Annotated in this window: 44 protein-coding genes and 3 pseudogenes (2 of these 47 only partly in view); 4 read left to right on the forward strand and 43 right to left on the reverse strand. The window is 35.8% G+C overall.

The annotated features are described in order from the left end of the window. On the forward strand, window positions 1-266 hold the 3' end of the coding sequence (locus tag CLO1100_RS16140) for an alpha/beta fold hydrolase (RefSeq protein ID WP_014314841.1). The gene continues 688 nt to the left of window position 1, outside the view; the window shows 266 of its 954 coding nt (coding positions 689-954); its start codon lies off the left edge, out of view; its stop codon occupies window positions 264-266. Between the two features lie 108 nt (window positions 267-374). Here CLO1100_RS16140 and CLO1100_RS16145 read toward each other — a convergent pair whose 3' ends face one another. From CLO1100_RS16145 to CLO1100_RS16195, 11 genes are all read right to left on the reverse strand, one after another. Beyond that, on the reverse strand, window positions 375-833 hold the full coding sequence (locus tag CLO1100_RS16145) for an 8-oxo-dGTP diphosphatase (protein WP_014314842.1): 459 nt from the start codon (window positions 831-833) through the stop codon (window positions 375-377). Between the two features lie 80 nt (window positions 834-913). Next, window positions 914-1,567, reverse strand: a complete 654-nt coding sequence (locus CLO1100_RS16150) for an HAD-IA family hydrolase (RefSeq protein WP_014314843.1) — start codon at window positions 1,565-1,567, stop codon at window positions 914-916. Further along, a complete protein-coding gene (locus tag CLO1100_RS16155; RefSeq protein ID WP_014314844.1) occupies window positions 1,551-2,132 on the reverse strand; it encodes a flavin prenyltransferase UbiX in 582 nt (193 codons plus the stop codon). The genes CLO1100_RS16150 and CLO1100_RS16155 overlap by 17 nt, the downstream gene beginning before the upstream one ends. Before the next feature lie 52 nt (window positions 2,133-2,184). Continuing rightward, on the reverse strand, window positions 2,185-3,411 hold the full coding sequence (locus CLO1100_RS16160) for a UbiD family decarboxylase (protein WP_014314845.1): 1,227 nt from the start codon (window positions 3,409-3,411) through the stop codon (window positions 2,185-2,187). Between the two features lie 103 nt (window positions 3,412-3,514). Beyond that, a complete protein-coding gene (locus tag CLO1100_RS16165; RefSeq protein WP_014314846.1) occupies window positions 3,515-3,976 on the reverse strand; it encodes a phosphoribosyltransferase family protein in 462 nt (153 codons plus the stop codon). 35 nt (window positions 3,977-4,011) lie between these two features. Next, window positions 4,012-4,821, reverse strand: a complete 810-nt coding sequence (gene folE2, locus CLO1100_RS16170; protein WP_014314847.1) for a GTP cyclohydrolase FolE2 — start codon at window positions 4,819-4,821, stop codon at window positions 4,012-4,014. 24 nt (window positions 4,822-4,845) lie between these two features. After that, entirely contained in the window at window positions 4,846-5,589 is a 744-nt protein-coding gene (locus tag CLO1100_RS16175) for a radical SAM protein (RefSeq protein WP_014314848.1), read from the reverse strand. Beyond that, complete coding sequence (locus tag CLO1100_RS16180) at window positions 5,582-6,043, reverse strand: 6-carboxytetrahydropterin synthase (protein WP_014314849.1); 462 nt, start codon at window positions 6,041-6,043, stop codon at window positions 5,582-5,584. The genes CLO1100_RS16175 and CLO1100_RS16180 overlap by 8 nt, the downstream gene beginning before the upstream one ends. Window positions 6,044-6,291: 248 nt before the next feature. Beyond that, complete coding sequence (locus tag CLO1100_RS16185) at window positions 6,292-6,753, reverse strand: DMT family transporter (RefSeq protein WP_014314850.1); 462 nt, start codon at window positions 6,751-6,753, stop codon at window positions 6,292-6,294. A gap of 861 nt (window positions 6,754-7,614) precedes the next feature. Continuing rightward, the gene (locus tag CLO1100_RS16190) at window positions 7,615-10,011 is read right to left on the reverse strand and encodes a sugar-binding protein (protein ID WP_014314851.1); all 2,397 of its coding nucleotides are present in this window, start codon (window positions 10,009-10,011) and stop codon (window positions 7,615-7,617) included. A 1,036-nt stretch (window positions 10,012-11,047) separates the two neighbouring features. After that, window positions 11,048-11,851 (reverse strand): AraC family transcriptional regulator, encoded by an 804-nt coding sequence (locus tag CLO1100_RS16195; protein ID WP_014314852.1) that lies wholly within the window; start codon window positions 11,849-11,851, stop codon window positions 11,048-11,050. A 356-nt stretch (window positions 11,852-12,207) separates the two neighbouring features. Here CLO1100_RS16195 and CLO1100_RS20065 point away from each other — a divergent pair, with 356 nt between their 5' ends. Next, window positions 12,208-16,146 carry an S-layer homology domain-containing protein gene (locus tag CLO1100_RS20065; RefSeq protein WP_014314853.1) on the forward strand — a complete coding sequence of 1,313 codons (3,939 nt, stop codon included), beginning with the start codon at window positions 12,208-12,210 and terminating at the stop codon, window positions 16,144-16,146. 984 nt (window positions 16,147-17,130) lie between these two features. Here CLO1100_RS20065 and CLO1100_RS16205 read toward each other — a convergent pair. The 7 genes from CLO1100_RS16205 to CLO1100_RS16240 all read right to left on the reverse strand — a co-directional run bounded on the left by CLO1100_RS16205 (window position 17,131) and on the right by CLO1100_RS16240 (window position 24,446). Beyond that, entirely contained in the window at window positions 17,131-17,400 is a 270-nt protein-coding gene (locus tag CLO1100_RS16205; protein WP_014314854.1) for a peptide maturation system acyl carrier-related protein, read from the reverse strand. 51 nt (window positions 17,401-17,451) lie between these two features. Then, a complete protein-coding gene (locus CLO1100_RS16210) occupies window positions 17,452-18,582 on the reverse strand; it encodes a TIGR04066 family peptide maturation system protein (protein WP_014314855.1) in 1,131 nt (376 codons plus the stop codon). A gap of 34 nt (window positions 18,583-18,616) precedes the next feature. Beyond that, window positions 18,617-20,068 (reverse strand): Cys-rich peptide radical SAM maturase CcpM, encoded by a 1,452-nt coding sequence (ccpM, locus tag CLO1100_RS16215; protein ID WP_014314856.1) that lies wholly within the window; start codon window positions 20,066-20,068, stop codon window positions 18,617-18,619. Window positions 20,069-21,431: 1,363 nt separating this feature from the next. Continuing rightward, a complete protein-coding gene (locus CLO1100_RS16220) occupies window positions 21,432-22,043 on the reverse strand; it encodes a hypothetical protein (protein WP_014314858.1) in 612 nt (203 codons plus the stop codon). Window positions 22,044-22,575: 532 nt separating this feature from the next. Next, complete coding sequence (locus CLO1100_RS16225) at window positions 22,576-23,040, reverse strand: hypothetical protein (RefSeq protein WP_014314859.1); 465 nt, start codon at window positions 23,038-23,040, stop codon at window positions 22,576-22,578. 47 nt (window positions 23,041-23,087) lie between these two features. Then, window positions 23,088-23,534 carry a helix-turn-helix transcriptional regulator gene (locus CLO1100_RS16230; RefSeq protein ID WP_014314860.1) on the reverse strand — a complete coding sequence of 149 codons (447 nt, stop codon included), beginning with the start codon at window positions 23,532-23,534 and terminating at the stop codon, window positions 23,088-23,090. 408 nt (window positions 23,535-23,942) lie between these two features. Beyond that, window positions 23,943-24,446 carry a hypothetical protein gene (locus CLO1100_RS16240; RefSeq protein ID WP_014314862.1) on the reverse strand — a complete coding sequence of 168 codons (504 nt, stop codon included), beginning with the start codon at window positions 24,444-24,446 and terminating at the stop codon, window positions 23,943-23,945. 281 nt (window positions 24,447-24,727) lie between these two features. Between CLO1100_RS16240 and CLO1100_RS16245 the strand changes: the two genes are divergently transcribed. Further along, a complete protein-coding gene (locus CLO1100_RS16245; protein WP_014314863.1) occupies window positions 24,728-25,291 on the forward strand; it encodes a hypothetical protein in 564 nt (187 codons plus the stop codon). A gap of 331 nt (window positions 25,292-25,622) precedes the next feature. On the opposite strand, the gene CLO1100_RS16250 is transcribed toward CLO1100_RS16245, so the two are convergent. The 19 genes and pseudogenes from CLO1100_RS16250 to CLO1100_RS21130 all read right to left on the reverse strand — a co-directional run bounded on the left by CLO1100_RS16250 (window position 25,623) and on the right by CLO1100_RS21130 (window position 49,420). Next, on the reverse strand, window positions 25,623-26,282 hold the full coding sequence (locus CLO1100_RS16250) for an ATP-binding cassette domain-containing protein (RefSeq protein ID WP_014314864.1): 660 nt from the start codon (window positions 26,280-26,282) through the stop codon (window positions 25,623-25,625). Window positions 26,283-26,303: 21 nt separating this feature from the next. Beyond that, entirely contained in the window at window positions 26,304-27,158 is an 855-nt protein-coding gene (locus CLO1100_RS16255) for a hypothetical protein (protein WP_014314865.1), read from the reverse strand. After that, window positions 27,151-27,927 carry a hypothetical protein gene (locus CLO1100_RS16260; RefSeq protein WP_014314866.1) on the reverse strand — a complete coding sequence of 259 codons (777 nt, stop codon included), beginning with the start codon at window positions 27,925-27,927 and terminating at the stop codon, window positions 27,151-27,153. The genes CLO1100_RS16255 and CLO1100_RS16260 overlap by 8 nt, the downstream gene beginning before the upstream one ends. Before the next feature lie 18 nt (window positions 27,928-27,945). After that, the gene (locus CLO1100_RS16265) at window positions 27,946-29,121 is read right to left on the reverse strand and encodes a hypothetical protein (RefSeq protein ID WP_014314867.1); all 1,176 of its coding nucleotides are present in this window, start codon (window positions 29,119-29,121) and stop codon (window positions 27,946-27,948) included. Between the two features lie 213 nt (window positions 29,122-29,334). Continuing rightward, window positions 29,335-29,745, reverse strand: a complete 411-nt coding sequence (locus CLO1100_RS16270) for a hypothetical protein (protein ID WP_014314868.1) — start codon at window positions 29,743-29,745, stop codon at window positions 29,335-29,337. 284 nt (window positions 29,746-30,029) lie between these two features. Then, window positions 30,030-30,724: pseudogene (locus CLO1100_RS16275) on the reverse strand (IS6 family transposase). Window positions 30,725-31,224: 500 nt separating this feature from the next. After that, window positions 31,225-31,356 carry a hypothetical protein gene (locus tag CLO1100_RS21295; protein ID WP_278244370.1) on the reverse strand — a complete coding sequence of 44 codons (132 nt, stop codon included), beginning with the start codon at window positions 31,354-31,356 and terminating at the stop codon, window positions 31,225-31,227. A gap of 292 nt (window positions 31,357-31,648) precedes the next feature. Then, entirely contained in the window at window positions 31,649-32,584 is a 936-nt protein-coding gene (locus CLO1100_RS16290; RefSeq protein ID WP_242836594.1) for a recombinase family protein, read from the reverse strand. Between the two features lie 554 nt (window positions 32,585-33,138). Next, window positions 33,139-33,597, reverse strand: a complete 459-nt coding sequence (locus tag CLO1100_RS16295; RefSeq protein ID WP_014314870.1) for a hypothetical protein — start codon at window positions 33,595-33,597, stop codon at window positions 33,139-33,141. 6 nt (window positions 33,598-33,603) lie between these two features. After that, window positions 33,604-33,801, reverse strand: a complete 198-nt coding sequence (locus CLO1100_RS16300; protein WP_187288894.1) for a hypothetical protein — start codon at window positions 33,799-33,801, stop codon at window positions 33,604-33,606. A gap of 135 nt (window positions 33,802-33,936) precedes the next feature. Further along, window positions 33,937-34,602, reverse strand: coding sequence for a hypothetical protein (locus tag CLO1100_RS16305; RefSeq protein WP_014314871.1), 666 nt, complete (start codon window positions 34,600-34,602; stop codon window positions 33,937-33,939). A gap of 618 nt (window positions 34,603-35,220) precedes the next feature. Next, the gene (locus CLO1100_RS16310; protein WP_014314872.1) at window positions 35,221-35,427 is read right to left on the reverse strand and encodes a hypothetical protein; all 207 of its coding nucleotides are present in this window, start codon (window positions 35,425-35,427) and stop codon (window positions 35,221-35,223) included. 19 nt (window positions 35,428-35,446) lie between these two features. Next, the gene (locus CLO1100_RS20070) at window positions 35,447-36,622 is read right to left on the reverse strand and encodes an RHS repeat-associated core domain-containing protein (RefSeq protein WP_083826385.1); all 1,176 of its coding nucleotides are present in this window, start codon (window positions 36,620-36,622) and stop codon (window positions 35,447-35,449) included. Beyond that, complete coding sequence (locus CLO1100_RS21120; protein ID WP_041700319.1) at window positions 36,547-36,897, reverse strand: hypothetical protein; 351 nt, start codon at window positions 36,895-36,897, stop codon at window positions 36,547-36,549. The genes CLO1100_RS20070 and CLO1100_RS21120 overlap by 76 nt, the downstream gene beginning before the upstream one ends. A gap of 76 nt (window positions 36,898-36,973) precedes the next feature. Then, a pseudogene (locus tag CLO1100_RS21360) lies at window positions 36,974-37,017 on the reverse strand (hypothetical protein); the annotation flags it as partial. Between the two features lie 509 nt (window positions 37,018-37,526). Beyond that, the gene (locus CLO1100_RS16325; RefSeq protein ID WP_014314874.1) at window positions 37,527-37,781 is read right to left on the reverse strand and encodes a hypothetical protein; all 255 of its coding nucleotides are present in this window, start codon (window positions 37,779-37,781) and stop codon (window positions 37,527-37,529) included. An 11-nt stretch (window positions 37,782-37,792) separates the two neighbouring features. Next, a complete protein-coding gene (locus CLO1100_RS16330) occupies window positions 37,793-48,793 on the reverse strand; it encodes a right-handed parallel beta-helix repeat-containing protein (protein ID WP_014314875.1) in 11,001 nt (3,666 codons plus the stop codon). Between the two features lie 117 nt (window positions 48,794-48,910). After that, window positions 48,911-49,113, reverse strand: a pseudogene (locus tag CLO1100_RS20340) (recombinase family protein); the annotation flags it as partial. 142 nt (window positions 49,114-49,255) lie between these two features. Next, the gene (locus CLO1100_RS21130; RefSeq protein WP_242836596.1) at window positions 49,256-49,420 is read right to left on the reverse strand and encodes a hypothetical protein; all 165 of its coding nucleotides are present in this window, start codon (window positions 49,418-49,420) and stop codon (window positions 49,256-49,258) included. An 18-nt stretch (window positions 49,421-49,438) separates the two neighbouring features. On the opposite strand from CLO1100_RS21130, the gene CLO1100_RS16340 reads away from it, so the two are divergent. Then, complete coding sequence (locus tag CLO1100_RS16340) at window positions 49,439-50,278, forward strand: ImmA/IrrE family metallo-endopeptidase (protein WP_014314876.1); 840 nt, start codon at window positions 49,439-49,441, stop codon at window positions 50,276-50,278. A 126-nt stretch (window positions 50,279-50,404) separates the two neighbouring features. Here the strand turns inward: CLO1100_RS16340 and CLO1100_RS16345 are convergent, their stop codons facing one another. The 6 genes from CLO1100_RS16345 to CLO1100_RS21305 all read right to left on the reverse strand — a co-directional run. Then, window positions 50,405-51,409, reverse strand: coding sequence for a restriction endonuclease (locus tag CLO1100_RS16345; protein ID WP_014314877.1), 1,005 nt, complete (start codon window positions 51,407-51,409; stop codon window positions 50,405-50,407). Between the two features lie 46 nt (window positions 51,410-51,455). Next, window positions 51,456-54,680, reverse strand: a complete 3,225-nt coding sequence (locus tag CLO1100_RS16350) for a DEAD/DEAH box helicase family protein (RefSeq protein WP_014314878.1) — start codon at window positions 54,678-54,680, stop codon at window positions 51,456-51,458. Then, complete coding sequence (locus CLO1100_RS16355; RefSeq protein WP_014314879.1) at window positions 54,677-55,930, reverse strand: restriction endonuclease subunit S; 1,254 nt, start codon at window positions 55,928-55,930, stop codon at window positions 54,677-54,679. Before CLO1100_RS16355 ends, CLO1100_RS16350 begins: the two co-directional genes overlap by 4 nt. Further along, window positions 55,927-56,292, reverse strand: a complete 366-nt coding sequence (locus CLO1100_RS20905) for a hypothetical protein (RefSeq protein ID WP_202946034.1) — start codon at window positions 56,290-56,292, stop codon at window positions 55,927-55,929. The genes CLO1100_RS16355 and CLO1100_RS20905 overlap by 4 nt, the downstream gene beginning before the upstream one ends. Window positions 56,293-56,387: 95 nt before the next feature. Continuing rightward, a complete protein-coding gene (locus CLO1100_RS21300) occupies window positions 56,388-57,131 on the reverse strand; it encodes an N-6 DNA methylase (RefSeq protein ID WP_202946035.1) in 744 nt (247 codons plus the stop codon). Continuing rightward, on the reverse strand, window positions 57,092-57,671 hold the 3' portion of the coding sequence (locus CLO1100_RS21305) for an N-6 DNA methylase (protein ID WP_202946036.1). The gene runs 275 nt beyond the window's last position; only the last 580 of its 855 coding nucleotides appear in the window; its start codon lies off the right edge, out of view; its stop codon occupies window positions 57,092-57,094. The genes CLO1100_RS21300 and CLO1100_RS21305 overlap by 40 nt, the downstream gene beginning before the upstream one ends.

Genomic DNA, 57,671 nt, shown 5'->3' on the forward strand with positions numbered 1-57,671 from the left:
AGGAATTGTTCGATATAGATCCTATTGCTCAAATCACGTCATACAGAGGACCTTTGCAAGTTGTCGTAGGACTTAATGATGCTATAGTCACTCCTCAGCCACAAGCAGGTGAATTGTATATAAAAAATCATCATGATATGAAAAATGTTAAAGATGAAATCATTAAGCTAGATGCTGATCATATGCTTGACATTACCACCGATAATAGAGAACCACTTAATGAAGCTCTTTGGCAGGGAATAAAATGGCTTGATAAAACCTTATAATCTTATTAAACTGCAGATAAATTTCTATTTAAATGAAACCTTAGGGAGCATATCAATACAAGATCCGGCTCCCTTTTTTTATGTTTCTTTATAAACCCTTATTTACTATCAATGAAATAACACACTACTCTTTAATAAAACACCATCTTTGTATATAAATTTTGCAGTAAAAAACTCGCCTTCGTCTATCCATTTTAAAAATAATCTGTCTCCTTCCCATAAGTCTAAGCTATCCAATTCTGAATTATTTATCCATTTCGGTTCACCTTCGCTACACTCGTGCAAATCTCCTGAAAAGTCATCCGAAACAAAGACAAACACATACCAATCTTCATTATCCTTGAAATCAGGCTCAGTTAAGATTCCAACCAGTCTCAAGCTGTGTATCTGTAAATTGCTCTCCTCTTTAACCTCTCGAATTGCAGTCTCTTCCGGTGATTCACCTTTTTCCATCTTGCCGCCAAGCCCTACCCATTTGCCTGCATGCATGTCCTGCTGTTTTTTTATTCGGTGAAGCATCAATGTTTGATTATCTTTTCTGATATAGCATAAGCTTGATAATTTCATATGTATTCCCCCAAATTTTAATACCCCCGAAAACTAACAATTATTATTTTAAATGCAAGAAACTAAAACAAACGTGTAAATCACAGTAAAATATCCTGTAATTCCTGTACACTTTTAACAATATAATGTGGATTAGCTTGCTGTATCTCTTCCCGTGACCCATAACCGTAAAGTACACCTATAGATTTTAACCCTGCTTTTCTTGCTCCTATAATATCATATTTTCTGTCGCCAACCATTACCATTTGTGATGATGCAGTTAAATTTAAAGTATTTAAAGCATACTCAATTATATCCGCTTTTTGAGAACGGGTATTATCGAATTTACTTCCGGCAACAAAATCAAAATAGTCGTGAAGTCCATAATATTTTAGTATTTCAATAGCATATCCGTAGTATTTTGTAGTTACTACCATAAGTTTTTTCCCTTTTGCTTTCAGTTTTGAAAGTAACTGTGGGATATCAGGGTAGACTTCGTTTTCGAACATGCCTGTAGTTTCATACCTTTCACGGAATTTCTCTATTGCAGTATTGACCTGTTCTTCATTAAAATTGTAAAAGTCTCTATAAGCCTCATCTATAGGTGGGCCAATAAACTTTTCAAGACTATCAAGATTCTCTTCATTAATACCAAAATATCTCAAGGAATACTGGGCACATTTTGTAATACCATACTTAGGGTCTAAAAGTGTACCATCAATATCAAACAGTATAGTATCAGTTGGACACTTCATATTTTATATCCTCTCCCCACCTCTTTGATAAGTTGTTATCTATGCCTAATTGGTTCAATATCCTTCCAACAAAAAAATTGACAATATCCGTGATAGATTTAGGTTTACTATAGAATGAAATTGAAGGGGGAACTATTATTGCTCCACATTCGGAAAGAGTAAGCATATTCTTTAGATGTATATTACTGAGTGGAGTTTCACGGGGTACCAAAATTAATTTTTTTCTTTCTTTAATAGCAACATCCGAAGCTCTTTCTATTAAATTCTGAGATATTCCAGAGGAAATCCTTGCAAGAGTTCCCATACTACATGGACATATAATCGAAGCATCTACATTAAATGAACCACTACACATGGGAGCAAATAAATCATCAATATCAAAATATTTTTTATTGTGATTTTCAACATACTCTTTCAGATTAATATCCGTCTCATATTCACATACTTTTAGTCCTTGCCTGGTAGCAGTTACATATAGTTCAATTCCTCTTGCATTCAGAGCATTAAATAATTCTACTCCTAAAATAGAGCCGGATGCTCCGGTAATCCCCAAAAAAATCCTCATAAAAATTCCTTCCACTATGTGATACACAAATTAACGATTGAACCTGCTTTAATTAAAATATTTCAACAGGGATAAATTGTTGCCTGGGTTCAAAGATAAATCCCATTTTGCGGCCAGACACACTTCCTTTATAATAATAATCTTTTTGAACTGTTCTAAATGGGAAAATACTTAACTCTCTCCATGGGTCCACGACTTTTGAACCGCATATTACAAACTTTAATCTATTATCAAATTCAAAAGCTTTATCTATTAATTCTTCACATGGCTCTTCTGTTTCTATAATTGCCACAAACTCCCCAGCTTCCTCAAGTCTGTACTTTACGGAAGATACTTTAAAGTTACTATTTTTCAAGTAAAAATACATTAGACACTCACCCTGCATTGCAGAAAGTGTAAGTCCACTTTCCTTACCTGCAACAATACTTATATAAAATGGATTGTTGCAACATAGAATTTCGTCAACCTCAAGGACCGGAGCTAATCTTCTATCACAATAGTATCCCTTAAACTCCGCAAAAGGCGCCTCCCATTCCTTTTCATTTTTAACTTTTCCCGTAATAATATATTGTGCCTCGGCTGGTACCGGTATTTCAAAGTCATACATATTAACCGGACGCCCCAGAAGTTTGCTTGCTATTTGGTAATTATCCAAGGAATACGGCAATTTGGATGCCCCGCAAAAATAGTAAGCCATGTTTGCACCAATATAAATAGATACAGGCATACTTTTATTATCATTGATGTATTTTTCGTAATTTTTATACCCATCGGATGTCTCAGCCATAAAAATCAGAGCCTTTCTTTTATCAATTACCTGTATGCGATAAATTCCCAAATTAGTCGTATTTGTTTGAGGGCATTTCGTTGCTGTCACACCTGCCGTAATATAAAAACCGCTATCTTGGATTTGATGCTTTAAAACAGGCATATCCAGCAAACTATCTAAACTGTTCAAGTTTTCTTTCTTTACGAAATTTATTTTAGATGTCCCATTTTCGTACCGATCATATAAAACAGATAAATAATCACTATCGCAATCACTTATGGCTTTGTACATTACTTCCTTTTTAAAAGGATTCATCAATACCGGCTTTCCATTATAATCAACTACATTATCGAATAATACTGTTGGGCGAAATTTTCTTTCCTGCTCATATAAATGCATTGTTTTTACGATTTCAAGGTCAGTTTTTACCGGTAAGCTATGATTAAAAAACTGCTTGTTGTTTTTTAGATACTCCTGCAATAAACTATTATTTTCTAATACATATTCCATCGCTTTTCCTCCGACTCTATTACTTAGCATTCATTCTTTTACATTTGTGCCTTAGAAGGCTCGTTGGCATGAGAATGTATTATGTTCCCGGCATAAAATGCTTTTACTTACACCACGGGAAATTCACCCATCCCCTAACCGCTTCTCCATAATAGTTAACCAGAGATTCAAGGTCATTATCTTTGAAATTATTTAAATTTACAACAAGGACACACGTAGTAATTTGTGCCCCAAATTCTTCTAATTTACTTTTGACAATGCGAAGAGTTTTACCCTCTCCAACAATATCATCTACTAATAGAATCTTTTTCCCTTTTGTATTATCGATATTTGCCCAGTAAGTTATTTGTGGTATTTGCTTGTCTGCATTCTCTTCATCTGTATAAGTTCTTAGCACTTCTATGCAGCCGAACTTTCTAATCTCCAAAAGGTGTGCAAGATGGACTCCTAATATGAGACCTGAACGAGAAATTCCGACAATTTGGTCAAAATCTTTTTCCACAATGCTAGAAGCTATTTTTTGCGCTAATAGCTCATACTTCTCCCAGGTTATTTCAATCGCCATTTTATGTTTCCCCCTTCAAATCAAAAGTACTATCTTTAAATTGTTTCTTCAGGATTTTTTGAATATGTAATTTCCGCAAAAGCATTGTGCCTGTGAATTGATTCCATATGTCTGCTTTTAACATTGAACCAAATTATTCGATTATCCTTGAATAGTCTTTCAGCTGTTAATCTGACAATATCCTCAACAAATCTTGGATTATCATATGCTTTTTCTGTGACATACTTTTCGTCAACTCTTTTTAGAATAGGATAAATCTCACAACTGGCTACGGATTCAACAATATCAATTATTTCTTCAATCCATACGGTGCTGTTATATCTTACTGATACAGAGACATAGCCTCTTTGATTGTGTGCGGAATATTCACTTATTTCCTTGGAGCAGGGACACAAGGTTGTAATTGGAACCTCTACAGTTAATACTGCATCATACTCCGATCTTGCATCGTTCATATTTTCAATAATAGAAGTTTCAAATTTACATTTGTAATTCATATAACTTTCATATTTTGATAAAGGTGCCGTTTTTGTAATAAAGTAATCAAAATCAACAGAAATTTTGGCATCTTTTGATTCGAGTTTGCTCCTCAATTTCTTTAAATTACCTTTTAGATCATCCAAATACCAGCCATCTTTATTCAGTTCCGACACAAATATTGGAAGTCTGCTCATATTAATTCCTCTAATATCTTTTTCCAAACTAACGGATAATGAAAAATCAGCTATGGTATTGAAACATATTCCATCATGAGTTTTTATTGATATTGGGTGAGTAAAGCTGTCTATTCCGACATTATCAATTTTAAATAAAAAATTGCCAATTGAATTCTGTACATCTTTCATATGTATAACTCCTCTTTAGTTCAATTAAACTCCTCTTTTCTGAGGATTCCAGATAAATTTATGTATTTGAAGACTTAACCTAACCCTTAATTCATGTTCCGCAAAAAAACTGTTATGCAATTTCAAAAGTTCCACCAGTTCTGCGGGCTCAATACTCCCAAATACCGGCGAAAAATTCAAGGTTATTTCATTGCTTCTGAATATATCTTTAAATGCTTTTATTTTCTCAATAGAATACTCAAAGTCCTCTTCGCCGGCTATTACGAATTTTATTTCATCTTCTTTTTTTAAAAAGTGCACATTTTTTTCAATCAAATCGAACTTACTCATTTCAGACCCGGGACATTTAACATCTATAGTGTAATATACATTTCTTAATACGTTATCTATTCCAAAACTTCTCAGTTCTTCTTCTGAGTACAACTCACAACTGCCATTTGTCTCAATCCGGACATTATATCCATAAGATGCGAGAAATAAAGGTAGATAACGTTTCTCCATTCCAGTCTCTAAAGGTTCTCCTCCGGTACAAATAATATCCTTACACTTATATTCGGCTACCTTTTCCAGAATCTGTTCCGGCAGCATTTCTTCAATATTATAAGTGCCTTCATAACTGTATCGGGTATCACAAAAGCTGCATCTTAAATTACATCCTGCAACCCTTACAAAGGTTACAATAGTACCGGCTGAAATCCCTTCCCCTGAAATGCTGTTGAAAATCTCAATTACAGGGATTTTTCTTCCCATAATTAAATCTTTAGTCATCTTTTCCCTCCGAGGTATATTCAGCAAAGCTGGTAGGTGTTTCCCAGAGTTTAATTTTTTTAATTTCAAATCCTTTACTCTCAAAATCTTCTTTGATTAACTCGTGAAAATAAATTGCCATTTTCTCTGCGGTCGGCCTAAAATCCAACGGAACAACTCTTCTTCCGTTTTTGGTAAGAGCATCCGCAATTTGTATTTCAACAGGGTCATCAGAGCCTTTCCAGTAGGCGAAAGAATGGTCAAAAGAATCTATTATTTTCTCTTTTATAATATCTTTCAAATCCTTAAAATCCATTACCATGTCTTGTCTTTCACATACACTATCTTTTTTGTTGCAAATCTCAACCTGCATTTTATAAGTGTGCCCATGAAGATTTTTGCATAATCCCAAGTGTCCAGCTAACATATGAGCCATATCCCATGTAAATTCCTTTGTAATAGTAATCTGTTCCATTTCACATCTCCTTTTTCTGATTTTAATCTAAAGTATTCTAACACTATACACTTGCACTCACCGAATAAGAACTCATACAACATTTTCATGACTTCTTATTTAGAAATTAATCTTTCTTTATTGGCCGATATTCCCAAAGAAAATATTTGTGATAACATTTCCGGAAAAGTAATAAAAAGTCTCGCTATTATAAAAATTCCGTAATCAGAATGTTAAGAATAAGAAATAGTTAAGTAATGAATGTGGTTTTATGATTTGGAGTTCATTAAATATGCTCCTATAGCCAGTAATAAGATACCTGCTACCTTTTTGTAGTCAAATTGGCTCGGAGTTAAACCGAAAAGGCCAAATTTCTCAAATATAGCCGCTAAAAGTAACTGACCCAGCGTTGTTAATGCTACAACTTGCCCGAGAGGAAGTGTTCTCATAGAAAAAAGTATGGAGACAACTGTTATGACACCCATAACTCCACCTAGAAAACTATACCAGGGTGCACTGCGGAATCCAATCAAAACAGATTCATTAGCATAAGAAAAGCTGCCAGGAATAATCGCAATAATAATTATAGCTAAGATAGCTCCCCCTGCATGACTTACGAAGGTTGTCCACATGGTACCAACGCAAGAAGTTAATTTATTATTTAATGAAAGCTGCACAGTAACACTACATCCGGCTAATGTTGCCAATAATAATCCCACAAATAGTTGCATTATAAACCGTCCTTCACATTTTCTAAAAACCTATTGATATTTCATTAAGACAATATTCCTATTATCCAAAAAATTATTTTCACACTGATTGCCTTTAATTGGGATGTTAGTATTAATCTAAAAGTTTTATTCAAATTAAAATTTGCATTCAATTTAGATAGATTTATTGTTTGTATAACAGCACCATGTTTTTTACCATTTAAACCCATAATTACAAATATATTGATTTATAGTTATAATAGTATATTATATAATAGAATTCGTCAAGCAAATAATGTTAGTTATTCAAAATATTGTAAAATAATAATATGGATATTATCTTGTGTTTCATCTACAAAAGATGCCGCCAATTACATTTACTCAACAGGAAACTTCTGCTCTGTTCAACCCATAGGTATTTTTGCATAGTATGGCAATTGGTATTGCTTCTCAGCTGTGACAGGATTACTAAAGTTGATATACTTGGGGATTGGAAGGTAAATCTATTTATGATAGATGATATTACCCAAATATGTCCTTTGAAGAGAATAACAGGCAAACTGAAAAGATAATGAGATTCATCAGTTGTAACCTCCAAGTTAAAAAAGGCCGGAGTCCTGGCAAGAGCAGGAGCCAAAGGCAATGCTGCTAAAAAAGCCATCACATCAGGAATAAAAAAGACTGCCGAAAGAGATACAGCTCATCATATCCTTTAAGTGGGTCGGCGCAAGAAAGTCACGGTGTTGTTCAGTGACAGCTTTGAGGTACTTTGACCGTTTCACATAAAAAAAAGGAACAGGAGAGAATTGTACTTCTCCTGTTCCTTTTCTAAGATTATTTCACTTTACTTAAAACTGCTTCGCCTTTTTATCCAAGACGTAATCATTTGTTGTCCAAGAACAAATCTGGCAAGATATTGTATAAATAACGATCCACGCAGGTCCAGTTATGAGCTCCACCCTCCAATGTTATATAATAGAAGTTACCCTTTCTAAGATCTGCTGAATAAACAAACGTATCAGTAAGTTTCTTCATTTCAGTGATCTGGGAATTCATTCCATTATAAGCTAAATCAGCTGTACCTGTTGCACAGAAGATTCGTATATCATCTTTTGTATAACCCGCTTTTTTAGCGATTTCAGCTAAATATTTAGCTTTGATCTCATCATCGGTTCCCGTGAAATTATATCCTTCTTTCTTTATTGAGTCTACATCCTGCCAGCACCATAAACTAATTGGAACATAGTATTTAAAGTAATTTATACTATAAATGTAGTTATACCAAGTGCAGGCAGAACCCATGGAGAATCCGGCAACAGCTCTGTGATTTCTTGCTGCAAGCAAGTCTTTTTCACTGTTAGACTGAGCATATACATTAAATTTTCCTTCAATTGTAGGTATGATATCCTTCACTAATTCATTATGAAAATTCTTAATACGGAACAGTCCATCTTCCTTCTGTCTCTCAGGAGTATATGGAGCTGTATTATACCAAGTAGGAGTAACGATAATCATTGGCTTCATCTTACCGGCAGCAATCAAATTATCAACTGCTCTCATAAGCTCTGAATTCTGACCAACACCGCCAAAAGCAGTATGCTGACTCTCGGCATTACCATGAATCAGGTATACTATATCATATTTCTTGGTTTTATCGTTGGCATCATATCCGTGAGGGAGATATACAAGCATATACTTGTCTAAAGCTTTTGCGTCTTGATCGTAAGTATTTGTTTTGTAGTCAACTCTTACGATAGATCCTCTTATGCTCTCAGGATCTGACGTCTTGTATGCCTTTGGTATATCTCTACACTCTTTTTCATCAAAGGATAAATCGTTATGTACCAAATTATCAATGGCAGCTTGTAATTTAATGTGCAAGTCATCAAATTTTGCTTGTGTTGAAGCTTTGTCAGCAATCGCAGTTTCTGAATCTTTAATTAGTGTGTCAACTGCATTACCGTTAGAATAGCGTTGCAGCTCGATATCCTTTGCACTCATGACTAAGGATTTCAAATCATAAAAGTTTGGTTTTGATACAGAATTGAGGCCTTTACCAGTTAAAAGCATTTGACCAAACTTTTTTGTATCCTGATAAGCAGTACCCGTGGTATCAAATATATTCATAGTAGCTATTCTTGTACTTCCAGTTGCATCATTGATCTGACCCTCCATACCCATTACCTTACCATTGGCCGGGGTCTGAGATAATGCAATGCGGCCTTCAATTACATAACCGCCTGCTACTGTCTTTGCAGCTGTATACAGATTTGTTAAATCACCATGGTCCGTGGATCTCTCATTTTTAAAATTAACTCTAAACTGACTATCATCGCCTTCATATGTCCCACATCTCTTATTATCTTCGTCCAGGAAAAATTCCACGCTATCTTTTTCATAAACATTACCGGAAGCATCGGAAATGTTAGCATCCTTTACTTCAGCAAGGAAATACACAGCATTATCATCCCACAACACTCTCATGGTTGCTGTTGTATTCGTACTGCCGGAACTTATCTTTGTAAATTTTACCGGTTCAGCAAGCTTCCAAGCATCTTCAATGTCTCCGTCAACACTATCCGGTGAGCCATAGTAAGCAACAACTCTTCCGCTGGCATCAAAACCATTAGCATCTACTGTTACCCTCTTAGTCCCTTGGTCCCCAGTAGTTGCCTTATCATAGCCGAGCTTCTGAGCAAGAGTCTTTGTTCCGTCGGCAACTGGCTTATCAAGAGCTTCCTTAAGTGCAGTTGCTAAATTGGCATTGCTTATCTGACCTTTTACAGTAATGATCTTGGTAAGACCCTTTTGAGCTGCAAACTTAATTGTATTTGCATACGTAAAGTCTTTCCCTGTTTTGTAACCCAATGCTTCAAGCAATATCTTGTAAATCATCTGAGCGGTCGCCGGGCCATTAGGATCAAATCTGCCTCCGCCTATACCAACCCATCCCAACTGCGGATTAGCCTTGAGATATGCTAAAATATTTCTTCCTTCTTTCCATGCTAATGAATCAGCATCAGCAAAGTTCACTTTAGATGAAAATTTAAGAGCCTCAGCCTCTAATCCACACAATTTAAGAGAGATTACTGCCGCCTGAATTCTAGTAGTTCCTTTTGCAAGGTAATCGGCATTTACACCATTCCCATCACCTTTAATTACATTAAGCTTTTCCAAATACTGTGCATCAGTCTGTGCGTTAGCAAATGCAGATATCGAAAATGTTGCTAGTACGCATATTGCTAAGACTATTGCAATTAACTTTTTGAAATTTCTCATACTCTCAATTCCTCCTGATAGAATAAATATTAAGGGTAACCTTTATAGCCTTGATTTTCATTGAATATCAAAACTATATAATATATCTTTAAGCAATTACTCCTAGAGCTCTTCAGAGACTGCTTTAAAGATCTTCTCAAGTATTTCCGGAAAGCCAAACGCAAGTTCTTTTTTCTTCTATAAAATCTATAATTTCACCACTATATGGAAAGTCAATTATTACAAAACCTTTACTTAATACTTGCATCCATTGTATTTTTATCCGACCCACACCAACCTTCACGATTTCGAACTAGTTACCATAACTTTTGAGTATAAACTCCCTTTTGGGGATTTATACCCGTCATGGATACAAAACCTATTTTAGGAATATTTTCACGTATTTTCTTCATATTAATACTATCACAAAGTAATTGGATGCTCATTTTTAAAAATCATACTATCTGACCTTATTACATAAAATAGGCACTTTAAAACAGCATTTATCTATTATTTACATAAAATATTACATTTTCAATAAATTTCTATAAATTCTATTTTAATTTCCTTTTTAGCTAACAATACTTTTAAGTTTAATCAATATTGCTTATATTGGTTGAGGTGCAAAACTAAAAACCCCACTTCTGCTCAATCCATAGCAAAAGTGGGGTTACCCATGTCATCCTACTTTACAATTTTCAACAAATCCGTTATCCAATACGTGCCTTGAGTGGTCAAAATAGATGTATCTGAGCACTAGCCTCTCCTTGGTTGCTGGTATATCCAATAAATTTATGTTTCTGAATGTAATTTCTTTGACTAAAGCTACCCAACTATGTAGACTAAATACTTAATTAATTTCTAATAGTTCGCTCGCAAATTCATCAGCATTTTTTCGATTTTAGTATCATCATATCCATAATATTCCAATAATAGTTTAATACCTCTTACCACTGTTTCATTAATATTAGTAGGAGAAATTTAAATGTTATGATCTACCGTGGTCACCTGAATTACGGACCCGGTACCATAACAATGCTGTCGACAACAAGGTACCCTAATATTGAGAACTTACCATCTTTTTATCCAATAGGATTTTGGAGGGAGGATATCCTTTGATTCTTTTAAATAGCTTGCTGAAATAGAAGATATCTTCAAAGCCGCATTTATATGCTGCATCCTTTACGGTAAACTCGCCACTAAGAAGAATATTCTCCGCATTGCTGATTTTCATCTTATTAATATATTCCTTTGCGGAACAACCTATATACTCTTTGAAAAGTGTTCCGAAATATGCGGTTGTTAGACCGGCATTTATGGCAAGTTCTTCTACTTTGATAGGCTTGTGGAGATTACTTAGGATATACCTGATGGTTTCTTGGATTCTGATGTCAATGTTTTGAACGTTAATTTTATAATAGAAGCGTTTGAAATAATTATGTAGAATCATCAAAAGCAATGCGCGAGCTTCTATTTCAAACCCTAGACTTTTTTTCAACCACACAAGTGTCAGTTCATTGTACAAATATAATAATTCTTCCGAGGTGCCAACATGGGATACCAATGGAAAAGGAAGCTCAACATCATTCCCTTTAATGTCATATAACTGGAAATTTACAGAAAATGCTTCCATTGGGTTGTTCGCATCCGTAGTTGCGCTTCGCTGGCTGCCTTTCGGAATACAAATGAGATCGCCCTGATTGACTTCATAATATTCACCATTCACTTTGTAAAAGGCTTTCCCTCTTGAGAAATAGGATAAATCAATAAAGTTAATTGTTGCATCTTGAATAACCCAGTTTGGAGTAGCGCGCCTATTATTAAAATAGTCTATTTGTGGATTAATTTCCTTGTAGTCCATAAAAATACCCCATTTTCCGAAAAAAGTACAAATGATTTAATTTACATCCATGGATTTTATTATAAGATTTTCATATTATATTATCAATAGTCAATAAAAAACATGTCGAATCTTACATACTATATCAAACGGGAGGTGTTTTTAATGTTCGTCAAGCCACGTACGACGTAACCCAAGGGACAAGTACGTAGTGCGAAAGTAGGTATATTTAAATAGTTAATTCGTCGAAAAATTACAAAATCTTCAGCTTATCACAACATTTCAATCTGTAAAGTATTAAAAAATCCAAAATCTGAGAATTGGGTAACTCTAAAACGAGATTTTAGAGGTTGCCTTAGAAAAGGAGCAAAACTAAGATGAAAGATAAAAAACTCTTAATCAACGTATCCCGCCTCCTCGTAGTCATCATGCTGTTCTCATTATTCACGGTTACTCCCGTCCCGGTCACAGCGGCTGAAGGCGAACCAACACTTGAACTGAACAACCTCATTGCACAAGCCGAAGCTTTAAAAGCCGGCAACGAGGAATTCCAGCTGCAGATTAGCCACACTGACGACGGATCCGACGTGAACAAAGCTTTCCCCTGGGTGTACGCCAACGAACTCGAAGATCTTAATAACGCGCTTGAGTCCGCGCGCAATGAGCTTACTCCCGTCGATGAAGCTATAGCCAACCTTCAGGACGCAATAGTGAGTTTCAATGAAAAGATCAAAGCGGACGGTTCAGATCCCTATTTCTGTCTTGATCCTGGTCCTGGTAAAGTACCTGTAAAAATTACCGAGCCCACAAATGTCTGGACCTCAAGAACCCCGCTTGACAACCGTGTCCCTGCCGACTTTGCTGGTGGCACATTCAATATGATTCCGTATCCTTTTGCAGATTCCGAAGGCAAAGCTGATGTACTCCAGATCAATTACGCCCATAACGGAGTAAGCACGTTCGGAGGAATTAGCATTCAATCTCTGTTGTCCCCGGCTGTAAATGTCCCCGAAGGCTCAACTATTGAGTTTGATGTGTACTATCCTAAGAGCGCGCAGGGCAAATACATGAGGTGGAGAATGAGAAATACCAGCTCTAACATCGATAGCTACCTCAGGGATTACCAGTACAACAACCTTAACCCCGACTGGGTTGGCAGCTACAACGGTGAAACCTGGTTGGTGACTCACAACAGCGTCACTGCCTCAACAGGCGATTCCTCGGACTTCGTTCTAGAACTCCATGGTGAGACCGGCCGTCCCGCAGAAACCGGGATGCTCCTTGTCGCAAACATCAAAATAACCGCACCCGATCCCCAAGGCGTTGCGCTCCCCAACGTAGTCAACAATGAAAATCAAAGTGTCGTAGCACCTTTAAAGAGTGTTTACAACAGTGAAAATGGCATGTTTATGGTCGGTGCCATCGGAACCGGAGCAGTAACCGAAACTAGAGCCAATCACTATGAAATCTTTGTCGACGGCAACAATCTCAAGGCCGATGGAACACATCCTCGTGGCCCGAGCTGGCTGAAAAGCGTTACTGGTGATGCCCTGAATGGCGCAACCACCACCCCTGGCGTAAGTGAATACAGTTTCCCGACCAACTCTTATCAAGCGATAAGAGATTCCGGAACTCCCGGAGAGTACAAGTCTCACGGCCATGTTTTGGCATGGTACAACCAAGCCCCTTCATGGATGACACAGATTATTCCTGCGAACCTTCCAGTCGGATATAACGGCACAACCGATTTCTACGGCTTGGGCAACGGCGTTACAACCACGGTTAAGGTAGACAAAGAAATGGCCAGAAGAGTTCAGTTTAACCACACAATGTATGTGATGCGTCACTTCCTAAGCACAGATACGAAGTATGGCTCAAGCGTATCCCGCGGAGTAATCCCCTTCAATTCATGGGACGTACTCAACGAAGAGGTTCACGAGAGCCGCCACAGCGAAAACATTCCCCAGAATGTGAATAGTTGGAGAACGAGTCTCAAACACACCAACTGGCTTGCTGCAATGTCAGATGATTTAATTGGTGGCGACATCAAAGATCATTACATTTACTTGCTTTTCAAATACGCGCACATCGCGGCCCCCAACGCCAAGATGGCGGCAGCTTACAAAGCCAACTATGCTGACCTTCCCGAGTACATGAAGCTCGATGAGCACGACACCAATGGAAGCATTGACGCCTATATCGTTGACAATCCTCCTAAACTGACCTACAACGATTACGGCCTTGCTACCCGCAGCAAAGCGAGGACTGTATACAACATGGTTCTCGAACTGAACACCGCATGGCTCTCCGATCCGCTGTATGACGGAAGGCCCCTTATCGAAGACATCGGTATCCAGGGACATGATTCGATCGGAAATACCCTTGCAAGCGATAACCAATATGCCATGGCCCTCTATGCCTCTCTCGTTGACCGAGGCCTTCTTTCCGGTATTTCCTACTCGGAACTAGACCTTAAGGTGCCGACCAACACCCCCGGCGGCGGTGCGACTGCTCCTGCAGTGCTCAATGTCAGACAGTCTGACGCCCTTGGTTATGAGTATGCGCTGATGTATAAAATGTTCACCAAGTTCGCCCCGTACATCGATCACATCATCAGCTGGGGCGTATCCGGTTCAGGATGGCAGGGAAGCTATGTGCTGTTTGACAGTCAGAGCAATGCCAATGCTGGTTACTACGGCGCCATTAATCCGGACAGATTCATTCTTGGACATTCATACCTGCATGATTTCTTTAATAGCGAATACGAGAAACTTCAGGACGGCTATAAAATTGACCTCGGCGACCTTGGAATGTATACACCAAAATCGTCCAATGCGAATCTCAGCGATCTGACCCTTAGTGTGGGAACACTCCAGCCGACATTCACCTCAGCAACCACTCAATGCAGTACTTCCCTGCAGGATGCGACCGGCATTAAGGTGACTGCGACAACGGCTGATAGCAAGGCATCAATTAAAGTGAATGGCACGGTTGTTACCAGCGGTACAGCTTCCGGAACAATATCGCTGACACCTGGTATAGTGACGAATATAAAGGTACAGGTAACAGCTGAAAACGGTAGGGTAAAGATTTACACTATAAAAGTAACAAATAGCAAAACTCCGTCTTCTCCCAGCACCGGAACATCATCTTCTACACCTGTAGTGCCAGTTGTTCAGGATCAAAAAGTAACCATGCAAACGACTGTGAAGAATGGAATCGCATTCGTTCCGACACTGGATCTGGAAAAAGCAAAGGAATTTCTGGCAAAAGATGTTACCATAGATATACCTGTGGTTCAAGGAGTGAATTCTTACTCGGTAGGCTTACCTGCTGCTGCACTGACAAGTGGAACAAAGGATGACAAGCTCACTCTTTCCACTGAATTGGGTAAGGTTGTAATCTCCGGTAACATGTTGACCGGCACAGCTGAAAGCGGCGGCAAGGAAGTAGCACTGGAAATTGGCAAAAGTGACAAGTCCAAGCTCCCGTTGGAAGTGAAGGCAGCTCTCGGCGATAGGCCAATCATACAGCTTACCCTTACGGTAGACGGAAAAGAAACAGTCTGGAGCAATCCCAGCGCACCTGTAACCGTATCCGTGCCTTACAAGCCAACTGCGGACGAATTGAAGAATCCCGAAATGATTGTTGTTTGGTACATTGACGGAAGCGGAAATATTATTACAATACCAAGCGGACGCTATGTCCCCAATAACGGTATGGTAATCTTCACAACAACTCATTTCAGCGACGACTATGCGATATCTTACGTATCCAAGACATTCACAGATCTTGGAAGGGCAGCATGGGCCAAGAAAGCGGTCGAAGTACTTGCATCAAAGGATATTCTCAAGACAGAGGGTAATGTATTCAATCCGACAACCGATATCACAAGGGCAGATTTCCTTTACTCACTTGTTAGGACACTTGGATTAACTACAAAGACAAGTGGCAATTTCAGCGATGTACAGGAGGATGCTTACTATTATAATGAAATTGCAATTGCTAAAGCTCTTGGTATTACGAGTGGCATAGGCAACGACAAATTCGGCAGCGATAACAGAATCACAAGGCAGGACATGATGGTGTTGACAGAAAGAGCCTTGAAACTTGTGAAAAGTCTGAACAAGCAAGGTAGGGCTGCGGATCTGGATAAATTCTACGACAAGTCCAAAGTTGCTTCTTATGCAGTGAACAGCGTAGCTACCATGGTTAAGGAAGGGTTGATTGTAGGTAGCAATAATAAAGTCAATCCGACTGGGAATGCAACCAAAGCAGAAGCCGCAGTATTCCTCTATAAACTGTATAATAAGTAAGAAATTCTCATAATGATTATGGAAAGCCGTGCTAACATTGTTGGCACGGTTTCTGCTATGTGTGCCAAAAAATTATTCGATTTCACTAATGTTAATGACATTGATAAAATGTAAGAAAATAGGGGTTAAATTTTGTATGTATATGGCGGTAACAAAATAACTTATAGAGTGTATCAAGGATGAAAGGAAACTACCAGATGGAAATACGAAATGATCACAAGATGAGCAGATCAGGAAAACAATATATACAACAAATATAATAAAGAGTTAAACTGTCAGTTCAGGGATGTTACAAAAACAAAGTCTGTATTCCCATAACATTGCTCACTAGAGAAAATGTCTATCTGGAATCAAAGATACCCGAACTGGGATCAGGTATGAGCCAATAAATGATTATGTACGACGGAAGGCTAGACATCTAAGTATAGATAAGCCCCCACCGCCCTAAAGGGCTCGTCTTCATTGCCAGACCGATATAAAACTTAGTTTTAAAACTCTGCTTCACAACCAACTCATAATTTATAAAACCGTCAAACAGAAGACACTCTCCTCCCGATTGACGGTTCATCTAAAAATTAAAAAATAACCTATACTCATCAAAAATTGATTCGCGCATACCCGCCGTAAATCAAGTACCCGACAATAGTAAATCCTTGAGCCATTTCGGCAAGCAGCTCACTTTTTTATACTCCTGAATTTTATTTATCACTTCTGCTGCATCCTCTTCCCGCATGAATCTATTTTATTAGAACAGACTATAGCAATAAAAACTAATAAAAAGCAAATCATATCTATCATAAAAACAACTTCTTCACAATTCAATCTCTAATCTATTTTATCTATTTATTTAATTTTATAATGCAAACATTACCTATTTATAAATATTGTGTTAAATGCAATTAGCATATCCTATATTTATCAACTTGGAAATTAAATGCGAGTACTTTTTGCGTTTTAATATGTATAAATTTACAAACATATTAATCATTCTATAATTTCATCCTTAATAATTTGTAAAATATTATTGAATGTGTTAAACTTTCCTTTTATTATATAACTCTCAGGAATTGTTATTTTAAATTCTTCTTCGATATCTACAAATACGTAAAGCAAGTCTCTAGGAGCAAGTTTAATATTTGAACCCAGTAAATAATCATTCTTAGCCTCAATGTCCATTTCTATAAAATCAAGCTTAAATCTTTTTAAAAATATATTTTCAAGTTCTTTCTCAATATTTCTTTTACATGTTATCACACTAATCCCCCCTTTAAAACTTGCATTTTCTGACTGCTGGATACAATATGTCTATATAGCAGGTACAACATCCGCATTTCCCGTCAGTTTTTTTATTACATTGTCTGTAAGAGCTTTTGCATCCTCTTGATTTAGTATATTTGTAACAGATATATTATTTTTTTTGAAGTTTTGCTTTTTTACATCAACTAATTCAGAATCTACAGTAAGATACTGCATAGACTTTAAAAATTGTGAACCTTTAAAGTCAAAACTATTGTTAGATAAATTAAAAAAGTCTGCCTCAAAGCCAAGTTTATAACGAATAGATAAAGATATCTTCTCAAAATAAATTGGTAGGTAGTCTCCGTATAGAGTACTAAATATAGCAATATCAGGGAATATAGCTTGAGAAATCTCAAATGCAAATATACCAAAGTTATTATTAAATTCTTTATTAAACGGCATTAACCCTCCTGGAATACCTATAACTATTATATCTGGCTGTTCTTCAATCTCAATCTTTTTTATATAATTATTAAATAAAATAATTTTTTTCGTTTCCGGTAAACATGTACTATACATAAAATCAGGAAAAGAATGTATCCCTAGCATCTCGCAATAGTGCCTTGACCCAACCTGTGAAACTTTATAACCTGCCTCTATAAGATTTTCTCGAAGAGATAGTTGTATTTCAAATTTGTGGGTTCTCTCAGCTACCCCCAAAACAAAAACTACAGGTACAGTAATTTCCAAAAGACTATCTAAGTTGCACGTATCTGAACCCTTATTTAATCCCTTAGAAGGACTAAAGTATTTAAAATACTTACCTTTACTCATACACTTTTCATTTATCTCTTTAAAAAGTTCATCTTCAAGATTTAATGTACAAATGATATTTTTACCCTTATCTGCTGCTACTTGTATTTTAGAATAAACTAATTTTTTAATGTCTAATTTGTTATATGACTCCATAAAAAGCACAGTATCTACTGAGTCAATCAATTCATTAAAACTACTATTCACATTTATACCAATATCTTCTCCACCATCTACACTTCCTGCATCCTTAGAGCTAAATCCCCACCCATTAGGAGATACAATCCCTGTAAGTTCGTAATTGCCCATTAAATTAGTATGTCTGACAATAGGGCTAGATTGAATATCAAATGGATAAATCAATAGTTTCTCTTTACTGTTCATATGTTTTCCCCCAAAAGTAAATTCATTAAATGTACTAAATGGATACCATGTCTAAAACCGGGATAGTGTTCTTATCAAAGTCATGTCCTAGTTCCCTTAATACACAATAATCCTTCAATTCGCTTTCCAGAACTCTTTTTACTCTTGTACAACCAGACAGTTTCTTTTCTTTAGAGAGCTCAGTTATGTTATCTGCTGAAGCAGCACATAACTGACAAAGTCTAAAAGCCCAACAATTCTTGCAGTTTTCTTTACTTAATTGTCCAATATTCATAATATTCCTAACTTTATCTATATCAAAGCCATAATCAACATGCCCAATCTTCATTACGTCGGAAGTTTCGCTACACCTTTCGCAAGGAAACATATTTCCGTCAACATCAATGAACAATCTATTTGCTCCTGCAATACATGGTCCCCCCGGATGTGCCTTATCAGGCAAATTTTTCATTATATTCCACTCTTGTTGCATTTTAACCTTTAAAATACTGTACTCAATTGATATAATCTTAGAGACATTTTGTTCATTGAGCCTTTTGATTTTTGAAAGATACATTTTAAAGGTCTCATATTGGCGCTTTACAATAAAATCCTCTTCAACCTTATAAGAATCTTTTATATAATTGTCACTTATATATGTTGAATTCATAATTGAGTCGTTAAGAATATCAGAATTAAAAAAGAAGTCGTTAATACATCCAAAATCATTTTCAGTATCCATAACAATATTAATAAATATTTTTTTCATGTAATCAGGATATTTTAACTTTATTATTTCTATATTTTTCATGATAACATCAAAGGTACCCTTTCCATTAGCTGAGAATCTCCTGTTTTTATCATGTGCTTCTTTATTACCATCAAGGCTTATAGTAAGATTCAAGTTATGATTTACAAAATAATCAACAATTTCTTCTGTGAGAAGTGTTCCATTTGTAGTCATATTAAAGGTGATATTTTTGCCTTCTGCCATTTCTTCTGCATATTCTATACACTTTTTAATTAGATCAAATTCAAGTAAAGGTTCCCCTCCATAAAATCCCAAACTTATATGTTGTGTATCAGTTGAATGATTTATCAAAAAATCAATAGCTTTTTTAGCAGTTTCAAAAGTCATCGTTTTATTTTCATGGGTACGATTAAAGTATTTACCTGAATAAGCACAATAAGAACACCTTAGATTACAATTTCTTGTTATCTGTAACGTAGCCATCTCAAGTTTTCTGTTGAGATAATATTTTAATGTATCATTTGCAGGATGTGCTATCTCGGATACTCGTTTATTTAATAAAAAACCATTATTCTTTAAGTAAATAATATCTGCATCCTGCTCAATATTAGCAATATCCTGTTTATCCTTTAATACTCCCCAAAGCTTTTCATAAATGCGACCACTAATTTTCAAAATATAGTTGGTATTGACATCAAATAGATAATATCCTCCTGGTGTCTGAAATAGATGAATAAAAGGTTTATCTGAATTCATAGTTCCTCCTTTAAATCCATTTGCTTTGAGATATATTCATCTATAAAAAGGTACTTGTTATAATAAATATCATCCGTTGATAAACAATTCTTACAACGGATGATATTTATAGTCAGTACTTTCAGAAGATGTACTCTCTCCTACTCAACGTAAAATTACTATTGATAGGTATAAGCAAAATCTTTTACAATGTGGTCTTTCAGTAAAATACATAAATTCAATTATTTGTTATATTGATAATACGAACTGTTTTCCAATGCACTAGCAGCAGCAAACGTATGAGCGCTACATGGATAGTAGCAATTAGAAGAACAGATTGAATAACAATTGTTCGCATATGCCTCTATAGTTTCTGTTTCTGTAATCAATTTTTTACGTAACTTATTCATACAATAACCTCCTCTCAAATTATTTTCCATTTTAAATGTAAATCATGGCCATAATCACTTAAATGGTTCTATATGAATTCTAAGTAACATTAAATGTTATTTAGAAAATCATTAGTGTATTTTCACCACTGTTTTTGCTTACATCTATAAAATCAAAATTAAGAGTCCAATTATTCCTCTAATAATCCTAAACATCCGTGACAACTATGAAAGTCCGAAAAATTAGTATAATTAAAATATTGTAATTTAAGTTTTAAAAGGTGGTTTAAGAATATTGAAACATAGAAGTTACGTAGGAAAAATATTTTCTCTGAAGTAAGCCTACTACTTGATCAATTAAAACTAAAGCAATAGTAACTGCAGAAAATTTAATTACAATATCAAAATCCTTTTTAAGCATATCGTAGTCCATTGCTTGCTTATTAGCGGAAAACCATATTAATTCCTAATGAAGCGATAATACACACAAAAACAATACTAACTTTTTTAATATAAGGGTTTAGTAATTTAAAAATTCTTATGAAAATAACTTTGTTTTCTCTATATATAACATTTATAATCGCAAAATTATTTTTTTGATTAACATCATAATCTTAAATAACTTTTTTAAAACTTACTTTTTATACCAGTATTATAACTTATATACATAATTTGTCAACTTTTTTTGTAATTTTAGTTTAAATTTGTATCTTTTGTTAAATAATTACGTGGTTGATGTAAAAATTCACAAAGCATTTATCCTTCATTAGTTTCAAAATACACGAAAATAATATTTAGAAAATTAGCGAACTGCTATTAGTGATGGCGATGTTATCGCTTTTTATGATACTAATATAGGATATGCTTATGTTAATATCAGTATCCCACCTCCGTCTCCATGATTTTGATTTTGTTCTTTCAAACCAGATAGCCAAAAATAAAAAGAACAGACGTTATTATCTGTTCTTTCATCATGCTTTAGTAGTATATTAATATTATAATTCTACATTAGGATTGCTTTCGTATGCCGAGCCCATTAAGCACATCTGATCAAGAACCTCAGCATACAAATCAAACAAAGCTTTTAACCGGTCAATATCTTTAATCACACCCACTACGCAAAAGTATAACTCATCAATGCCCTCGGGAAAGCTCTTGGCAAACCATCCTTCGTCATCTTTTATCTCAAGACGGATTTCAGGTTGAAACTCAATCAGTTGTCTGATTTTACCATTTGCAAACAGTGTGCGGAGCTTCTGCTCATCATTGCCTTTTATAATAAAGTCTTCGTCAAACTCGGGAAATCCGACCTCAACATCTTGACCGCCGAAAGCTTTGCCAATCTCACTAAAGATACCTTTCCTGTAAATCTTAAATCTGAATCCATCCTTATTTACATAAGGTGCCCTTACTCTTGTATAAGTAGTACTGGATTTTCCTGTTGAGACAGTATATGTGTCTAAAGTCACAGTCCAATCTTCTACGTGAGCAACCACCTTATCCGCTGAGAAAAAACCACCCTCTATAAATTCACTACCGATTTGATCACTTAACGATTTCCAGATTTCTTTTTTACTAGGCCCGAATATCTCTCTCAGAATGCCCATTTAACCCTCTCCCTATGTAATATCACTTGTTAATATTCTACACTGTAGCAGTCCTCATGTAAATGAAATTGCATTAAGGGTAAGCTAAACAGACAAAAAACATTGTTTTTATTGTTAGCATATTATTTTTTGCAGTAAAACAGAAAACAGTTTATAGATAAGATTGAATAACTTTATGAGGGATTTTTCTATAACAAAATGGCCTCTGGACTGTGTTGCTTTAACGTAAAGGCGTATGCCATGAACTTTGCTTCGTATGAAATAAAGTATATGAATTAAATACTAATACTTAAACTTAATAAACTTATTAGTGCTTATATAATTATGAGGTACAAAATGTTCGTAGATAAACTTTATGTACACAGCTGATTACCTTTTCCTATGGTAACGGCAAAGCACCATGAGTGTATCCTGTGGATTTTAATTAAAAAGTGCTTGAATCTTATTTGTTGGAATGAACATTGCAGACTCTAACTCATTAGTTAAATATGATTCAAGAGTTCCGTATTCAGGTTCCGTAATGCCGTTATCTTCAGATATACCCAAACCTGCTCCGATTATTACATACTGAGTACCAAATAGCGAACAAAGATGTGCTCCTGCTGGAGTCCATTCGACAAAATTGAAACAAAATTGAAACTCGGTTGGCTTCAAGTAGACCGAAGCCATGACTGAACCCATTCTCTTTGATTGATTCATAGGAATCCGAACCATTACCATTTACATATTCATTCACAATATGACCCTTTTGAAAACTGCTTTCAATTGCAATAGCACTAAAACCATGCACCTCAGCCAATCGTTGAAAAAGTCTATTGCGAAGCATGAGAAACCCTTCACCCCCATGGAGTTCTTCTCCAAGAGCAATTAGCTTTACTGAATCATCAAGTGAAGCTATAAATTTATCGATAACGGTGTTAAATGATTCCACTGAATCCATAGAAAACGAAATTCTATCAAGTGTGGCCCAATCAACAAATGTTTGACTTGTTGACATACCAATTACCTCCTGTTTACTAAGTTGTGAAACAAATAATACTTGTTTTACCTAATTTTCTTTTTTGCCATTTTATATTTCTGGTAAAGTATATCCTTTAAAACTAATGTTGTATCCGCATCGTCAAAGCCGAACTCATTTTTAAAAGTATCATATAACTCAGATAGCTTTTCCTTATAAATATCTATCCCCTTCATGCCTTGATATGAAGCTAAAATAGGATACTTTTTACTCCACGCACTTGTCCAGTCAATTTCATCGACAATTAATTCTATATTAGTAACATCACCACCAATAGGGCATCCGCTAATAAGATAATCATAACTTACATTGTATAGCTGACTAAGTAATTTAGCCTTTATTAGTTCAGGGACTGTTTGGTCTGTTTCCCATTTACTTACCGTTTGCCGGGATATACCCAATTTTTCAGCAACTTCTTCTTGAGATAAACCAGCTTTTTTACGCAAATCTAGTAATTTTTCACCTAATGACATAGTTATCGCACCTTTCATATATTTCGAATTAACTTGTAGATACAGTATAATTGAAATAAAAATTGTCTTCTACCAACTAAAGTTGGAATTTTGTCAACCGAACTTAACATTTTAACGCATATATATATTTCTTACTTCGTAGTTTTTAACAAATGCGAAACAGTATGACTCTAAAACAAATAGTTACAGAAAATATAAGAAAATTTTCGATCTAATAAAATTATCAGAATTTCGACCCCGGGGGTCGTTTTCTTCAAAAAAGAAAGTATTTCGCGTTTTATTATCATCATCTCTACCTCAAGAGTTTTACGGTTTTTAATAAAACCTATACTCTCAAAAAATTGATTCGCACATACCCTCTCCGACTTTTTTCCACGCGTTTCCAAGTAGTGCATACCCTCCGTAAAATCAAGTACCCGACAATAGTAAATCCTTGAGCCATTTCGGCAAGCAGCTCACTTTTTTATACTCCTGAATTTTATTTATCACTTCTGCTGCATCCTCTTCCCGCCAGAATCTATCCCTGATATAGCACTTCTGACTACAGTACTTTCGCCCATTTGCTCCTAATGATTTGAATTCTGCTCCGCAATATTCACAAATTAGTTTATACGATTTCCTGTGAATATTCTCCCATTCTCTTTTACAGCTTAAAGAGCAGTACTTTTTTCTACGCCCAGATTTATTTTGTACAATTTGGCTCCCACAGTTAAGGCACAAAATGGATTGGAACTCCTCTTTCATTACACTACGATACTCTGATACTAACTCTGTTGCTAATCCGTTTAATCCATTCCTTACACAGTAACCCCTGACCGAGTCCCTTGACAACCCTATTGATTTAGCTATTTTCTCATACCCAAAACCTTGGTAGCGAAGTACTTTGATTTGTTGTTTTTGCTCTCCTGTCATTATTTGTAATGCCTCCTTAATATTCATTTTTTACTTTTTAGTAATCTGTGTCAAGGAGGTATTTCGATGGATAGTACAACTGCAGCGCATAGTCAAATACCTAAACAATATAATCGAACAAGTATCTATTGGATTCTGTCCCAAAATTTTACACTATATTTACTTTTAAATGATATAATTTCATTGCTATTCGATAAATAAAAATATAATCTATAAAAGGAGGTAAATAATTTATTTAATGAACAATACAATAAACTCTAGCTAAATGGAAGGTAATTTTTATGAAAAAAATTAATCTGGCCTTTGTTTTCTTACTTGTCTTAGGATTCTTAATCGGATGCTCACAGCAACCCAAAAAAGATATAGAGAGCTATATTGCAAAAAACTTTGATTGTAAAACTTTAAAATCTGTAAATGAGACAGTTCCTCCAATATTAGGAGGAAAATTTAACTACTATGTATCATTTGTTGATAAATCAGATAATGACTGCTTTTTAATTATTAATCCTAATTTTGAAAAATATATTCTTATTTACAACAATTTGTATATTGAGCATAATTCTAAGAAGCTACAAGATAAGTTCAAGGATTTAATCCAGACTAAACTTAATCCACCGAATTTAAGTTCAGAATACTTAATTAAGTCAGAATTAATTGATTTAAATATAAAAAAGGTCAAAAGCAACTTAGATTTGTTTAAGAATGGCGAGGTAGGAGAAATGCACATACAAGAGGATTATATTTATAATGATAAGAAAAAAGGAAAAGCATTAGGGCCTTCACTAGTTAAAAATACTATATTGTTTGATACTGAAACAAAACATTATTATGAGTTTGATAATTAGTTCATGAATTCAGGCCTTATTTCCTTTTTGGTCCCACTTATCCCTTCATCAGAGTAAATACCTGCAAACTCCCATTGAGAGTTAATTTGAATATATTGCGTCTAATGGCTTACCTGTGCTTCAAATGAATTTTGCTGTTCCTTATGCATGGAACTGACTCTGCAATATGCATAAACTCGTATTTTCCTATTATCAGCCGCTTCGCTCTCACAATTGCTTGCTTCAATAACAGACTTTCTTCACTACTCTCTCCTCCTCTTCTTTTAAAAAGTAGGTGCGTAAGTTAATGACATTCAAATATAATTCTTAAAAGTAGAGTAGTTGGTTATCCTCAGACTTTTGCATCTTTTCGAATTACCTCAAGTGTTCCGTTATCCATTTCACATACTGTATCACACAAAATGTCTATATCTTCAGCACTATGGCTGGAGAGGATGATGGTTTTACCTTCATTTCGAAGATTAATCAAAAGTTCACGTATCTCACTAATACCATGCTTATCTATGCCATTCATAGGTTCATCTAACAAAAGTATTGACTGGTTTTCCATTATTGCTTGTGCAATTCCAAGTCTTTGACGCATCCCCAAAGAGTATTTTCCTACCCACTTCTTATTTTCCGGGTCAAGTCCAACACGTTTGATAGCGTTTTTTATTTCTTCCTTTGAAATATTACTATTGATTGAAGCTAAAAACATTAAATTTTTGTAAGCGCTATAGTTTGGCAAAAAACCCGGAGCTTCTATTATAATTCCTACATCTTTTGGTACATCAGTATCTACTCCAATACGCTTACCATTTACTATGATTTCTCCTGAAGTTACTGGAACAAAACCGCAAATACATTTTAAAAGCATGGTCTTGCCTGACCCATTACGTCCGATTAGACCATGTATTTTATTTTTCTCAAAAGTAACAGACACATTTTTTAACACTGTATTTTCTTTAAATGATTTGCTTACATTATTAATTATAATAATATCCTTATTCATAAAATAACTCTCCTATTTTAATTATACCGGAGGTAATATATTTACCGACTTTTTCCGGGCAGAAAAAACTGCTATAAATCCAGATAAAACTATTCCTACAGCGAAGAAGGAAAATGCATATATATCTGTTGGACGGGTTGATAATCCACTAGTATCAAGAATAGATAAACGTGCCAATGATAAAATTGAAAAATGATATGTGTAAAAAGGCAGTGCATTTTGGATTACCATATCTAAACAAACCATCACAGAAGCTACAATAGCTCCAATGGCTCTATTAAAGTTGATATTGAAAATAAATATAATAAGTCCTAATAAAGTCCCGGCACACCACTCCAGTATCAAACTTAGAAAAAAAGCATGAACAGGTGTGTATATTGATTGTATTTCATAATTTATAGGCAAAGTTATATTAAATACTTGTCCTGCATTCGTCTGTGCGAGAGTCCCTAAAACCTTCCCCCACTCATTACTAAGGAACATATTCGGCGATATAATGATACAACTGACCACTGCTAAGAATGAAAAGTAAATAGCTGTACTTACCATGATATATAATACCTGTCCAAGTCCCCACCGGGTTCTGCCACTGCGAATAATAGAATATGGCTGTGTTACATCCATAAATGGAGCATCGCAGAAAAGAAATACGATTCCAAACATCATTACCATTTGTGTAAAAACAGAGTCAGCGAAAAACGGAAATACCCAAGGGGTAACTCTGTACCCTGTACTATTTGAAAAATTAATTATAGGTTTAAGATAATTAACTAAAAATATAATAAGTAATATAAATAATATTAAGATACGCGGGTTTGACGGCCATTTCCGAATATTATTTACAGCTGTTGAAAGAACCTTTCTCATTTTAACCATTTTCTAACCTACCTTTTACTTTTCTTGAAAATAAAAATCCTATTACAATAATTAATGTAAGATGTAGTAGTATAACATATCCAAGGCTGGTTGCAGTTCCTCCAATTGCACATCGCCCCTGACTAATTCTGTTTAACCGCAGCCATACAGGAAATTTACCTGTGAAAAGGTTTAGAACATAGTACATTATAAAAGGAGTAAATAGTGCAATATATTTATTAGGTAAGTATGTTGATGCATAAAGACCAACCGTAGTCCATAAAGCAGCCGTTAAAAATCCCAAGATACAATAAACCCCAAAATATAAAAAGTATCTTTCATTTATAAGCAATTCTCCGCCCAGTGCTTTTGTATAATTATTTATATCAGAATTAATGCTTATTACCGGAAGACTAATTTTGAGTGATGCCACAAATACTAACATTCCAAAGACGTATGCACTTCCGGCGGATATCATGCACGTTATAATTTTTGAAATAGTATATCGTTTTATTCCTGTACGAATAATAAATGGTTTTATGTATTGATTATTCCAGTCACTGCAAAAACATGTTGTATATGGGAGTATGGATACTAGTATAAATATTATGTCAAAAGTACCGGCCTCTTTGGCATATCTAAACAAATATAGTATATCAGGTGCAAACTTTAGCTCACTCCAAGCACCCATATAGTAAACTATACACACTCCTAGGATTGCTAAAGTAAACTCAATCGATATAACTGAACGTACCAAATCATTTTTTATAGTTTTGAAAAAAGATTTCATAATGACTCCTCATTTGGACTAAAGAATTTCTTCTCCAGAAATGGCGTTAACACGAATATATGTATTTGGAACTTTGTCAATTTCAGCGATATTTGTGTTTTCCGTATTTTTTCCTCTTTGATTAATCGTAAAAAGCCAGCAGGGTACAAGATTTAATTGTTTTAAATCTATTGCGCCGGTTTTTGAATCAATTTTTGGATTTATTAATTTAGGCGTATATATAAGAGAAATACTTTTAATTACAACCTCATTTTGTAGAATTACACTCTCATATCTCTTTTTTACAGTTTCCAATGCTTTGTCGATTGTAATTACAGACTTGGCATCGCCAGCAGTTCCAACCTTCTTATAAATTGTGCCTAGGGGAGTAAAAAGTTCAATCCCTTTTTTTGAAATGATAATTTCAATTTGACTTCCACTCACGGGAATACCTGAAGGAATCTGAGTATATCCTATATTGTCACATGGAATTCCGTTTATATCTATCCTAAATTGTATATAATAAAATTCATCATCCTTTGTCCATTTTTCTTTCAGTTTAACCTTACCAGCATCAACAAAACCCTGAAGACCTTCTTTTAGGCTTTTTTCCTGTTCCTGTTGCATGGTTTTATAGTCAATTGAATAAGCTTTGGGCTGACCATGTGTAGTTATGTTAAGTTTACTAATAAATTTTTTTGCTTTTGAAATTGCTTCCTGTTTAGACATGAAGTCCAGATTTTCCAACTTGAATTTATTTAGATTTCCAGTATCCGATGTATTAATAATGCCCTGAATATTACTCTTTAACGATGTATAAAATTCAAAAAAGGTTTTATCATTAAGTACCATAAGATTCTTTTCATCATCTTTATACAATACCCCAACACCCTCTTTTTTACCGTTGATATGTTTTGTTCCAAAGAATATTTTAAGTAGTACTTCGGGGTTAAACTTAATGCTTTCAGCTTTTAGTACTGAAGCACTCTCCATTTTAGGGGCATCAACTATTGCATCAACATATAGGTTTTCTCCCAGATTTTTTTTATATCTTTGTGTTGACTGGGATGAATTATTCGAGCCCTCTTGAACTGAAGTAATCGAAGATTCTGCAGCTGAGATATTTGTATTTGAATTTATTCTTTCTTCGTTAGAACACCCTATAAATGTAAGTAGGAACATGCAAGTAAATACTATTAAAAATGTTTTCCTCACTATTAAAGTCTCCTTATTTATTGGTCATGAAACGTCATAGTTTGCTAATATATAATTGATAATAGGCACAGGTTATTTGAAAATACTACCTTGTAAAATGATTTATATTTGTACTAATCATTTTCACTAAAAACTATTTATGGAATCTTTAGCAAAAAAGATTCCATAAATGTAATTAAGCCAGTAGCGAGTATATGACTTACAATTATCTTATTAAGGATTCCATTGGCCTAATACTACAATTCCTCCCGGAAAAGCAGAATCTTTATCTTGGTAGCCATTAAGATAGTAATATGTATTTGGTACTCCTCCACCTGAAATTATATAATTCAAGGTAAACGGTAATGACGTTCCCCATGCTATCCCATTTTTAGCTTCTGTGGCAGCAACTCCGTCAGAAGCACGCCTAACACGAAACGTTATTATATCATCAGAATGAGCAGTAGTATCGGTTATTGTAACGTAAGCCTTCTGTTCATAATCTGATTTTCTAACATTTGAACTGCTTTGACTATGTCCAATAGTAAGATCAAAACGATATGACCCTAAGTCAGCAAATGCACTACTCGTCATTAATAGGGTTATAACTCCTATCAAACATGCAATAGTAATCTTTTTTTTCATAATAAGAAAAGCCTTCCAGTTGTAATTGATTACATATGTTTTTATAGCGTTACTGTTTGTTTATGTTACTCGCATTAAAAACTAACAGCATCAGATAAAAATGTAGCATTAATTTGAAATTATGTCAATATATTCATATTGTTTATGAAGGTTAAATTGTAACATCCTATCAATAAGTTTTTGGAACTTGTTACTACTTGTAATATTTTTGGCCCTGTTTAAAATAATACTTTAACAGGAAATATTTTTATAATAGGGGAGATGACTTTTATTTCACTAATATTTTATGCAATACCAAAAATCTGGTTAATCAATATAACTTCATCTGTTATATTTGACGTACCAGCTTGCCCTTTATGTATCATGTGAAGGGTTTCAACTCAAGCAATAATGGAACAGGCGGAACTGAAATTCTTAAAACCAAGCATAGAGTTGGTGACTCGCTTGATGTGCCTGTGATCCTGTTCGATTATGTTGTTTAGATATTTAACGGTTCGATGCTCTACTTTGCAGGGCAAATTACCACAATATTGTTCTTCAATAATAGCCACTTCTGTGGCAGCATGTTTATCTGTTGTGATAACTCTTGGCATAGAATTATGAGGGGAGGAAAGAGCCCTTTTTAAGAACTTTTTGGCTGATTTTTTATCGCGGTTCATAGATAACCAGAAATCTATAGTATTACCAGAAGAGTCTACATCACATAAAGATACATATATTTACCACGGATTTTCAAATAAGTTTCATCTAGACGCCATGAATCATTGCTAGGTTTCAGATACTTTCTAATATTTTTACTCATAATAGGCGAATATTGAAGAACCCAGCGATAGATGGTGGAAGGATGTATGCTTAGACCACGTTCTTGCATTATTTCAGCTAAATCTGGAAATGAGAGACTGTATTTCAAATACCAACGAACACATAAAATTATGATGTCTGATTCATAGTGTTTCCATTTGAATAAATTTGATCTCATATGACATTTTCTCCTTACCAATAGTAGGATATGATTTTAACATAGGAGTTGTAGAAGAGTCAAAAGTTTTTGCAACAGAAACATATCAGTTACTAGGTCTATACCTTAATAGATTTATTTACATTATTCTTTTAAAGATAATAGGCATAAAATTTCGATTATCATAAAAGAAATAAAAAAAAGAGGGATGAGTAGTAGTTTTTGGTAATTTGTTGTAGAAATATAAATTCCAATAATGAAAATAAAAGTTTGCATTAAAAAACGGAATAATTTAATTGGTTTGCTATAATGGAGATAATATTTTTCATTACAGGAATTACATCTCTCTTTAAATAATAGCTTAAAATTTAATTCCTGTTTTTGTTTACATATAGGGCATCCTATTTTCATTAATTGTATTCTCCTTAAATGTATGTATCTTAATAAATCACTTTCCAAAAAATCTTAATATACTATACGAAAGTTTGTTGGTCTGTAGCAGATTGAATTTTCTTTGCTAGTCATGCCTTAACCACCTTTACTACGATTGTAATACCTTCTTGTGCTGCTGCAATCTTTAGTTGTCTATGCAGTTCAGCATATATTGCAATATTATTCAACTGTTTCTTTTCATTCTCAGACCAATTTTTCATCTCCTTTAACAAAATGTTATTAATTACTATTACAGCAAAAACAGTAAATAATATCAAGTAAATTAATTTTAGTTACTTATGTGCATGTTATCACATCTATTAATCATTCTTCCTAATACATAGATTAATAAATGTATATAAAAGGAAAAAGGTATTATAGAAGTTGATTATTCAAATTTTGCATTGCTTTTTGATATAAAGTATAAAAAAGCTTTTATCGATAATCTTAATGTGGTATTTGCCGGTTTAGTTAGCTCTACCCCTATAACTAAGTGGATATTTTAAGGACATATTATTCAATTCCGCACTCGATTTCCGTTCCATCTAGCAACCCGACAATCAACCTGGAATCCCCAAAAGCCAGTATCTTCTCCGCCATCTTAAAATACAACTCAGTGTCAAACTGTTGTAATGGCTCAGCATCTTTAAAAATGTCAACAAATCTTTTGGCGGTGACTCTTTTAAGAATATCCTCACCGTTAATCTGTTCATTCCACTTGCTCATAAAATGCTCCCTGTTTTCCAGTACTGAATTGAAAGTACTTACAAATGCCATATAAAGAACCTCGTCATTAATATGCCTGTTGTTACAGCCCTTTTTTCCTTTAGTTGCATACTTATTATTACACTGCCAAATGATCCTTTTTAATCTTTCATCACTAGAGTTCCATACTTTCCTTCCGAATGTTCCACCACAGCATCCACACATAACTCTGCCTATAAATGGGTTATCATTCGTAGTATAGTCCAATCTTTTAATGCTGTACTTATCTATAAAAGCTTTTCTTCTCTCTTTTTCAAGTTGTACTGCTTCCCATATTTCCTTGTCTATTATTGCGGGATGGCTTTCTTCCACATAATACTGTGGAACCTCTCCTTTATTCTCTACTCGCTTTTTTGAAAGAAAGTCCACTGTGTAGGTTTTTTGAAGTAAAGCCTCTCCCTTATACTTTTCGTTGCTCAACATCTTTTTTATGCTACTATCATACCACTTGGCCTTACCGTTCCAGTTTGGGATGCCCTCTTTTTCCAACTCATATGCTATTCTATTAGGGCCTTTTCCGTTAAGATAATCAGAAAATATTCGTCTTACCACCTTAGCCTGCTTTTCATTTATAACAAGGTTACCATTTTCGTCCTTGTCATAGCCCATGAATTTTGTATGGTTTACTATGACCTTACCCTGCTCAAAACGTCTTCTGATGCCCCATGTACTCGATTGACTCAAGGAATTTGATTCTTCTTGCCTTGAGGCGTCGCTGATGATAATAAAACGCGAAATGCTTCCTTTTTTGAAGAAAACGACCCCCCGGGGGTCGAAATTCTGATAATTTTATTAGATCGAAAATTTTCTTATATTTTCTGTAACTATTTGTTTTAGAGAGTTTTACGGTTTTTTAATAAAACCTATACTCTCAAAAAATTGGTTCGCGCATACCCTCTCCGACTTCTTTCCACGCGTTTCCAATTAGTGCATACCCTCCGTAAAATCAAGTACCTGACAATAGAAAAAGGCTAATGCCTTTTATCAGCGTTAGCCCTCATTATTACTATAATATATATTTGATTTTTACTTTTGCTACTGCTTACTGCATTATTGTAATTATGCAGTATGAATCAGTGTACTTTAATTGCTAGAATCTATTCCATTTGTGAAACTCCATTTATTCTAATACAACTTTATATTTTTGCAGTTAGTAACATTAGAATTTTCTAGTCAGCTCTATTCTTCTTCTGTAAGCCTATCATGAATTAATATACATAGTCGAACATTAATCTTCTTCAAGCCAATTCAATAATTATTTCAGTTGGCTTATTAATACAGAATCTCCATTTTTCTTTAAGATTATTATACACATATATAAACTCTCCAACAACCTCAACTTTTTCAAATGGATTTGATTCTTCAAAGAAAGCAATCCATACCGCCTTCTTATCTTTTCTAGATTCTACTACAACGAATCCGTCTCCTCCAAAACTGCCTTCTCCACAGTAAATAGTAACATCCCTCTTATCATCCTCAACCTTACCTCGAATATATACATCTGCAAACCCTAATTCATCATCAGCGATTAAATCATTTATATGAAGTTGGCTCCCATTCTCTATGCTTCTCTTTCCATCGATAACATTCACATTTAACCAATCAATATTCCCATTAGGATAAATAATGCCATTTATTATAGGCAGCTTTCCATTCAACCATTCCAAATTTATATCTGGATTTTTCATTTGGCTCATCTTCTTTTACCTCCTTGGGCTATATATTTCAGGTTGAGAACTTAATCCTGTGTTCGGAACTGTACCACCAGCTTTAATATTTCTCCAGTCATTAAATCTTTTCAAAAATGCATCTTCCCAAGTCATTGGAAGGTCAGGATGTAAATCACTCGGATTTACAAATTCCACTGGGACCTTATCTAAGCCTGCTTGTTGTGCAGCCATTAAACGTCTATTATCATAACTTACTAAATTGCCATCCCTCTCCATAACTCTTAGTGGACCTGATTGTGACCAATCCCAATTACCAGACTTCATATCACTTATATAGTCATTAACATTCTTGGATACAGTTCTTTGCTAAAAGTTTATTTCATTCGGGTCTACGTGAGTAGGATTACCTGCCCCCTCACCAACCGCACTCACCCCCCGATTAACCTCCGGTATTTTATTTTCATCAATCCTGCTAAACATTTTATTGAATATATTTGTTGATCCGGTTTCTTCATAGATAATCCTGTTTGTTAAGCCATTTGTCTTTGAAATTAGGCCTTTTGCGCTCTCGGCAAATTTTGATGCTGTCGTACTTGCCTTACTTTCACTTCCCCCAACAAAGAATGATCCTATAAATACCGCTGCATGTGTGCCAAACTCTGCTCTTGTATGTGCGTTTCCATTTATTATATTTGTATCAACATAATTTGTTACTTTACTAGCCACCGAATTCCAGACCGCTTTTGGATCTGCCAGTATCTTTTTATAATTATCTCCAATCTGTTTTATAGTTTCCTTAGGATGAGTTATAACCTTAGCTACATCTATTACTTTACCTACAATATCTACCGAATCAGTTATTGTTTTAGCTTCATCATATAGCGCTTCGCCTATGCCAGTTAAAACAGGTACTTTTTCATCCAAATAATTATAGACTGCTTTTGCTTTCTTTTTTACCGGTTTAACTATGTTTTTGTTAACCCACCGTCCTGCAGATGTATCATTTAAAAACCAATCTCTGGCTGAATCCATCCAGCTATGTCCTGTTGGGTCATAATATAATTGTAGGTATTTTGTACTGTTACTCCGCCTGTAGTGGTTGATATCAGCTGGTTTCTGGCATCGTAGTGGAATTATCGAACCTAGGTTTTCCTAGCTTATAAAGCTACACATTGCTTTCAGCCTTGTCTTACTTACTTCTAAAGGTACAATCATTGATTGGCAAAGAACTCCTTTATCATATGCTTATACTTGATGAACTGATATAAAGATTTTAACCACCTATCAATTTCTATTAAATTCAGTAGTTTTAGCCTTTGTTCACCGTCTTTAAAATTCAATGCTACTCTTATTCACGGTCTTTAAAAAATCTGTTTTCTGATGTGTTATCGTTGCTTTTTAATATAGTTCTTTTGAAGAATGTATTTATAGCATATGTTACCTTCTAAAAAATAATGAACCAGCGTACTTAAATTCAGCTGGTTCATTGCATCTTTTCACTGCATTATTAATATTATGCAGTGAATTTTTGCTTTAATAATATTACCTAATATTATTAAAGCAAAAGGAGTTTGTCTCTTTACTTGTACATTCACTAAATATTGAAGTCAGATAAATATAAATTTTGCAGTTAAAATTTAGAAGTAAACATTATATGTTAAACATTTCTTTAATCTTAACTTGAGCAATTTGCCTAATTGTTCCTTCATCATATCCTCCTCCGATAGAGTAGGAAGTATTTATAATTTCTTCTGCAAGCTTCTGTAATTCTATACTATCAAAAATTACTTTTCTGTTAATCAACTCTAATATTATTTTTTTTGTTCTTGCAATATCCGCTTCTGTTGCCATATACATTTTAATTCACCTCAATTATTTATTTTTTTATACTTGGTAACCACCTTGGCAATTTTGTTATTTCATCTAATGTAATTGGTTTATTTGTTATTACTTGTGATGCACCACCTGACCCGAACTGTGGAAAATCCTTAGTCAATGGTTCTAAGTGTCTTGCCTGTCCCCACTTTCCATTTGGCACTCTTATATCATCAATAACTTGTAATGTATCAAATGATGCTCTATACGCCGCATCATGTGGTACTTGTAATGCTCCTGGATTAGCTATATCATACTTGTTAAACGAGAAATATGTCCCATTAGGATTTTCAGGTATTGTCATACTTTCTTTAAGATTTTTCATATATGGTGCATTTTCAGACATATATCTATATCCAGTAGATGGTATTGCATCACCAGAAGGTGTTACGTAGAAGTCTGGTTTAGCTTGTGTAACCCCCTCACCAACCCCACTCAACCCCCGATTAACCTCCGGTATTTTATTTTCAGCAATACTGCTAAACATTTTATTGAATATATTTGTTAATCCGGTTTCTTCATAGATAATCCTGTTTGTTAAGCCATTTGTCTTTGAAATAAACCCTTTTGCGCTCTCTGCAAATTTTGATGCAGTCGTACTTGCCTTACTTTCACTTCCCCCAACAAAGAATGATCCTATAAATACCGCTGCATGTGTGCCAAACTCTGCTCTTGTATGCGCGTTTCCATTTATTATATTTGTATCAACATAATTTGTTACTTTATTAGCCACCGAATTCCAGACCGCTTTTGGATCTGCCAGTATCTTTTTATAATTATCTCCAATCTGTTTTATAGCTTCCTTAGGATGAGTTATAACCTTAGCTACATCTATTACTTTACCTACAATATCTACCGAATCAGTTATTGTTTTAGCTTCATCATATAGCGCTTCGCCTATGCCAGTTAAAACAGGTACTTTTTCATCCAAATAATTATAGACTGCTTTTGCTTTCTTTTTTACAGGTTTAACTATGTTTTTGTTAACCCACCGTCCTGCAGATGTATCATTTAAAAACCAATCTCTGGCTGAATCCATCCAGCTATGTCCTGTTGGGTCATAATATATAAGAGGATTATTCGCACAATACACATACAAATTCAAACTAAGCGGGTCATTCCTATCGCCAGTATAAGTATCCTCCTGCAAGAACCGTGCAGTCTTCGGGTCATACATCCTCGCATCAGGTAATAAAGCCCTGTTTCCTTGTCATACTGATACCCTGCAAAGGTTATAGAATTGCTTGCTGCTCCTGTGGTGTCAGTGATGTTTCCGAAGGCATCATAATAATATGTTGCTGCTATTGTTCCGTCTGGTTTCAGCAGTGCTGTTACATCGGCATGTCCGTTGTACATGTAATAGTAGGTGGTTCCGTCGGCTGAGCGCATTAAAAGGTTTGTGCCGTATACGTTTCTGCCTGTCTGGTTGCCTGAGCCGTCCAGTTCCAGCACTACCTTGTCGTATTCGTAGAGATATCTAGTTATTGCTCCGTTTACTGCTTTCTCTACTCTATAGCCTTCACCATTGTAGGTGTTTTGTACTGTTATTCCACCTGTGGTAGTTGATATCAGCTGGCTTCTGGCATCGTAGTGGAATTATCGAACCTAGGTTTTCCTAGCTTATAAAGCTACACATTGCTTTCAGCCTTGTCTTACTTACTTCTAAAGGTACAATCATTGATTGGCAAAGAACTCCTTTATCATATGCTTATACTTGATGAACTGATATAAAGATTTTAACCACCTATCAATTTCTATTAAATTCAGTAGTTTTAGCCTTTGTTCACCGTCTTTAAAATTTAATGCCACTCTTGTTCACAATCTTTTAAATCTCTGTTTTCTGATTGTTATCGTCGCTTTTTAATATAGTTCTTTTGAATGATGTATTTATAGCATCTGTTAACTGCTAAAAAATAATGAACCAGCTTACTTAAATTCAGCTGGTTCATTTCATCTTTTAACTGCATTATTACAATTATGCAGTATATTATTTAACATAAAATATTCCACTAATAATACTATTATATTTATTTAAATAATGCATTCAGCTTTTGTATTATTTTGTAGTGAGTAACTGCACTTTATTCATATATTTTTCCAACATAAAATACAGTAGCAAAGAAATTCCAATCAATGTTTTTAGGTACTTCAATGTTATTATTCACATAATACCCTTCCATATCTTCAATCCATGATTGTATAGATTCTAGATAATTTTCTATTGCTTTATTTTCCCACTCTACTGGATTATTTTTTTTATCTGTAGCTAACTTCCCTAAGAAGTTAATAAAATCCTCCTTAGTTTTAACAGTTTTTATTTCTTCATGAACACTCATAATTTGCCTCCTTATTTTATAGTAATGCTTTCTCCACCGCCTAATTTTAGTCTGATTGAACTACCTCCATTGTTAGTTGTCATCTTAAAACCGCCTTTTGCTATTTCTTCTGGTGTAGCCCATTGAACAGGAACATCATTAAGTTCTGCCAGTCTATATGCCCCAAGCCTTCTATGGTCTAAAGTCCATATCTTGCCTGATTCATCTTCCCATACTTTCATAGTAGGCAAATCACTAGGCTTTAATGTTCCATTTTTCAATGATTCTGCATTCTGAAGTACAGTATATTCGCCAGTTTCATTCTTAATAGAACTTTGCATAAAGTTAATTTCTTTTGGATTTAGAGTTGATGGTAACTTAGCTTCAGCCGCCCCCTCACCAACCCCACTCAACCCCCGATTAACCTCCGGTATTTTATTTTCAGCAATCCTGCTAAACATTTTATTGAATATATTTGTTGATCCGGTTTCTTCATAGATAATCCTGTTTGTTAAGCCATTTGTCTTTGAAATTAGGCCTTTTGCGCTCTCGGCAAATTTTGATGCAGTCGTACTTGCCTTACTTTCACTTCCCCAAACAAAGAATGATCCTATAAATACCGCTGCATGTGTGCCAAACTCTGCTCTTGTATGCGCGTTTCCATTTATTATATTTGTATCAACATAATTTGTTACTTTATTAGCCACCGAATTCCAGACCGCTTTTGGATCTGCCAGTATCTTTTTATAATTATCTCCAATCTGTTTTATAGTTTCCTTAGGATGAGTTATAACCTTAGCTACATCTATTACTTTACCTACAATATCTACCGAATCAGTTATTGTTTTAGCTTCATCATATAGCGCTTCGCCTATGCCAGTTAAAACAGGTACTTTTTCATCCAAATAATTATAGACTGCTTTTGCTTTCTTTTTTACCGGTTTAACTATGTTTTTGTTAACCCACCGTCCTGCAGATGTATCATTTAAAAACCAATCTCTGGCTGAATCCATCCAGCTATGTCCTGTTGGGTCATAATATATAAGAGGATTATTCGCACAATACACATACAAATTCAAACTAAGCGGGTCATTCCTATCGCCAGTATAAGTATCCTCCTGCAAGAACCGTGCAGTCTTCGGGTCATACATCCTCGCATTCAGGTAATAAAGCCCTGTTTCCTTGTCATACTGATACCCTGAAAAGGTTATAGAATTGCTTGCTGTTCCTGTGGTGTCAGTGATGTTTCCGAAGGCATCATAATAATATGTTGCTGCTATTGTTCCGTCTGGTTTCAGCAGTGCTGTTACATCGGCATGTCCGTTGTACATGTAATAGTAGGTGGTTCCGTCGACTGAGCGCATTAACAGGTTTGTGCCGTATACGTTTCTGCCTGTCTGGTTGCCTGAGCCGTCCAGTTCCAGCACTACCTTGTCGTATTCGTAGAGATATCTTGTTATTGCTCCGTTTACTGCTTTCTCTACTCTATAGCCGTCACCATTGTAGGTGTTTTGTACTGTTATTCCACCTGTGGTAGTTGATATCAGCTGGCTTCTGGCATCGTAGGTGTTTGATACAGTTACTGTGCCGTTTACTTCTGTGGTAAGCTGGTTGCCGTTGTTGTCGTAAGTGTATACGGTTGTGGCTGTTGTTGTGCCGTTTAACGTTGTTACTATCTGTGTCAGACGGTTTTGCTCGTTGTAGGTGTAGGTGTTTACTGTTGAGTTACCGCCAACCGTTATTGTTTCGGTTGCTCTGTTTCCTGCTGCATCGTAGGTGTACGTGGTTTTTCTGTTGTTCGGCTCTGTTACTGTTTCAAGTCTGTTCAGCGTATCGTAGGTATAATTTGTTGTACCATTTGCGTCTGTTTTAGAGGCTTGGTTATGAGCCGCATCATACGTATAGCTGTAGGTGTCTATTATGCTGCCATCTGCTTTTTTATTTGTCAAGGTTCTTAACAGTCCATCTGCGTAATAGGTGTAATCTTCTCTTGAACCGTCGTTATATATTACGCTTTGTCTTGCCCCGTTATCAAGATAGTTATAGGTTGTTGTCTTTCCATCGGCTGTTACTGTTTTGAGTCTTCCTGCCATGTCATAGGTTTTCTGTGTCAGGTTGCCCTTGGGGTCTGTTGAAGTTTCGGCCTGACAGCCTTCTTCCATACCTGTTAGTTTATCATACTCGAAGGTTGTTATTCCAATGTTTGGTACATTTTTTGTAAGCACTCTGTTCTGCTCATCGTAGGTTCTTGTTGTGGTTCCTGTACTGTCGGTCATTGTGAGCTGGTTACCGTTGCCATCGTAAGTATAGGAAATTGATATATTTCCTGTGGTCTGGCTCAGCAGCCTTCCGTGTATATCGTAGCTGTATGTGGTTGTAATGCCGTTCCTGTCTGTCTTTGTTGCAAGGCTTCCGTCTGCATTGTAGGTGTAGGCTTCTGTTTTTGCAGGAACATCGTCATATTTACCTGCTGTTAACGTTCTTCCGCCGTGGTCTATACGCTTAGCTGCCTTGTTTGCTGCATTGTATTCATATGTCGTTATTTTTCCCCTGCCGTCTGTCTGTGTGAGCAGGTTTCCATTCAGATCATAGGTATAGCTTGTTGTTTCGTTCTTGGCATTTGTAACTGTTTTAAGCCTATTGAATTCATCGTATGTATAGGTTGTATAGTGCGTTTTATCATCAGCAGGTGATATATTTCCCCTTGCGTCTGTTTTGGTTTGTATATTTCCCGCATTGTCATAGGTCTGGCTTGTGGTGTGGTTTTCCGGATCAGTCGTTGACAGCAGCCTGTTGTTTTTATCGTAAGTGTATTGTGTCACATTGTTAAGGTCATCATAGGATTTCTGCTGTACATTGCTGTGATTGTATTCAAGCTTCTGTATGCTATTATTATAGGCATCCTTTTTCTCTATCAGCCTGTTTAAGCTGTCATATACATTCTCGGAGCTATTGCCCCTCCAATCGGTTACTGTGATCTGGTTTCCATTGGCATCATAGCCGTATGCTGTTTCATGCATAACCCCTGATACGATTTGCTTTGAAGCCGATATTTTATTTAATGCGTTGTAGGTATTCTCTGTTATGTTTCCGTTTCCGTCAGTTACATATCTTGCATTTCCGTTTTTGTCATAGCAGGTTGAGGTGGTTATTGCCTGTGTTCCGTCCTCTGTCCGCTGTTTCTGCGTCAGCACATCCCCTTGGTTGTTGTAAGTATAGGTGTTTACCGCACCTCTTGAATCCTTCCGTATTTCCAGCCTGCCCATTACATCATACTGGATGGTTATTTTGCTTTCGGGTATTGTTGCATCTCCCGGAGCTGTTGTTTTTCTGAGCTTTCCGAACTCATTGTATTCATAGGTTGTAATGTTTCCGTTTCCATCCTTCTGTGTCAGCAGATTTCCTGTGTAATCGTATGTATTTGTTTGGATTGTCTGCTCAGCACTGCCCGATGTTTTCTGCACTGTAATTTTTGTTACATTCCCCGCATCATTATAGCTGTAGTTCTTTATTACCCCGTTGGCATTTGTTTCTGAGGTTTTTCTTCCAAGTGAATCGTAGGTGTATTTTGTAGTAAAGCTGAGTCCTCTGTCCTTTGATACGGCATCTTTTACTATTAACAGCCTGTCTGCAAGGTTATAGGTGTACTCTGTTCCGTAGCCTGTAGCGATTTGTGTGTCTATGCTTGTTTTATCTGTTGCCGACTCTAGTCCTAGCCCGTCCAGTTCCTTTGTAACATTTCCATTGTTATCGTACTGGTAGGCTTTCTGTACTATGCTTACCTGTCGTGTTACCCATTCATGCGTTACTGGATCTACCTTCTTTTCCTCGCCCACGTAGGTTTTGGTTTTTACCCTGCCCATGAGGTCATAGGTGTATTCAACCCTGTTCATCTGAGAAAGAGTTTTTGCAGGGTCGTAGTCTTTAGGAGCTACCTCGGCTATTTTTCTTCCGACTCTATCGTAATAGAAAGCTGTGGTATTTGTCTCAGCATCTGTTGTTGTTTCCAGCAATCCCCTTTGATTATAGTGGTATTCCGTAATATTGCCATTTGCATCCGTTGTTTTTACGACATTCCCCTGCCAGTCATATTCTGTGGAGGATGCTATGGTCACCGCCTGATTGTTTTCATCAATACCCGGCTGGCTCACACCTGTCTGCCTGTTCAGGTTATCGTATTTGCAAGTGGTTGTTACATCGTCAGGTGTTGTTACCGTTTCAAGATTTCCGTTTTTGTCATAGGTGTAAGCAGTTTTAAGTACTGTATCCTCAGTGCTGCCAAATTCACTTCCCGCCAGGTCTCCGGCTTTTACATGAACTTTTTTCTCAGATACCTTTCCTAAGTAATTGTTTTCATATTCGGTAATGTTTTTGTCTGTGGCAGTTGTATAAACTGTTTCCTTCCTTACATTGCCGTCCTCATCGTATTCGTACTCTGTTTTTCTGCCTTCGTTGTCTGTAATACTCTTTACCTTGCCGTTGCTATAGTAGTCATAGGTTTTTGTAATTAGCTGCAAGGCTGCTGCGTAAAGTGTAACTGTATCTTTGCCTGCTATTTCATTTTTCTTTCTACCTGCTTTGTCATAAACAATTTTATTGTATGAATATCTGACAGCCCCGCCTACAGTTTCAAACGGTGTCCACTGCTCGGTAAGCCTGTTAAGGCCGTCATATTTATAGTAGGTAGTGTTCCCTTTTTCATCAGTTGTGCTGTTTACTGTTCCGTTTTTATTGTAGCTTGTCGAAGCGGTTGTGTTGTCAGCATTTTTTTGTGATATCAGCCTGTCTGCATAATCATAGGTATATTCTGTGATAGCAGCATCCTTCGAATTCAGATATTGCTTCTGTGTTTTCTTGGTTTTGCCGTCTGTCAATATATCATAGGAGTATTCCTCAAGCAGAACCTTTTCTGATGCTTGATTATCCTGAAAATATTTTTTAACAGGCCTGTCCATGCAATCATATTCATAGGAATATACTGCACCGTTAGGGTTAGTCTGGGTTGCAAGGTTTCCGTAAATATCATAGGTATAGCTTGTTGTGTTATTTGCAGCATCGGTAGTTGTTTTAACCTTTCCGCTTGCATAGTAAGTATATCTGTTACCTGCATCACCGTTATATTCGTGGTCTGCGATATTTTCATTTGCTGAATTGTACTGCTTCGGTGATACCTCTTTTGTTTTGCGGTTTTCTGTATCATATGTTATTCTGGTAACCTTGTTGCCGTCCTGTATCTGTTTTTCCAGATTTCCGTTTTTATCATATACATAACTTGTTATATTGCCCTTTGCAGTTGTTTTCTTTATTACCTGACCTGCCGGATTGTATTCAAAGGTAGTAATATTATTTTCGGCATCCTTAACCGTCTTAATATTTCCATATGCATCATAGGCGTATGTGGTTGTGTTACCCTCCGGGTCTGTCTCGGCTTCAAGCAAGCCCTTTATCTGGCATTCCGCATCTGTATAGTAATGGTATCTTGTTATTGCAAAATTGCTATTGGCATCCTTGCTCTCATCATAAATATCAGTACCATTTAAAGGCTGAACCTTTTTTACAATATTCCCCTCCGAATCATAAATGTAGAAGGTGTATTTTCCTGATTCATCCTTTTCACTTGTCAGGTTGTTATTGCTGTCATATGTCATTGCCTTTGTAGTTTGATCTGGATTTGTTATTTTCGTAATATTACCTTTTCCGTCCCTGTCATACTTTGTTGTATTACCGTTTCTATCCCTTACCGAGCTTTCCTCGGCATATTTGTTAATTCCCGATTCCTTGCTGTATTCATATACTGACGTTTTTCCTTCAGCATCTGTTGACCCTGTTATACTGTAGAAGATGTCATATTCCTGCCTTGAAGTTCTGCCTTTGCTGTCTGTAATCGTTGTCCTGCGGTTTATGTTATCATACGAATATGTAAGCACATTTCCGTTCACATCAGTTATGTTATTAACCTTGTCCTTGTTTTCACCGGAATGGTTGTATGTAACAGCTTCAATCAGCTTATTGCCGCTATCCCTGACTTCTGTTACAAAGCCGTCAGAATCATAGTAGTAGAAGGTCGGATTCCCCATTGGATCAGTCACCTTTGTTAATCGGCTGTTTGTGTAGTCATATGCAACCGTTCTGTTAGAAGCTTCATCTATTATTTTTTTGATAAGTCCGTTTTCATACGTAACGGTATAATGTCTTCCTACCTGGTCAGTCACCCCTTGGACTCTGCCATTGGAATCGACATTTAGTGTAACAGCATTCCCGTTTTTGTCCTGCATTTTTACAAGGTAGCCGCTTGAATTAAATAAATATTTCGACTGGTCTTTAGCCGTAAGGATAAACGTGCCGTCAGCCTGCTTTTTCAGCGTGTATCTTGAATTATTTGCAGTAAATGAGCCATCTGTATTTACACTAAAGGAAAGCATTTTCCCATCCGGCAGTGTTACTGCTTTTATATTTGAATTTATAGCTGTTTTAGTAGTACCGTCCAAAAAGTCGACATAGGTATATTCTTCGTCCTTTACACTGCCCTCGTAGCTAAAGGTCCAACCCTTGCCCAAAGAGGATGCTTTGTCATTTTGAGAATTATATGTTCTGGAAAATGCGATATCAAAGCCTGGCGATACCACCGTCAGGTCGGTGTAGGTTCTTGAGTAGTTACCAGTTGCGGAATTTATGCCGCTTTGACCAAAGTAGAATTTATGGTTCATTTCAGAGCCAAGCCAAGGGTAATATGCTATGCCATCGCCTACTGTGTCGCCTTCGCCTTCTCCATACCATTTAGGATAGACAGACGGTCCGTAGTATGAACCCCAGTAGTTGAATCTGGCGTCGATGGGCATTGTTGAGTATTTTTCGTTATAAATGCCGTAGCTGTTTCCATTGAAGGTGTTGTATAGTAGGATTGGGGCGGTGGTTGTGTTGAAGTAGATGCCGTAGCCGTAGCAATTGGTGATTTCTGAGTTTGTGAGAGTCAGTTTACCCTCCACATTTAATGTACCAAAAGCTGTATTATGTTCTATCTCCCCATTGCCATATCTTATCTTTATGTTATCTCCAATGAATTCACCTGTACTTTTTACTTTTATTCCATCCCACCGTTCATTTGTTTTAGATACCCCATGTCCTCCATATTTTGGGTCTTCAAGTGAAGTAAAAACAATAGGCTTTTCCGCTGTTCCCTGTGCAATCAATTTCCCTTCTACGTCTATATAGTTATTTTTAGAACCTAGTATTATGGTACCAGGTTGTATAGTTAACATATCTCCATTTTTAACTAGTATGTTATCACACAAGTAATATGTGCCATTATTTAAAGTATGATATCGAGATGATGTCCATCCGCCTATTCCTATTCCGTTATATTCAACATTTCCAGTATATGTGTTGTTTTGTATCCTATTGACTATACTAATTACGTCTACGCTTACACCAATATCTATATATATAGGGCAACACCTGTTATTTGTTATACTATTTTTCTCAATGCTCAAGATACTCATATCTACTAAATTAATATTATTTTGGTAAATGCGTATGCCATATTTATTTTCACTTACATTATTGTTTTCAATAATTACATTCCCTTCTCCGTATAATCTAAGACTTATACCTGCATTCGAATTCTGGAAAATAGTATTGTTTTCAACAGTTGCATTTTCTGCTTCGTGTAGTCCAAGTTCTAAGCCAAACGAATTTTGGGAAATAGCATTGTCCCTTATAGTTATATTACCTTTTGCGTTTGTGTCGTTCCATACGGATATGCCACCACTAGTTTTGAAAATAGTATTACTTTCAATTGCCATATTCTTTGTCCCATTTTGATCTATCCGTATGCCCAACCCCAAATTTAGAGAGATAGTATTGTTCTTGAGTGTCATTACACCACTGGTATCCCCATATATACCACTTTCATTTGTTCCATAAATAACGGTATTTATAATTGTTGTATCATTTGTAGTGTCAATATATACCCCGTGTGAGAATGAATTACTCACTTCAGAATTTATAAGTGTCAGCTTACCATACGTACATATTGTACCTTCGCCAAATCCATATCTCACTTTCACATTATCGCCAACAAATTCTCCTGTACGCGATACAGATATACCGACCCAATAGTCTTTATTTGAAGTTTCCGAGGTGGTTACTCCAGTACCCCCGTAAGCAGAATCCTTATAAGTAGTAAATACTATATCACTACCCGTCGTACCTAAAGCAATTAGCTTTCCCTGTACATTTATCATAGAAGTATGATTGCTCTTTACTATTACCCCAGGCTCAACTGTTAACGTTGCTCCATCTATTATATCTATGTTCTTCGACATATAATAAGTGCCACTGGTTAAAGTAAAATTTTCTTTTAAGCTTCCACCTATCACAACTTGGTTATACTCAGGATTTTTAGGATACGTATTGTTATTTATTCCAGAAAAAACTGATGACTTCACCCCTCCAATATCAACATATATCGGACTTCCATTTTTACTTATTATGCTGTTATTCTGAATACTTAAATTTCCTGTTCCAAAATGCCCAATCCATATACCTCTAGAGTTTACATCTATAGTATTATTTTTTATTGTTATATTCTCTGCTCCGTTTAGACCGATACTTATACCATCCGAATCAGACGTAATAATATTATTTTCAAGTGTCACAGTGCCGTTCTCTGTTGTAGAAGTATTCCATATATATATACCTGGCCATCCCGAACAATCTATCTTGGTATTTTTTATTATTATATCATTGGAAGTTTTTAAGTAAACTCCAATGTAATTTGAATTACTAACTTCTGAGTTTACAAGTGATAATTTACCTAATATGCTCAATGTACTATGATTATTTTCCCATTCTCCACCATACCTTATTTTTACATGTTCCCCGATAAACTCACCTGTAGAAACTACATTTATACCTCCCCAATAATCTGTTTCTGAGCCTGTTACCCCACTTCCACCATACTCAGCATCCTTCACCGTAGTAAACACAATATCACTTCCAGTAGTACCAAGCGCAATCAGCTTTCCCTGAACATCTATACCATAATTATTGCTTGTACTTTTTACAATTACCCCAGGCTCAACTGTCAGTGTCACTCCGCTCGGTATTGTAATGCTACTTCTTAAAATGTATGGACTGTTCGCCAATGTCCAAGTTGTATTTTCTCTGATTACTCCCTGTTCACATGTAGTGACGGTAACCGGCTTACTATATAAAGATACATTACCCTCTGTATTTATTGCTTTTACAGTATATGAGTATGTTGTTTTTGACTTAAATTCACTATCAGAGTATTTGTTTATCCCTGGTGCCCCTATTTTGACATTATCCCGATATACTTCATAGCCTGTCGCCCCATTAACAGCGTCCCATGCCAAATCAACTGAAATACTTGACGGAGTAGCAACAAGGTTAACAGGAGCAGCAAGCAGCGTATACTTTGATATTTCATTACTCCATTCACTTGTAATCACAGAACTTTTCGGAAAAGTATAGTCGGAATCTAACATATACTTATTGAACAAAGCAAAATCAAGGGCATTTATTTCATTATCGCCGTTAAGATCAGCAGCCCACATGTCGTCTTCCACAGGGAAATCATAACGGGAATCCATCATACGCTTCTTGAACAAAGCAAAATCAAGGGCATCTACTATACCATCACCGTTAACATCCCCTACCAAGCCATTTCCACATGGTTTAACGGCCCTCACCTTAACAGTATGCAAACTGTTAGGTACCAGACTGCTATATGCATAACTTGATGCGGTAACATTAGTAATATTTCCATCAAGTGAGACATCATAGCTCTGGGCATCTGCTACGGCATCCCAGCTTACCGTCAACGTTGTGTCAGTTGAAGTCAAATTTATATTTGCAGGGATTAAAATAGCTGCCGGAGTTGTTGTCGCTACTGTACTCACCGTAATAAAATTACTCAATCCAGACACATTCCCGGCTTCGTTGAACGCCTTTATTCTATATACATAAGTTGTTCCAACCTCCAACCCGATATCGGAGTATGTATTGCTCTCCGATGTACCAACTTTTATATCATCCCTGTATATCTCATATCCTGAGGCTCCTGAAACAGAACCCCATGCCAAATTAACCGAAGTACCTGATATATCAGACGTAATATTGGATGGAGCAGCAAGCAGAGTGTATTTTATTATTTCGGTACTCCATTCGCTATTTTCTGTTGAAGCAACGGCCCTTACTTTAATAGTATGCAGACTGTTCGGTACCAGATTGCCATATGTATAGCTTGCTTCGGTGACATTTGTAACAGTTCCATCCATTGATATATCGTAGCTCTGGGCATCTGCCACGGCATCCCAGCTCACTTTTAATGTTGTATCAGTAGATGATACACTTATATTAGTAGGAATTGAAATAGCAGCTGGAGTTGCAGCTCCTACAGCATTTTCTGACATTGGAGCTGTTGCCACTGCTGCCGATGTTTTATCTGTTCTTTCGAGATTCCCATTCAGAGGAAGCGAAATTGAAGAGCCTGTTGTCTGGTTATTATCAAGTCCCCCTGAAAGCATGTTTTGAGAAATAGATTTGCTATTTGCCTTACTAGCAGCATTTTGAACAGTTAAATTACCTAAATTATCAACAGTTCCCGGCTGATTACCGGATGCTGTTAAACCAGACTTTAAAAATTTGAATTGGCTTTTTTTTGATACTGTCTTGGTCGTTCTGTCCGTATCAGCTACCACAGCATTTGGTGTGTTGCTGGTATGTAGGCTTTTAATATCAGAATTTTTAAATTTCGAAGTTGAAACCTCTGTCTGCTTATCTCCAGAAGTTATTACCGATGCTGTTTTTTCATGTGTCAAAGCAGCTGCCTTTTGAGTTTTTGCCTGCTGCTGCGGCAATATAGGTGCTGTTACGCCATATGTCGGCTGCTTTACCGTGCCAGCAAGCACCTTCTGCATTCCCAGAGGAGACAAATCTGCTATGTTAAACCCCTGAGTTGCTATTAATACTGCCAATAAACCTGCTATCCACTTTTTCCCTGTACCCATGCTATTTTCTCCTAAATTATAACTTTAAAGGTATATATATTTATATTTTGTAAAATATTAACTCATTGCTAAATTTTATGTCGAATGTGATATTTTGTCAATAAAAAGCTTTTAAGTTATATTTGTAATGCTTTCGCCCTCAAGGTAAAGCCTGAATATTCTTTTTAAAAGCTCTGCCTCCCCTGGTACTATGATCAACTCTCGGACTTCGTTTTTGGCGTATCCCAGGAATTTATTGCGATTAACCTTTACCTTACCCTGCTGAAGAGGTGTACGATACCCCATCTGGTGTTGGTGCTTAATGAGCGGCTTTCCTCCTGTCATAAGAGGCTCATTGCAAAGAATCTCGCGGAATAAACGCAAATGAAGATCTTAAAATTTAAAAAAGCCGTCACCCAGAAGATATTCTCTCCCAATTGACGGCTCACTCTAAAATTTAAAATGTATTCAATTATACTACCCCTATTCCCATCTCACCTCACTCCCATCTAGCAACCAAGCACTAACCCCATCCTCATAAACCACAACCTTCTCAACCAATTTAAAGAACAGATCAGCCTCAAACCTCTCAATCGGCTTCGCACCTTTAAAAACACCTATAAACTTCTTGGCAGTAACCCTCTTCAATATATTCTCGCTGTTAATTTGACTCTCCCACTCTGTCATATAGTAATCTATATTTTTGCCAATCTCATTAAACGGTTCTCAACATATGTTGAAGAAGAAAACCTGTATCAGATAATTATAAACAAGGATAAAATCCGGTATCCCTTTCAAGATTCTAGGGACAGAAGACTTAACTTTACAATAGCCCATGAGCTGGGCCATATCCTGCTTGACCATCTTTCAATTCCCGACATCCTTAAGATTAACGAAGAAAGAGAACTAGAAGATCTGGAAGCAAACGAATTTGCAGGAAAGCTTCTTATACCCGAAAAAACTTTATTACATTGCAACTTTGTTTCAATACCTGCAGTAGCAGAATTCTTCAATGTATCAAACACTGCTCTCTGGATAAGGCTCAACAATCTGCAAAGGCTTGATTTACTTGAGTCCAAAATAACTCGGGTATGTAGCAAATATGGAAACACTCAATTTCACGGGGCCGCAAGATATTGCCGTATTTGTGGTAATCATCTTAAAAACAATATGAACGGCGTTGAAAGAAAAACATATTATGAAACCGTATCCTTTGACAACTGCTTCGAACAAGCTGAATGTCCATACTGCGGTCAAAAACATTTTTACTGGCCGGAGGGCATTTGCCCGAGTTGCGACAGGAGGCTTTATAACTACTGCCACAAAGGGCTATATCTTGACATAGGCGGTTGCTCCCATACCAACCCGGATTATGCAAGGTTTTGCGAAATATGCGGGAGTGAGACTTATTTTAGTAGCATGGGGTTTTTAAGACCTTGGAATGATGCCCATAATATTATTCCTGAAAGTGTAGTTGCTGAAGAAAAACTGGGATATATGTATTGATTATGAAGCCTAAATTTCCAATGAGTTTAAATTGATGTTTTAATGTCACAACATATATTTCCCGTTCGTCTCACCCCGGAAGGATGACTGCTGCCATCGTCTCAAGGCGTTTATTATGTCGCTTATTTAATCCTCATTATCCTTTGCCACCGGTATGTAAACCATCTTCAAAGGAATCATTTTTCTATATTTCGCACTTAAGTCTTCGTAGTATTTCAGAATCAAGTCTACGAGCTCTGTTCCGTTTATGCCACGAATAATTGGTGTGCTTTTCAGATAATTTTGAGCATTATTAGTATAATTAGACAGAGTAACAAATAATCCATAATCGCCTTCTCGCATTGCGCCTTTGAGTGACTGGATTATAGTTTCCTTAATATCACCATCCTGGCTCTTAACCTGCACTAATATCCTTGGTGGCAGTTCATCCTTATAGGCTGTAATATCAATACCACTATCACCACCCTGCGCTGAAACGATTGTGCGATAACCCATAGCTTTTAGAAGGTCCGCTACAAATCCTTCAAGTTCATAACCTTTTAACTGCTTACTAAGTTCCTTTAATATAAAATCCTTGGTGGTTTCCACGATTTCTTCAGCAGTTACTCCGACACTCTCATCGTCTTCACCATCAATTGTTAATGTGGTCTTTTTAAACCCTTTATCCAAGGCTGCTAAGTACTCATCTGCATAGTTTTTAACAGCAAAGAAAGACATCGCAGATCCTACTTCATAAAGAGCTCCTTGTGAAAATGCTGTTCTCGGAAGATGTTTCAGCCATTTTACTTTATGCTGATGGACATATTCAGTTGCTGTAGCATCATATATATAGTCGCTCTCAACTGTGCCTATGTTAATCTGCCGGTCGATTTTAGAAGGAAATACCACAAAATCACCAATCTGAACCTCATAGGCAAATCGAAAAAGCATACCGGCACCATTGGCTACACTGCCTTTCTTGGCATCTGGATACACATTAATATACTGTGTTTTAAATGCATCCCTGTTTGCTTCTAACTTGCTAAGGTCGCCTATTTTTCCCCAGCCAATAGCGATGACATCTTTCTGCAAAAAAAGATTATCATCTTTGGTATGAATTCCCCATACTCTTTTTTCTTCGCTGTTTTCCATATCAACCACCTCATATTTTTTGAGTTTTCCTGTTGTATCGGCTGTCTTACTTCTCCGCCCGCTCCCTCAAATACTTCTCAAAATCATCGCATAGCTTATCTACCATATCATTCATTTCTTTAAAGAAATAATCCCCGACTTCATTGCGTTTGAGAGCTCGATATCTTCTATATATCTTTGCAAAATCGTCATAGATTTCAATTTCAGAAACATGGGATTTCATCTTCACCATTAAACGTTTACCTTCAGGAGCTGTACGAACATATTCAAAGAAATCTTTGATTTTATTTTCGAATTCTTTTATGAGTGCACCTGTTATGGCTTCTTGCTCATTACGCGCTTCAATAATGGCGAGAATGTCGAATTGATAAGCATTGTAAGGCACCCTACCTTTAGCCACTTTAGTAGGCCTATTTTTCTTCTCCTTTGTTTCCTCAGTCTTTACTTCGATTATGCCAATCTGATTATCAAAATAAACCTCAATCGGGTCTTTGATATCTTCGCATCGATTCAAAAGGTTATACAGTGCATTAAACTTACGCCAGAAGAACAAAGATCCTGGATCACTATATTTTGCATCTAGATCGATTACGTATTCAATTTTATTCAAAATAGTAAAATACTGTGATGCTTTAGCTTTAGTATCCGCAGTATGCTTTGGGTTTGCATCTACGTACTTTTTTAAACTACTTTCAAAATCAAGATAGCATTCAGGGTTATCACGTTTGGTAGCATCTTTATATATAGACATAAACGCATTATAGAACTTACCAAAAGTATCTGATTTCTTTAGATCTGCTAATAATATATCAAGTACCTTTTTATCCCCAAATGGATCAAAATCGCTAACAACCACATCAGAAAAATGCTCAAATGCATCTTTGATATTTTGGACATTTACGTTATTATAGGAAAAGTCAACAATCTTGCAGTCGTTTTTGTATTTCAAAGTGCGGTTTACCCGTGAAATAGTTTGAATGGCACTGATTCCTTTAACCTCTTTATCTAAAAACAGTGTATGTAGCCTTTTCTCATCAAAACCAGTTTGTAGTTTAGCAACCACTATCATTAGGCCGTTTTTCTTTTGTGAGAAGCTTTCCAATACTTTTTCCTCACTTAAACCACCATTAAGACCGTTTGCACTTTGCTCATCTTGATTATCCGAATAAATTATATGAATAGGTGCTTCAGCATATTTAGCATATTTGGGTTCCTTAACCAAAGCATTAAAGTACTTGGTTACCGCCTCGTAATATGCGATCGCAGCCTTAATTGAATGGACTGCCAGCATAGCCTTTCCATTTCCTCTTATTTGACGATATACATCTTTAACAAGTAAATCTGCAACATATTTTGCTATTGCATCAATACGATCACGATTTTCATATACTCGCTTCTTTTGTGCGTCCTTATACTCTTTCTCTGTAAAACCTTCTAATAGGTTATTTGGTAAATCGAATAACATTTTAGAAGCTACTGGGACGATATTCTTTAATGGATTGAGAATAAAGCCATCTTCAATAGCCTCTTTCATGGTATATGAATCAAAAGGTCTCCAGAGCTTCTCACTTTCCGCATAACCACTAAATTCCCCGAATCGTGCAAGTGTGTGATCATCAGGGGTAGCAGTAAAACCAATAATCAAATTCTTCTTTTTTCTGTGTTTGGAATATTGCTTATTATTGTCAAAGGGAGCTTGCAGCTCATCAAATATGCTTACCATTTCCTCATGCTGGTCACCACTATTTGAACGATGAATTTCGTCAATTAGAAAAACTATGCGTAATTGGGATAGCCTCTGTAGAACTTCATTATCCAGAATTTCACGAACAGAACCGAATTTTTGCAAATTAACTATGACTAAGCGAGTATCAGATGCAAGTGCATCTGTGAATGTTTTTTTGTTGTGTGCTTCAACATACATACGATTGTCAATATTCATATTAAGCATTTTAGAATCTATTTGCGAACGAAGTTGTAAGCGGTCAACAACAATAATAATTTTATCATACACATACTCACCATCTCGGCGAATATCTTTAAGTTGCAGAGCAGACCAGCCAATGATATTTGATTTGCCAAAGCCCGCTGCATATTGCATAAGTAAAGAATAGACATTTTTATTATTAGAATATGCTTTGCGTTTTTCAAGCAACTCTTTTTTCTTGGCTTCCGACACGCCTATTAATTGCTTTTCCAAGAGCTTTTCGAAATAATCGTCTTCTTGCTCATGTGCTAAAAACTCATCTATTTTGGCTATTATTTTATCTGTACCAAACTTTTGCTTTGGTCGCGGTGATATTAAAGACCCTTTTTCATCCTTCAGTTCTTTTCTACCATTTACCATATAGACATCTCGTTCGATGAAGTTGTAATACAAAATCTCTTTTTCAATAAAAGTCTTACCGTAGTGTACGGTAAATAACTCTTTCAGTTTGTCTTTTTTATCAGCATCGGGTTTCAATAATGGATAAGGTTTAAATGAGACTTTAACCTTTTTTTCTAATTCTTCGCGGTCATATTTACCTTCTCGACAGGTAGTAAGCATTTCATTAAAATAATCTTCTATGTTACGAATTACATAAGTTTCTTCCACATCAGTAGTAGTTATATGTACAGCCTTCTCAAAGATCTTTAGGAAGTCTTTTCTGTAAGCCTCTTTATCTTTTTCACTCAACATATAATTACTGTCAAAATATTGATGATATATTTTGATAGCTTCAAGATAATCTTTAACCACTTTCCCCCTCCCATTTTTGCTGGCAGTTTGATTTGTGTAATTAGATTTCAACTCGCTATACCCCAAATAAATGCCGTTTACAAACAGCACTATATCAGGTCGAAAAGCAAAAATCTGTTTGCCCTGATATCTGTATTTATAGGGTAATTCTTGTACGACTGAAAAAATGTTTTCTTCAAATAGTTTGTTATCGTGTATAACACTATCGCCAGTATAAAATAGGTATAGTTTAATTCCCTTCAAGGTAATAGACTTATTGGCATTGATAAATAGCGCCATATTACGACTACTGGAACTGCGTTCTTTTATTACCTCAATCAAATCTTTTAACAATATATCTTTGTTGCCTCTATACTTTTTGAGTAAGACTTCATAAGGTCTCTTATTTAGTTCGGTTTCAGATATAAAAGTCTGTAAATCCTCCTCAATAATAAGGGATTCTGTTACGGTATTTGCTTTTACTTCATTATATCCAAGGCTTTCTCTAAAAAAAGGCAGTAAAAATTTATCTTGCAAGTGTAGCTCGTTCATACTGCTTCTCCCTCCACAGTAACTTTTATCTTGCCGATAACTACATCGTTAATGAGTGTTTTGCGTAGTTCTTTGAGTTTGCTGATTTGGGTATTGATGACTTCAATAATGCGGTCAATATGAGCAGTTTTGGTGTCAAGATAATCTGCTATGGCTTTTTGTTCAATATATTCTGGAATTGCAACGTTTATAGCATAAAAGTTATCAGAATATAGGCGTAAACGTGATTCAATTATTCCTGTCGAATTACGTTTAAACTCTGCAATTGCCCTATCAGACCGAAGCAAATAATGAAAATATGCCGGACATGATAATTTACTTGGAGAATATGATGGACTAACTATTCCATCGTAAGCTGAAACGCCTAATCCCCTTTTCCATGCAAGCATAATATTCATAACTAAATCATTCATTCGACATATTTTATATCCAATAAGAGTTTCAGCATTTGTTAATAATTCATCTTCGCCTATGTTATCTTTTCTTTGTGTTACACCTGTATATTCAGATACTGAAAGTAATGTTTCTTCGCCAGTCAAACTCTTAATTTTGGATTCTACAAATAGATCTTTTATTCTTTTTATATGCCAATGCTCCGGTACTTCTCCAATCCACTCAACTCCGCTATCTTTCATCACTACAGCTTTATCTAAACCCCGGTTGACAGTTTCATTAATGAGGGATTGTTTGAGTTCATTATACTTAGTTAGCTTTTGGTTATGTAGTTCTATTTCGCAATCAATTTGGATTGTCTTAGTATCAATATAATCAGCAATTATTTTTTGTTCTTTAGGCGAAGGAAAAGGTAACAGTAATCTTTTAATTCTATCTACAGCTAGACCAGGTTGTGCCGCTGAAAGAGAGTATTGATTAAGATTCATAACTCTTAGCATCTCTCCGAACCATTTTATAATAACATTTTTTTTTAGGTATACAACAACAGCATGCTCTGATGCCCAAAATTTTCCTTTAGCATAGTTAATGTTCCCACATAAAGCACCTTGTCGCCCGATAAGTATATGCTCTCCTTCATTAGTATAGCTTGAATAATAGCCCCTTAATCCATTACCCCCATATACTGGATAGAGGCCTTCTACAGGCTCAATTTGCTCAGAAACAATTGAATTTCCACTTTGAAGAAAGGCTAAATCTTTAACTCGTTTTATATCCCAATGTGATGGTATCTCTCCCAGCCATTCAATCTCACTATCTTTATGCACTTCAAATCTTGTTAATTGATGTTTGCTCATAGTTTTAACCCTAATTCTAACTCCTTCAATTCCACATCAATCCTCTTAATGTCTGCTAAAATATCAGCTACAGCTCTCAATTCTCCCGGCTTATAAAATACCTTATTAAAATTTAGCTCCACACCTACCACATTTTCAAGATAGGTAAAGGGTTTGGTAATATATTTTTCCATAAATAATGCTATATTGGCTTTATTTGTAGATTCATCCTTGTGAAATGGAATAATTTCATAATCCTTTTGGTAATCAGGTGTAAGTTCCACACTTATTTCAATAAATTCTTTTTGTGTTTTAGTGGCTTTTTTATAAACCGCCTTTACTGCAATTTTACCACAACCTAGTTCCTCTTCATTTCCTTCCACTTCTTTAATTAAGGTTTCTTTCTCAATATCAAACCAATACTTTGAATCAGCAGTGTCTATAGCTAATGGCTGTTCCTTATAATCAAGAGAATCGATTAAAGGTTTGATATATTGTTCAAAAACATTAAAAAGGGAAGTATATTTAGTTGTATCAAAAGTATTAATTTTAAGGAGCCTGCTCTTTCCTCTACCCCTGCCTGTTTGTTAGTTACCTTAGGCAACTTACTTTCAAAGCTGTTACCTTGTACATCTACATTAGTTAGCATTATAAATTGTTTGTTAAAGTAGAAAAATTCCTTGTCAAATACCCTCGCATACTCGTTATCCTCAAATCTAGTAAGGGTTTCTACAATCTCCAAACGGTTGGCTATATCCACCTCCTTACGTTTAGAACCTCTATTCTTCTTTAGTGGGCTAAATTTTTCACTGGCATTAATAAGCATAATCCTGCCTATTCGATTCTCCTTCTTATTTCTATTTAGGACCCATAAATAGGTATAAATTCCAGTGTTAAAAAATTCATCGGTAGGTAACTGAATGACAGCTTCCACAATGTCGTTATCTAACATCCATTTTCGAATATTGCTTTCACCCGAACCTGCATCGCCACTGAATAGGGTTGATCCATTGTGTACAACTACACCCATTCCACTGAGATCGAGCTTGGAAATTAGATGTTGCATAAATAGTAATTGTCCGTCAGAAACTGATGGTAGAAATTTAAACCGTCCTGTTTTATCATTTTCAATGTATTTTTGATATCCTTTCCAACTTACTCCATATGGGGGATTTGCAATAACTACATCGAATTCTTCATTATAGTACGCATCCTCAACCAAGGTGTACCATGTTCAATCTTAGAATCTGGTCTGAATCGGCTTTCAATTTTAGCAAGGGCATATAAGGCATCATTCCAGTCTTGCCCAAATGTTTGAGTAAGACGTTTAAACTTTTCATTAATTCGATCTTCAACACCAAATAGTAAGTTACCTCCGCCGCAGGTGCAATCGTATATTTTAAGCAGTGTGTCTGATTCTTCAATCTTGGATGCAATAATTTCTGCGATCAGCACAATTATATCATCTGGTGTGTATTGCTCCCCAGCAGTTTCTGCAGAAATATCAGCCCATTTACGCTTGATATGCTCTTCCAAAGTTGTTATTTCAGAGTTATTATATGGCTTGAGGTCAATTTCCGCCCATAGCTTTGTGTACCCCAGTAAAACTTTTTTTGCATCGAGCTTAGCAGCAACACCCTTTATATCCAGATACTTTTCTCCTTCTGTAGCATCTACACCAAGCAGGTCTTTCGTTTCTCCGTCAAAGCCAAGAAGATATGAGTTGAAATCAGAGTAAAAGTTTTTATCATTCTTACATATA

Source organism: Clostridium sp. BNL1100 (assembly GCF_000244875.1).
Lineage (GTDB): Bacteria > Bacillota > Clostridia > Acetivibrionales > DSM-1351 > Ruminiclostridium.

Excerpts from the sequence above, each read along its gene's own strand:
- CLO1100_RS16145 (WP_014314842.1), bottom strand. The coding sequence starts at position 833 with ATGAAATTATCAAGCTTATGCTATATCAGAAAAGATAATCAAACATTG.
- CLO1100_RS16150 (WP_014314843.1), bottom strand. The coding sequence starts at position 1,567 with ATGAAGTGTCCAACTGATACTATACTGTTTGATATTGATGGTACACTT.
- CLO1100_RS16155 (WP_014314844.1), bottom strand. The coding sequence starts at position 2,132 with ATGAGGATTTTTTTGGGGATTACCGGAGCATCCGGCTCTATTTTAGGA.
- CLO1100_RS16160 (WP_014314845.1), bottom strand. The coding sequence starts at position 3,411 with ATGGAATATGTATTAGAAAATAATAGTTTATTGCAGGAGTATCTAAAA.
- CLO1100_RS16165 (WP_014314846.1), bottom strand. The coding sequence starts at position 3,976 with ATGGCGATTGAAATAACCTGGGAGAAGTATGAGCTATTAGCGCAAAAA.
- folE2 (WP_014314847.1), bottom strand. The coding sequence starts at position 4,821 with ATGAAAGATGTACAGAATTCAATTGGCAATTTTTTATTTAAAATTGAT.
- CLO1100_RS16175 (WP_014314848.1), bottom strand. The coding sequence starts at position 5,589 with ATGACTAAAGATTTAATTATGGGAAGAAAAATCCCTGTAATTGAGATT.
- CLO1100_RS16180 (WP_014314849.1), bottom strand. The coding sequence starts at position 6,043 with ATGGAACAGATTACTATTACAAAGGAATTTACATGGGATATGGCTCAT.
- CLO1100_RS16185 (WP_014314850.1), bottom strand. The coding sequence starts at position 6,753 with ATGCAACTATTTGTGGGATTATTATTGGCAACATTAGCCGGATGTAGT.
- CLO1100_RS16190 (WP_014314851.1), bottom strand. The coding sequence starts at position 10,011 with ATGAGAAATTTCAAAAAGTTAATTGCAATAGTCTTAGCAATATGCGTA.
- CLO1100_RS16195 (WP_014314852.1), bottom strand. The coding sequence starts at position 11,851 with ATGGACTACAAGGAAATTAATCCACAAATAGACTATTTTAATAATAGG.
- CLO1100_RS20065 (WP_014314853.1), top strand. The coding sequence starts at position 12,208 with ATGAAAGATAAAAAACTCTTAATCAACGTATCCCGCCTCCTCGTAGTC.
- CLO1100_RS16210 (WP_014314855.1), bottom strand. The coding sequence starts at position 18,582 with ATGAACAGTAAAGAGAAACTATTGATTTATCCATTTGATATTCAATCT.
- ccpM (WP_014314856.1), bottom strand. The coding sequence starts at position 20,068 with ATGAATTCAGATAAACCTTTTATTCATCTATTTCAGACACCAGGAGGA.
- CLO1100_RS16220 (WP_014314858.1), bottom strand. The coding sequence starts at position 22,043 with ATGGGCATTCTGAGAGAGATATTCGGGCCTAGTAAAAAAGAAATCTGG.
- CLO1100_RS16225 (WP_014314859.1), bottom strand. The coding sequence starts at position 23,040 with ATGTCAACAAGTCAAACATTTGTTGATTGGGCCACACTTGATAGAATT.
- CLO1100_RS16230 (WP_014314860.1), bottom strand. The coding sequence starts at position 23,534 with ATGTCATTAGGTGAAAAATTACTAGATTTGCGTAAAAAAGCTGGTTTA.
- CLO1100_RS16240 (WP_014314862.1), bottom strand. The coding sequence starts at position 24,446 with ATGACAGGAGAGCAAAAACAACAAATCAAAGTACTTCGCTACCAAGGT.
- CLO1100_RS16245 (WP_014314863.1), top strand. The coding sequence starts at position 24,728 with ATGAAAAAAATTAATCTGGCCTTTGTTTTCTTACTTGTCTTAGGATTC.
- CLO1100_RS16250 (WP_014314864.1), bottom strand. The coding sequence starts at position 26,282 with ATGAATAAGGATATTATTATAATTAATAATGTAAGCAAATCATTTAAA.
- CLO1100_RS16255 (WP_014314865.1), bottom strand. The coding sequence starts at position 27,158 with ATGGTTAAAATGAGAAAGGTTCTTTCAACAGCTGTAAATAATATTCGG.
- CLO1100_RS16260 (WP_014314866.1), bottom strand. The coding sequence starts at position 27,927 with ATGAAATCTTTTTTCAAAACTATAAAAAATGATTTGGTACGTTCAGTT.
- CLO1100_RS16270 (WP_014314868.1), bottom strand. The coding sequence starts at position 29,745 with ATGAAAAAAAAGATTACTATTGCATGTTTGATAGGAGTTATAACCCTA.
- CLO1100_RS21295 (WP_278244370.1), bottom strand. The coding sequence starts at position 31,356 with ATGAAAAATTGGTCTGAGAATGAAAAGAAACAGTTGAATAATATTGCA.
- CLO1100_RS16295 (WP_014314870.1), bottom strand. The coding sequence starts at position 33,597 with ATGAGCCAAATGAAAAATCCAGATATAAATTTGGAATGGTTGAATGGA.
- CLO1100_RS16300 (WP_187288894.1), bottom strand. The coding sequence starts at position 33,801 with ATGGCTGCACAACAAGCAGGCTTAGATAAGGTCCCAGTGGAATTTGTA.
- CLO1100_RS16305 (WP_014314871.1), bottom strand. The coding sequence starts at position 34,602 with ATGGATTCAGCCAGAGATTGGTTTTTAAATGATACATCTGCAGGACGG.
- CLO1100_RS16310 (WP_014314872.1), bottom strand. The coding sequence starts at position 35,427 with ATGTATATGGCAACAGAAGCGGATATTGCAAGAACAAAAAAAATAATA.
- CLO1100_RS20070 (WP_083826385.1), bottom strand. The coding sequence starts at position 36,622 with ATGTATGACCCGAAGACTGCACGGTTCTTGCAGGAGGATACTTATACT.
- CLO1100_RS16325 (WP_014314874.1), bottom strand. The coding sequence starts at position 37,781 with ATGAGTGTTCATGAAGAAATAAAAACTGTTAAAACTAAGGAGGATTTT.
- CLO1100_RS16330 (WP_014314875.1), bottom strand. The coding sequence starts at position 48,793 with ATGGGTACAGGGAAAAAGTGGATAGCAGGTTTATTGGCAGTATTAATA.
- CLO1100_RS16345 (WP_014314877.1), bottom strand. The coding sequence starts at position 51,409 with ATGGAAAACAGCGAAGAAAAAAGAGTATGGGGAATTCATACCAAAGAT.
- CLO1100_RS16350 (WP_014314878.1), bottom strand. The coding sequence starts at position 54,680 with ATGAACGAGCTACACTTGCAAGATAAATTTTTACTGCCTTTTTTTAGA.
- CLO1100_RS16355 (WP_014314879.1), bottom strand. The coding sequence starts at position 55,930 with ATGAGCAAACATCAATTAACAAGATTTGAAGTGCATAAAGATAGTGAG.